The following is a 51,298-nucleotide window of genomic DNA, read 5'->3' as shown; positions in this document are numbered from 1 at the left end:
CATAGCAGAAGTAGCCGTTTATGTAGAGTTGCTTGATTTCTTTGTTTGCAGAGGCTGAAGAAGGCATAAGGCTATAAGCCATTTTATATACATCGACATCAGGCTTGTCCTTGTAGAAAGCCTTGAGTTTTTTTATGATAGAATTTATGAACTTTGGGTTATTCTCAGTTACAAAGGTTTCAATACCTGAAGTATCATAAGCGATAGTGGATGCAAGAGTAGTGTTAATTTCCTGGCAAATAGGTTCTGTAATATCTACAAGGTGGTTAAAGAAGTTTTCCAGGTAAATAACGAAATCTTGTTTGAACCGTGTAAACTGAGAGTTATGAGGGACGTCTGGAAGGCCACAGAATTCACGGGCTTCATGGCATAAATTAAGAAAAATAATGAGTAGCGAAACTGTAGGAATGCCAAGAATTTTCTGCAGAACTAATGCTGAAAGCATTGAAGAGAGTGAATATTTACGGTCTCTCCCTAGAGTTTTGTGGTAAGACCAATAAAAATCCTGTGGTATAAGCGAAGATAAATCAAGATGTTGTGAGAGTAGCTTAAGAAATTTTGGCTTATTATTTTGAAAAACATCTTTACATTCTTCGAATGTGTCAGCAAAAGAAATTTGTTTATAAAGTTTTACCATTTGTTTTCCCCTTCTCTTGTTTAAAATTGGATTAGATACCTATATTTTACTAGAAGCAGAGGGGGAAAACAATAAAAATATCAATTTGAAATGCAGTAAATTCAAGCGTTATAGCATTTCGCAAATAACTAATACTATAACTATAATGAGGGGGATAAAAAGTTGAATGCGCAAGACATAAACAAAAATAATATTTTACACTCAATTTATGCAATCATATCTAAAGTAACTGGACATAGGATAGAGGATTTAGACAGTGACATGTATCTTGAAGAAGACCTTGGTCTCGATTCGCTTAAGATGATTTCTTTGCTGAATGAAATGATGGAATTGATTCCGCCCGAAAGGATAAATCAGTTCACTGCTGAACATCCAATTCAATCGCTGATGTGCCTGCAAACGATAGGAGATATTATTAAAGTGTGGGAATCAGGAATAGAAGAAGAGTCTGATTATGATACCATACCTGATGCTAAAGCTTCTATACAAGATGAAACAATTAATAATATTTCATCACATGATAATTTGGACAGCCAAAAAATTGCTGCAGTTTTAAAGAATAGCAGCGCGAAAGATTCAATATTTGACCTTATATCAAAAGTTACTGGTCATAAAGCTGAAGACTTGGATTGTGATATGTATCTTGAAGGAGATCTTGGACTGGACTCTATAAAAATGATTACTCTAATGAATGAGATAATGAAACTGGTACCGGAAAACGAAGTTAATGATTTCAAGGCAAAACATCCTATAGGGTCTCTGATGGGTTTGCAAACAATAGGAGATATTATTCAGGTTTTTGATAGTTGGGATAAGGAAATGGGTAAGACTTCTGAGGTTAATGAAATCTGTATGAATTCTCTGCCGGAAAGAAATTTGCAAAGTGAGTCTGGAAAGCTTGATATACTTAATTCCCAGTATACGTTTATTATATCTTACTTAGCAGTAACTACCCATACAATTAGTTCGGGAATTTGTATAAGGGGCGACTTGAATATTAATTACCTCAAGGATGCATGGGAAGAAGTTATTTATCTCCATCCCATGTTAAGATCTGTTTTCAGGGTGGAAGAAAAAGCTACAAGCTTTAAGCAATATAGTATAGAGGTATTGAAAGATGTTAAAGTACCGGAAATTTCTGTTCAGGATTTAAGACATCTGGATTCAAAGGCACAGAGGCAGACAATTAAGAATAGATTTGAATCAGATTTAAATAGAAAGCTTGATATTTTTAAGTGGCCTCTACATGATCTCTCGGTTGTACGTTTAGGTGATAACGAATATGAAATAATTCTTTCTATAAACCATATTATTTCCGATGGGTTGGGTAACCAGCAATTATTAAGAGAATTGCTTGAAATTCTAAGCGCTAAAGTAGAAGGCAGGTATACAGGTTTGCCGTGTGCCACATCCATTTCAGAGTACAACAGAGTGGTATCTGAAATGAATTTGTGGAATAACGAGGAGGAGAATAGATTCCTTGACGGATATTTAAAAAAGCAAGGTAAGGAAAAATATATGTTTAATCCTTACGGTCCAAGTAAAAAACTTTCGACAGAACCATTTACAGGAGTAAATACAAATACGAAAAAATACTGGGTTGATAAACAAGTTGCTGATCTTTTGATATCCCGCACCAAGTCTTGGGGTGTTTCGTTGTTTGTACTCCTGTTAAGCACTTATATAAGAACAATTAAGCAGCAAGGAGAAGCAAGAGATAAGGTTATAATGAATGTACCAACGGGAGGAAGAGTGTACCCGAACGTAGATGCGACAGGAATTCTAAGCTCATTTGCGCAGAATATGGCTTTGAGTTTTTGCTGCGAAGATACAAGCAATGGATGGGAATCTTTGATAGCAAAAGTGGATGAAGAGATAAAAAGCAGTTTGTCATCAGGAATTGACAGGGCTCAGATATACCAGTCTGCATTATTTGCAAAAGAAAAAATGGCACTTCAAGATGGCAAGATACCGGAAATGGCCTCGGAGATTATCCGCTCAACGCTTAAATCAAATTTGTATTTTTCATTTGTGGGAGATACTCACTTGAGAGAAGCCTATGGCGATTTTAAGGTTTTTGATTATGAAGCATACACATGTACAATTCCTGGAGCTATAGACTGCCTTGTAGAAATTTTCTGTGGGAAAATACTATTAACAGCAAATTATGATGGAGATTTTCATGATGAAGCTTATATAGATAAACATATGTCCAGACTTATAGAAAATATTAAAGAGCTTGCTGCACTTGATGTTGAAATGCAGCAAAGCATGTACGTTAAGCCGGTTATATCAGTAAATACAGAGGAAATTGAGCTCAAAATCTGCAATATAGTTGAAGAAGTTTGCAAGAGATCTGTACAGAAAGAAGATATGTACAAGGATTTGACTGAGGAGTTTGGAATGGATTCACTTGAGTGTATCCGGATAATTTCCAAGTTGGGTAAAGATATAGGTATTGATGGTACCGACAGGAAGGCATTGTTTGGCTGCAGAACATTAAAAGAAATGGCAACTGTAGTTGCTGCAAAGAAAACTCCCCAGCCTCCAACAAAAAATTTGAATGAATTAGAGATACCATATCTGAAAATAGTACAACAATGTAAACAAACCCCTGACGCTTTAGCTATATTGTTTAATGAAGAGCGGATTACTTATAGGCAATTAGAGGATATTACAAACAGACTTGCCAATTTCCTCAAATCGAAGGGAATTAAAGCGGGATCATTAGTAGGTGTAATGACATTGCCGGGTCCGCTTATGTTAATAGGTATGATAGGAATACTTAAGTCCGGAGCTGCATACGTGCCTGTTGACCCATCATATCCAGCAGAGAGAATAAAGTACATATTAACCCATGCGAAGATTCAGATACTATTAACTGAAAAAGTAATAAAAAAACAAGTTAGCGAATTATTTGACAATGCAAATAGAGAAAATATACTAGTGTATTTGGATAATATATCAGAAAATGATTTATCCTCAAATCAGGTAGATAGGGATACCTGGTCATTGTGTTCCAACAGCGATCCTGATTATTCCAGTTCTCCGGATGATATTATGACTGTTCTTTATACTTCCGGTTCAACCGGCAATCCTAAAGGTGTTGTGCTGGCTCATCGCGGTTATATGAACCGGTTGGTATGGCACCAGAAAATGTTTGACTTAAAACTGGGGGAACGTGTAGCTCAAAAGACTTCCTGCTGTTTTGACATATCAGTATGGGAATTATTCTGGCCGCTTATGTATGGGGGAACGGTATGTCCCATTAGAAAGGAAATTGTTAAGAACCCATGGGAGCTTGCCAAGTGGTTTATTGATGCCAGAATCAACATCATGCACTTTGTGCCGTCTTTGTTTGGTGAGTTTGTAAATGCTCTGGAGGATGATGATTACTCATTTAGAGATTTGCGCTGGTTGATCTTTAGCGGAGAGGCGCTGCCTATGTCCTATATTCAGAAATGGATTGACAAACATGGGATGGCTACAGGGTTAGCTAATCTATATGGACCGACAGAAGCTTCAATAGATGTTACTTATCATATAATTGAGAAAAGGCCGGGGGATGATGGTGAGACCAGTATACCTATTGGAAAGCCGGTAGATAACGTGTTTATCAAAAATCTTGATAAGGATATGAGAGAACTTGCAGCAGGAGAGATAGGGGAGTTATGGATTGGTGGCATACAGCTTGCAAAGGGTTATCTTTACAATCCTGAAAAGACAAAAGAAACTTTCTGGCCAAATCCGTTCCCGGAAATACCAGGTGAATTTTTATACAGAACAGGTGATTTAACAACTAAAAGGCCCGATGGAAGCTATGAATATCATGGACGTATAGATAACCAGGTTAAGATCCGTGGATTTAGAGTAGAACTGGGAGAAATAGAGGGAGTCCTCAGCAGCATACCATATATAGAAGAAGCAGCTGTAATAGCCGTTGACTTTGCTCCGGGTGAAAAGCACTTAGTTGCATTTTTGTCTGGAACACAGGTAGATGATAAACAAATAAAAGATGCTATAGGAACAAGGCTTCCCCATTATATGATCCCTCACCGGATTAAATGGCTGCAAAGTATACCCAAAAATCCTAACGGCAAACTGGATAGAAAAGCTCTCCAGGCTTTGGTTGCAAACAATGGGGAAGAAAACAGGGAAACATGTTTGGCAGCGAATCAAGGTGCAAGTCAAACAGTCAGCAAAAATAATGATGACAATCTTCCATTAACACCCGGGCAGCTTTGGTTGTTAAAGCATTTTGATGCGCCATATCAGTGGACAGGTTATTCAAGGTTCTATTATAAGAAGCCAATGGATTTTAAGTTGCTAAAAAAATCTGTACGTGTTCTTCTAGAGCGTCACGATGCTTTACGGTGCATAGTTTGCAAGGATGGTTCCAAGTGGGTTCAACGAGTTCTTTCTGCTGATAACCTGACTGAAAATATAGATTTTTATGATGGAAGTCAGATGGACGAGAATGAGAGGAATGAGGAAATCGAAAATTTTATAAAAGAGACAATAGGTGGATTCTACATAGACAAGTGGCCTTTGTGGAAGATGATTGTTGTAAAAATTTCGGATTCCTTGTATGACATGGCAATAATTGGCCATCATATAATTTCCGATGTTGTATCTACGCATATATTGTTCCAGGATATGTGGCAAATATATGATCAACTCAATTCAGGAGCAAGGGAAGCTAATTTGGGGCAGGTAAAATCTTTGAGGGAATATGTTACTACAATTGAGGAGCTCAAGGGAAAAAACCTGAAGGAATACGTTCAATATTGGGAAAGTCAGTTCCCATCTGAAACAGATTCGTTAAAAGTTCCTGTAGACTATGTTTTAGGTGCTAATGATGAGGGATCTGCAATGGTTAAGGTATTTAACTTCAGTAAGGAGACTACATCCATCGTATTAGGTGAAGCGAAGAAGTATTTCGGATGTAACGTGTATCCTATACTATTGGCCCCATTATATAAAATGTTAAGTGTTTTATATGATAAATCTCACATTGTTGTAAGTCAAAGATTACATGGAAGGGATATAGGAGATAACAACACTTTCTTTAAAACAGCAGGTAATTTTGCGATACATGCTCCCCTAGGCATTAATATAGAAGAAAGTGACAGGTGGGTAGATATCGTACAGAAAATTCAGAATGGACTATACAATATTCCTATGAACGGATTAAGCTATGATATTGTGGCAGAAGAGCTCCCTGAATATATGTATCCGGATGAAAAACTAACCTCAATAAGAGTTAATTACTTAGGTAACAGAGATTTCCCAACGTTTGATGTTTTTGAATTTTCAAAGGATATGGATCGCAGATATTCAGCTTCCAGCCAAAAGAGGATGTCCATACTGGAATTCTTCTTTATGATAGTCGATGATAAATTGAGTCTAAAAATTGAATACTCCAGGAATTTGTATAAAGAGAAAACAATAAAGCAACTGGGAGAGCAATATGTTGAGACAATTAAAGGCATGATAGATTCCATACCAAAGAAACCAATGGCGCAAGTTCTAAAGCCATTGATGATGGGCCAATATTATGAGACTGATGGAGTATTATCTGATAAAGTTGCTCTGATAGTAGGCCAGGCACATGGTTCTATTGAGTCTATAGCTTTATCTATGGCAAAGGAAGGCGCCAGTATAGCAATTATATCTAAGCATGCGGAGCAGCTCGAAGAAACGGTTAATGAAATACGCAGGATAAACCCCAATGTGATGTTGATTGCATCAGATTTAAGCAGTCCACTGGTATTTCAACAACAAATAGAAAAGGTAATAAAAAAGTTTGGCAAACTAGATATATTTGTAAATGAACTTAGTTTTGTAAACACTTTGTATTATTCAGATGTTAGTTTTGACGAATGGATGAAAATAATTCAGACTAACACATTTGATATTTATAGTTCCTGTTATGCAATACTGGCGCATTTTATCAGGCAAAACAAGGGCAGAATTGTAAACCTGGTTCCAAACTTATCAACTACGTCAGAACATCTGTTAGGTGTACATGCTGCTTTAAAGCATGGTGTAATTGATGTAACCAAGTCTTTGGCCGAAGAATTAAAACCTTATAATATTAATGTTAATGCGATCTGCCCAATGCCATTACTGGAGGTGGACAGTTTTTCCAATGAACCAAAAAATATGGCAGTAGCCGATGAAACAATAACAGAAGCTGCAATGTTTTTAGCTTCATCAAAATCTGATCATATTTTTGGTGAAGTGATTCCGCTATATGCAAAAGAAAGCTCGTTTAGAACTAATTCACAGCAAATTCCAAATATTAATCTATAAGCAGTTCAATAAGAAATAGCGTAGTTCATATTTAATAAGGGGCATTTTAAAAAATTTGAACCAGTTGAGAGTAATGCACATATATTAAAGAGTATTTTTGAAATGCCCTAGTAAAAAAATCTGTAAGGAGGATATAGTAGGAATGAAAGAAAAACTTCGACCAGTTTTAGGCAACAAGAAGTGGGTTATATACATTATGGCTTTTCTAGTAGGTATAGCAATGGGAATAATAAACCCCCTTACTACTACACATATGGAAGAAAGCAATGTGGAAGGTATATGGATCGGGATTATTTCATCTGCATATTTCTTTTTAATGGCTTTTGGATCTATCTTTACTGATAGAAAAATGAGGGGAAAAGATGTACGGAAGGTGATAATGATAGGTTTATTAATGACTTCTGTTGGCTCTGCAATCTTTCCCTGGGTATCATTAAACCTTATAAGGCTTGTGTTAATGTGTTTTATGGGTGCGGGTATCAGTTTTTTTATGGTTGGAATTCAAACAGCATTACATAACTTATCGGATGACAATAATCGGGCAACAGTTAGTGGACTTTATTCCTTATGTTTTGCAGCAGGCTTTATTGTAAGTTCTTTTACGGGTCCAATGATTTATGAGCGTGTGAAATGGGTGGCTTTTGCAGCAGGTTCGGTATGCCTGATAGCAGTACTTATAATGATTAGTTTAATGTTTAACAAGGGTTTACTTACTATACCCCTTCGCCCAAAAGGAGCAGTATTTAATAAAATTATCCTTGCCTTGCTTGGATCGTTTACTTATGGCGTTTCAGAGACAACGGTTGTTTGCATGTATCCTTTATTTCTGCTGAGACAGAATTACCAGCTTTCTGTAATTGGATACGGTTTAAGTATATTTGTTGTTGGAAGTATTATAGGGATAATGCCTTTTTCATATATAGCAGACAAGGTTGGACGGAGAAAAAGTATGGCTGTATGTGTTGTTATCGCTATACTTTCCATTATAGGAATAGTGTTTGCAGATAACTTTGCAATCAGAATGGTTTTCTCATTTATTGCCGGTTTTGTTATAGGACCTATTTATCCACTTTCGATGGCTCTTGCTGTTCAAGATCTATGTAAAGAAGAAATACCATCAGGGACAGCACTGTTTACTTTCTACTATAGCTTTGGTGCAGCTGCAGGCCCGTTTTCTTCGTCAGTGTTGATGAATGCTTTCGGTAATAAACAGATTTTTACTGTTAGTTTAGTGCTTTTTGTAGCGTTAATTATTTATGTTTTTGTTGATAAAAAACAGTCACAGCAGGAACCGGTAGCTGTATAGCCAAGGAATAGCTGAAGTTATATTTTTTAAATATCTAAAATTGAGTATCAAAAGATGAACTTTATAATTTTATATACGAGGAGTAGACAATTATGGGCAAAATAAAAGATGATAAGAAATTATCAATCGCATACGGTGGAGAAATCTCCGGAGTGTTTTGTGATAAAAGTAATATTGGACGTATACTTATAGATACAGCTGAAGTTTATGGTGATAAAGGTATAACATTTATAAAAAATGATGATTCTGAAATTCGCCTAACATATAAGGAGATATATGATAGGGCATTAATACGTCTTGGGGGATTACAGAGGGCAGGTTTTGAAAAGGGCCAATACGCAATAGTTATAATTGACGAAAGTATTGACTTTGTTATAACTTTTTGGGCATGTGTACTCGGTGGCATAATACCTGCACCACTGGCCTATCCTCCTTTGTCTTCCAATGTAAAGAATGCTTCGCTTCAAAAACTATATGCTGTATGGGATACACTAAAAAGACCTGTTATTTTATCTGACTCAAGCCTGGTGGAGAATGGAAAAGATATTGAAACTACATTATGTATTGATGGTATGCAAATAATTGAAGCAGAAAGCCTGGATGAAGGTGAAACAAGAGGAAGTATAGAACTGGCAGAACCACATACACCTGCATTTATCCAGTTCAGTTCTGGCAGTACAAATACACCGAAAGGTGTAATCCTAACTCATCATAATCTATTGACAAATGTAGAGGCAATTATAGTTTCAGGTAAACTCAACAGTGAAAAAATATCACTTTCATGGATGCCGTTTCACCATGATATGGGCTTGATAGGATTTCATCTGACAATAATCGCTGCAGGAATGGAACAGTATAATATTACTCCCTTTAAATTTGTTAAGAAACCTACTCTTTGGCTTGACCTTGTGTCGAAGCATAAAATTAACATTACAGGTTCTCCAAATTTCGGGTACAGGCTTTTGTTAAACAGAGTAAAGGAAGAGCAATTAAAAACATGGGATTTACGTTCACTGGAATTTATTTATAATGGAGCGGAGCCTATTTCTGTTCCTTTGATGCAGGAGTTTATGGAGACGTTGGCGGTTTGCGGTCTTAAAAGCACCTCAATGTTTCCGGTTTATGGAATGGCGGAAGCATGCCTGGCAGTTTGTTTCCCGCCTGTTGGAAGTAATCCTGAGGTTCATTCTATTGACAGACATAAGCTTGTTGCAGCGTCTAAAGTTGAAGAAGTATCCAAAACCAATAAAAACTCTCTTTTAATTATAGATGAAGGATACCCTGTAAATGGTATTAATGTGAGAATTACAAATGAAAATGGTGAGGTAGTCCAGGAAGGAATTGTAGGTGAAATTCAGATTAGTGGAAACAATGTTACTTCAGGTTATATAAATAACCCGAAGGCGACTGCCGAATCATTTCAGGACAACTGGCTAAAAACCGGGGATATGGGATTTATGTTAAATGGACGTTTGTCAGTAGTTGGACGTCTTAAAGATATTATATTTATAAATGGACAAAACTTCTTTGCTCATGATATTGAGGCAAGAATAGAGGAAATTGACGGAGTTGAGCCTGGAAAGGTTGTTGCCTGCGGATGGCATGGCGAAGCAGAAGGTATAGAAAAGACTGCTATTTTCTCAGTAACTCGAACAAGTAAGGAAAAAGAATTATATACAAAAATAGTGCGTCACATAAATGAAACTATGGGAATTTCAGTAGATTATATTGTTTCTGTGAAGACTATTCCCAAGACCACCAGTGGCAAGGTGCAGCGCTTTAAACTTATCGAGGATTTTATAAACGGTAAGTATGAAAGCAAAACTTTCAAGGCCTCTGATTTGATGCTGGAAGTTATACCAGAACCCACAATAAGTGTCAGAAAAGAAATTAAAGCTATTGATGCTGATGAATATACAGAAAAAGTTCGCGCAATATGGGCAAAAGTTTTAGAAAGGCCTTTAGAAAACATACCGCATGATCAACCTTTTATGTCGTTAGGCGGAACATCTATAAAGGCTATACAGGTGCTAGGTCTTCTCGAAGATGAGTTCAAACTTAGTCTAACCCATGATATTTTGTTAAATTGCAGAACAGTTAATGAAATGAAAGAATATATTCAGGATTTGGTTTCCGGCAATAAGTTATTGCCTGGAAGCAGCAGGCCTGTTTTAGCTGAGGTAACAAATAAGGGACTCGAAAATGGAGATATAGCTGTCATATCTATGTCATGCCGTTTCCCGGAAGCATCTAGTCCGGAGGAATTTTGGAATAACATAATGGAAGGTAAATGCAGCATAAATGATATCCCTGGTGATCGTTGGAATATTAATGACTATTATAGTGCGGAAGGTGGATTCGGAAAAACATACTGTGATAAAGGTGCATTTATTGAAAATCCATATAGATTTGATGCAGATTTGTTTAATATATCTGAAAAAGAAGCAGTTATAATGGATCCTCAGCAAAGACTAATACTTGAACTGGTTTTGGAACTGATAGAGGATGCAGGGTATTCGAGGAAAAAGGTGAGTGGAAAAAACATCGGGTTGTTTGTAGGAGCGAGTACAAATTCTTATTACGAGTTCCATTTGAATACGTTGAACAGGTTGAATCTGCAAAGGTTTGACAGCTTTTCCTCTCTCACTAAAGAGCAGCAGGATATGATAATGCAGGAATGGAAAAGCAAACTTGGTGTGACGGATGAGCATACCAATATTTTGGTTGATAACATATTGAACATGATAGCTGCACGTGCATCTCAAGAGTTCAACTTTAAGGGTCCCAGCCTCGTAGTAGATTCCGCATGTTCTTCATCTCTGGTAGCAATACATTTAGCTTGTGAGGCAATTAAAAAAGGTGAATGTGAAATGGCTATAGCTGGAGGTGTAAACCTTTTGCTTACGCCCACACCGTACATATATTTCAGCAATGCAGGGGCATTATCTGCCAAAGGATCATCAAGGGTTTTTGATGCTGATGCAGATGGGTTTATACCGGGTGAAGGTGCTGGTTTGATTATGCTCAAGCCTTTGGAAAAAGCTATAGCGGATAAAAACCAAATTCTTGCAGTTATTAAAGGCAGTGAGGTAAATAATGATGGGCATTCAATTGGAGTTATGTCACCAAACCCTGACGGTCAGAAAGCAGTAATAGAATCATTATATGTCCGCAGTGGAATTAGCCCTGAGAGCGTTCAGTATGTAGAAGCACACGGTACAGGTACAAAAATTGGTGATCCAAGTGAAGTAAGAGCACTTGACAATGCATACAGCGGATGGGATTTAAAGAAGCAATCCATAGCTATAGGTTCTGTGAAGGCAAACATAGGACACCTTTTGAGTGCAGCAGGAATTGCGAGTTTTATGAAGATTGTATTGGCACTTAAAAATAAAAAGATGCCGCCAAATGTAAACTTGTCAGAACCAAATCCTATGATCAAGTTTGATAAGACGCCATTCTACCTGTTAAAAGATACTGCGGATTGGAATATAGCGGAAGGATTGCCAAGACGTGCGGCTATTAATTCGTTTGGATTCGGGGGAACAAATTCTCACATGATTGTAGAAGAAGCTCCTTTGGAGGCTCAAACAGTAAGTGAAATCAGAACAGTGAGATCTAATCATGTAATGTGTTTATCTGCAAATAGTGAAACTGCACTAGGGCAGAAGATACAAAATATTATAGAATTCCTTGAGAAGAATAAGCATTATGATTTAGGAGATATATGCTACACTGAAAACGTTTTACGTACTCAATATAAAAATCGCCTTAGTGTTGTTGCAAGTTCTGTTGATGACCTTATAGGCAAACTTAAAAAAGCATCTGTAAGTGATAAAGCTGACAAATTTGTACCAAAAGTTGCTTTGATGTTTACAGGACAAGGTTCACAGTATGTTGGAATGGGAAGAGAACTTTATAATAATTTACCTGCTTTCAGAAAATATGTTGATGAGTGCTCAGAGGCATTTTACCCACATATTAATGAGAAGATTACAGACCTTATCTATGGCGAAAATGCAAACGAAAAGTATTTGTCACAGACAAATATTACACAGCCAATTGTATTTACAATGGACTATTCACTCGGAAGGTTAATATTGGAGTTGGGCGTAGAACCCAAATATGTCTTGGGACACAGCCTTGGAGAGTGGGTTGCCGCTTGTATTTCCGGTGCGGTTAGTCTTAAGGACGCTGCCAGAATTGTATCCTTAAGGGGAAAATTAATGAGTGAAATAAAGTCTTCCGGAGCTATGGCTGCTGTTTTCACTAAGGAATCTAGCCTTGAGCCTCTGTTAGAAGCATACGAAGGGACTCTGTGGGTAGCATCATATAATATAACTCACCAGGTTGTATCAGGACAAGCTGAGGCAATGGATAGATTTTTGGCTGATTTACAGACCAAAGGAATAGTTGCCAAGAGGCTGAATGTTTCTCAGGCATTCCATACACCGCTTATGAGTTCTATGCTGGAGGAGTTTAGAAAAGAATTGGAAGTTACAACCTTTAATGCTCCAAGTATTCCTGTAGTTTCAAATATTACAGCAGAAGTTATGGAGAGGACATTTGATGCAGAGTATTGGCTGAACCATATTCTTGGTGCAGTTAGATTTGAACAAAGTATAAAATATGTAGTTGGAAAGGGAGTAAATACCTTAGTGGAGTGCGGACCTGATAAAGTTCTTACAGGTATGGCTAACGCATTTGCTTCAGCGGATAAAAAGCTTGTTTTACCGTCTATGGACAGGAAAAATGATAATTGGGCATCATTACTGGATACCCTTGGCAAATTGTACTCAAATGGTGTCAAAGTACAGTGGGATGAGCTTGAAAAAGATAATTCCTATGAAAAGGTTCCGCTGCCTTCTTATCCTTTTGAAAATAGAACTTTTAAGCCTGACTTTGGAGATTCCACATACCGTTCAACATATTCGGGCAATTTGGATAACTGGTTCTATGAATGGGACTGGAAGTCAGAGCCTGAAGCAGTTTCATCTGCTTTAGGCAATGGAGCAGTTATTGTGTTTAATGATACGAAGGGTATTGGAAATGAACTTGGGAACAAGCTCCGTACAGAAAATAGGCCGGTTTATTTTGTTAATCCCGGTAAGGAGTTTAACTATGATGGAGTTAGAAACTTCACTATCAACCCTGAGAGTGAGGGTGACTATTCAATTTTACTGGAAAAGATAAATGGAGAAATTTCTTCTGTTATACACTTATGGAACTGTTCTAAAGGAAGCATGGCCGCTGAAACTTTTCTTTCAGAAAGCAGTGCACTGTATGAAGGTTCGTACAGCATATTATTTATGTGTAAGGCTCTAATACAGCATAAGGCAGATCGTTTTAGATTTATGTCAGTGACAAATAATGCTTTCTGTTTGACCAATCAATCTTGTGTGGAAAATCCTCATCAGTATATTGCTGCATCTCTGGCGCAGGCGATAGACATTGAAAACAGGGAGATTGATGCTTATATTATTGACGTAAATAGAAGTGAGTACGAATCGGACGTAGAATTGGCAGAGACATTGATTAATGAGTTGAACAGCAAAATAAATTCAGAATCTATTGTTGCAATTAGGAATAAACAGCGTTTTGTACGTGTCCTTGAAAAAGCTACTATAAACAAAAACACTAGTGATTTTGTTTTAGAAGACGGGGAAACCTATATCATAACCGGAGGAGCCGGACATATTGGAGGAGAGATAGCAAAAGCTTTTGCAAAGCAGGCTAAAGTTAATGTTGTATTGACTGGTAGGCGGAAGCTTCAGGAAGGTGAAGAGAAAGAAAAGGATGAAAGAATAGAGTTAATCCAGAGTTTGGAACAACTTGGGGCTAACGTTATGTATTCTGCAGTGGATGTTGCAGATAAAGATCAAATGGAGGAATTAGTCAGATCAATAAATGCTAAGTTTGGAGCAATTCATGGTGTAGTTCATGCTGCTGGCACACTGGACAACTCCTCGGATAAACTTTTGAAAAAAGATATTGATGTTATTAAGAGAGTGCTGGCTCCTAAAGTACAGGGAACGGTCATAACAGATCTTGTAACAAGAAAAGAACCTCTCAAGTTCTTTGTTACACTTTCTTCGATTTCTGCTTCAAAGAAAGTATGGTCAGCAGGGCTTGGGGAATATGCTGCGGCAAATGCATATCTTGACGGCTACAGTTATTTTAGGGAACGTGAAGGTGCTCCAGGACGTTCGCTGTCAATAAATTATTCTTTATGGGCAAATGATGGTATGGTCAAGGCTTTTGGTGAATTGTCTGTTCTCGCAATTAAGAGTCAAGGGTTGGAGCCGCTTCCTTCCGACGGAGCAGTAAAAGCATTTATGAAAGCTATGAGCTGTGGTGGAAAGAATGCATTGCATATTTTTGACAAAAAGGAAGAAAAGAAAGCAGAAAAAGCTGTTGAGTTAAGTTCAGGTAATGCTGAGGCAACTGGCACCAGAAAGGTTATATGTAAATCAGCACAAGAAATAAGAAGTATTGTGTTTAAGGTTATTGCAGATCAGTTAAATATTTCAACCGATGAACTGGAAATAGGCGCTAACTTTACAGAGATAGGTATAGATTCAGTAGGAGCAGTGAAGATTACCAGCGAAATAGGTAAAATGATAAATGTGGAATTATATCCTACACTTATATTCGAATATCAGACGCCACAAGAGCTTTCAGAGTATATTGAAAAGACCTATGCTTCAGATGTGACTAATGAGTTTGACGATGAAGCAAAAAACATAAATTCCGCGGTTAGCAAAGATGAATTACAGGATATTGCAATCATTGGAATGAGTCTTAGAATTCCAGGTGCAAGTAATCTGGATGAGTACTGGGATTTGCTTAAAAATGGCAAATGTACAATCAGGGAGGTCCCAGAAGAGAGATGGTCATGTGCAGACCACTTCAATCCTGATGTTAAGTCACAGCATACTACATACTGCAATAAGGGCGGATTTATTGACAAACCATACGATTTTGATCCGATGTTCTTTGGTATGTCTCCAAATGAGGCTGAAGTTACAGACCCTCAACAAAGACTATTTTTACAGATAGCATGGGAGGCACTTCAGCAGGCAGGTTACGGGGGAAAACACAGAACCAGTAAAATAGGAATATTTGTTGGGTGTGAACAGAATACATATATGGAACACTTTGCAGGATATTGTTCCTATATGGTTATAAAGGACAAATTAAAGAATAGTGAGATATTCAATAATATTGACGAAAAGGGACGTAAGGAAATTTTATCTAATATTATAAATGTTTTAAAGCCTGCAAATATGGTATCCGACTCAGTGGCGGGTAATAGCTTGAATGAGATAGCTGCAAGAGTCAGCCATTGCTTAAATCTTACCGGACCAAGTTTGGTTGTAAATTCCGCATGTTCTTCTTCTTTGGTTTCTCTGCATATGGCATGTGAGAGTATACGATCAGGAGCATCAGAAATGGCCATTGCAGGAGGAGTTAGCCTCAATTTAAGTCCCTCACCCTTTGTTGGCCTTAGCAAGGTGACAGCACTATCGCCAACAGGAGTCTGCAGTCCATTTGATAAGAATGCCAATGGAATGGTGCTTGCCGAAGGTACAAGTGTTGTGCTCTTAAAGCCTCTTAAGCATGCGTTGAGAGATGGTGATCATATATATGCTGTTATAAAAGGTTCTGCAATTAACAATGATGGCCGCTCACAGGGCATAACAGCACCAAAACCGCAGGGACAGGCAGAGGCTATTAGAAATGCTTATCTGCAAGCAGGCATAGACCCTGAAACGGTATCATATATTGAAACTCATGGTACTGCCACACCATTGGGTGACCCTATTGAAGTAGAAGGTATGACAAAGGCCTTCCGCTCATTTACTTCAAAAAATAACTTCTGTGGTATTGGTTCGGTTAAATCCTCTATTGGGCATATGCTTTCGGCAGCTGGAATTACAAGCCTGATTAAAGTTGCGCTTTCATTAAAGAATAAGACTATTCCTCATACTATAAATTATGATCAGCCTAATCCAAATATAGATTTTAAAAATTCGCCATTCTATGTAGTGGACAAGCACCCGAGAGAATGGAAGGCTGCTGGTGATACACCTTTAAGGGCAGGTGTGAATGCCTTTGGATTTGGGGGAACAAATGCACATGTAATTCTTGAAGAAGCTCCGCAATACAATGAGAGTGACTGTGATTCAGTGAATGAAGATATGGTGCATATGATGTTGCTCACCGGGAGGACTGAAAAAGTAATCAAAACTGTTGCAGGTAATTTGAAAAGGTATATTGAGCAAAATCCTGATTCAAATATTGGGTCGATATGCTATACAAATAATATTTCACAAAAAGAACAGTCCTTAAAGACTGCCGCAGTAATAAAATCCAGGGGGAATTTGCTAAGTGTTCTATCAGCAATCGAAAATGGCAGTGAACAAGGTGATATTATAAAAGGCCGATCAAACCCCAACCGACAAACATTGGCTCATGTAATTATGGATGGAGGCTTGATGCTTTGCAATGAAGAAATTGAGCTTTTATCAACCAGGTTTGCTGTTTTCAAGTCAGCTTATAGAGATTGTAAGAACAAGATTTTAGAAGGCATTGGAAGCAATTCGGGCAGTGGTATTAAGGAAAAAGTTGAAAGTATAGCAGTCCAATATGCTGTAGGTATGTTGCTGGAACATTTAGGTGTAACTCCTAAGTGCATCATAGGTCAGGGGATGGGCATTCTTGCTGGGATAATGCTTACTGGACTTGCAACATTCAAAAATATTGCTGAATTTCTTTTAGGTAAAGGAATTCAAATAAATAATTCTGAGGATAAGGCTGAAATATGCTGGAAGTGTCAGGTTATTACTCCTTTAGGCACAATAAGTAGAATAGAAGATTCAATTTCTTATGCTGAGGCAAGTATAAATAATAATTCGACATTCACGGCTGGGTTTGAAGGGGTGAATAATAATGATGCCCTAATATGCTGTGGCTGTTCATCAACTTTAATAAGCATTATTAGTGCTTTAGGGTATGGGAAACAAATAATTGAACTGAAATTTTCCGAAGAATCAATTATTGGAGCATTGGCAAAGCTATACGTTTCAGGTGTGGACTTTAATCCTGCAAAGCTTTACAATGGAACGCAGAGAAGAATTCCGCTGCCGACATATCCGTTTGAAAATGCAGAATATAAAGTAACATTTAAAGATGAGGAGCTGGAATTGGACGAAAGGCCTATGGCTGAACCTATTAAGTTGGATATTCTGCATAATAGCCCTGTTGGAAATGAACCTGTACAAAGGAACGATAAAAAGCGTGGGCTTATAAAAATAATAGTATAAATTCCTTGACATTACATTAATGTAATAATAAAATATTTATGGATATTTATGATATGTTAGTATTTTATTACTAATTTCTCATATCGGGAAGGATGAGTGTCGACAGTGTTAAAGAAGATTATCATTATTGCCATTTCAGGGGTTGTTCTTATTGGAGTAGTCGCTTTGGCTAAATATGGAATTGATGCTATGAGATATGAAAAGTTGATGTCAAAATTAGTTGTATCTGATGTTGATTTGCAAAAAGTAAATGATGGTACTTATAACGGCTATTTTAATGGGTATCTTGTTGCTGCAAATGTAGACGTAACAGTAAAAGATCATAAGATAACTGACATAAAGCTTGTTAAACACAAATATGAAAGAGGAAAACAAGCTGAAGCAGTTGTCGGTAAGGTACTCTCTGCTCAAACACTTAAAGTTGATGTTGTTTCCGGAGCTACAAATAGTTCTAAAACCATTTTAAAAGCGATAGAAAATGCATTGACAGGAGAAAAACAATAGAATGTAAAGAGCTTATCAATAAGTGGAGTCATTATCAAAAAAGTGATTTTTGATAATGACTTGTTTTTTAATGTTTACTAAAAGAAGCTTGTTTTTATACTCGAGAAATATAATCGAAGGAGTAGTATTGAAAATTATGAATGGAGACTATGAGAAAACAAGAGATGAAAGACTTATAGAAAAACAAGACTATTTTATGAGTACAATTGTTACGCAAAAAATATATGGTCATAATTCTTTAGAAGCATATAACAATGTTTTGGTAGAAATTCAGGAGTTAGAAAACTTGATGAGCTTCTTTAAAGATAGCAGCGATGTATCTATATTAAATAGAATGGCTGGCAAAGGTGTGGTCAAACTTTCCAAGAAAACAATAGATGTACTGGCTTGCGCTAAAGATCATGAAAATATTTGCAGAGGGGCGTTTGATATAACAATAGCACCAATTATCGATTTGTGGAGACGATGTGGAAGACTTTCGAAAATTCCCGGACAAAAAGAGGTAGAAGAAACGCTAAAGTGCGTTGATTGCAGATCACTTCATGTTGATAGGATTAATAATATGGCAAGTTTGGCACATGAAGGCCAGTTGGTAGACCTTGGAGGTATAGCTAAAGGTTATGCTGCGGATATTGCTGTTGAGATATATGCAGGTATGGGTATAAAATCTGCTATTGTAGATTTGGGAGGTAATGTGTTTTGTGTTGGAAACAAACCCGATGGCAATCCATGGACAGTGGGAATCCAGCGCCCTTATGCAGCAAGGGGAGTTAGTATAGCTGTACTGCAAGTGACTAATAAAACTATTGTTACTTCAGGCGATTATGAGAGATTTATTAAAGTGAATGGTAAGAACTATCACCATATAATAGATCCAAGGACAGGCTATCCTGCTGATTCTAATTTGGAGAGCGCTACAGTGATATGTGAGAATTCTATGAAGGCAGATATTTTATCTACAGCTGCTTTTGTTTTAGGGTTGAATGAGGGCATGGAGGTTATTGGTAAAGTTAATGATGTAGAAGCAATTTTGGTTACTAAGGATAAGGAAGTCTTTATAACGAAAGGATTGCGGGATTGCTTCCATTGCTTGGATTCGGGAAATGATTATAAGTACTATATATACTAATACTACTTCAAAAAGAAATTGATACTAACATGTATGTTTTGGTTTTTCTTGGAGGGAAAATGGGATATAGAATTTTAATAATCGAAGATGAGTTGAAAATTGCGCGGTTTCTGGAATTGGAATTAGTTCACGAAGGCTATGATGTTGTTTTGGAAAACGATGGACGCAGCGGATGTGATAAAGCATTAGCGGAAGAGTTTGATCTACTCATTCTGGATTTGATGCTTCCATGTATTAGTGGTATTGAGGTGTGCAGGAGAATTCGCAGGCAGTCGCAAGTCCCTATTATTATATTGACAGCAAAAGATGATGTCTCAGATAAGGTAATGGGATTGGATACAGGGGCAAATGATTATATGACAAAGCCCTTCGCAATAGAAGAATTACTGGCAAGGATGAGAGGCATATTAAAAAGGTATGGAACAATAAATGTACCAAATGACAGTAATGTTTTGTCAGCCGGAAAACTGACACTTGACCCGGATAAATTTAAGGTAACGTATGATAATGAGGACATTCCACTGACTAAAAAGGAATTCCAGCTTCTTATGTACTTGATGAATAATGAAGGGCTGCTAATAACGCGGGAGAAAATCCTCGAAAATATTTGGGGTATAGATTATATGGGATTAACCAATGTTACAGACGTATATATACGGTATTTAAGGACAAAGATTGATGATAAATATGGGGTTAAATTAATACATACCATAAGAGGAATGGGGTATAAATTTAATAATGAGGGAATATAAAAGCATGACTGAAAACTTTACTAGAAAAACAAAGTTTTCAATCAGTTCTAAAATTGCAGCCACATATATGAGAGGATTGATTGTTTCTCTATTTTTTTGTACCTTGATTATCGGTGGTACGCTTTTTATTTCCCTCATTAAAAATGAATGGAACAAGCTTGAGAAAACTTATAGTTTACTGACAAATGAATTGAAGAATTCAAAAGATAATGATATAAAAGCTCCGATATACAGGGTGCTGGGACGTCAATACACAGACTTAATAATTGATGAAGCTAAGAAGGAAATACGGATTATTCGAAGTGATGATGAGATAGTTTTTAAGGAAACAAGCGGAGAGCGTTTACTTTGTATATTTTGTAGAACAAAAAATGAGTTGTTATTAGTTTATGAAAGAAGACTATCTTTCAAAAACAAGCAATATAAAATTATGTTGTTTGGAGATATTTTTGAGCATGTAGTTTTGATATTAAGATTTTTAACTATTTCTGTGGGAGCAAATCTGCTGGTAATTTTGTTTACAGTAGTATTTGGAATTAGGCACAACAGCAGAGTTTTAAAACCCATTAAAGACATGACGCAAACAGTTAAGAGTATTTCAGGAAGTAATTTGAGCCTTCGTATCAATACAGAAGATGTTCAGGATGAACTGAGTGAATTGGCTAAAACCATTAATGGCATGATGGATAAGATAGAAAATTCCTATAACAGGCAGCAGCAGTTTGTTTCGGATGCATCTCATGAACTCAGGACACCAATAGCTGTTCTTCAAGGATATGCAGATATGCTAGACAGATGGGGAAAAAATGACCCTAATGTGCTTCTGGAGGCGATCAGCACTATAAAATCCGAAACGAATAACATGAGGGAGTTGGTGGAAAAACTTTTATTCCTTGCAAGATGTGATAAAAGTACATTAACCTTTCAAAAGGAGGATTTTGATCTGTCTGAACTTTTGGAGGAAATGGTCAAGGATACGGAAATAATAGTTAACTACCATGAAATAATAAAAGATATACAGGCGGGAATACATATACATGCAGATAGGAATAGGATAAAACAAGCAATTCGGGTGTTTATAGATAATGCAGTAAAATATACTCCTGAATATGGTAAGATATATATTGGTTTGTCTAAGGTGAAGGGGGATGCCCTAATTTCTATAAGTGATACAGGCATTGGAATTTCAAGCGAAGATATTTTCAAAATTTTTGATCGCTTTTATCGATCGGATAAATCGAGAACTAAGGAAAAAGGTGGGAGTGGGCTAGGACTAGCAATAGCTAAAGAAATTATTTCAGGGCATAACGGTAAAATCAAAGTTCGTAGTAAGGTGGATGAAGGCTCAGAATTTTCAATATATTTAAGTCTTCAATATGAGTAATATAGTATTGTAATTCATGGACTTAAAGGGCGTTTTGTGTTAGAATTAATATAAAAGATTTGGATTTTCGACTTAATTTCTTTCTCATAAGAACAGTTCAATCTTTTTAATCCAGTATTGAGGTGTTTTTATGGAAAGAAAGCCATTTAGCTTATCTAAGAAAGTAATAATAATTACTTCTGTTATTATTGTCGTTGCTGCTGCCACCGTTGCTTCAATTTATTTTATTAATAACAGTAAAAAGAATACCACTTCCAGCACGGCAAATTCTGATGAGAGTATAACAGCATTGGAAAAATTGAGTGAAGAGGGAAAATATAAAGAAGCTGAGAAAACGGCAGAAAAGATTTTAAAATCAAATCCTGGTACGGACACAAAGCTGGATGCACTTTGGGAGTTAACTCTTGCAGAAAGCGGTCAGGGCAAGTATGATGAAGCAATTGAACACGCAAAACAAATGAATGATTATGAGCCCGCAAGCAGTCATTTTCTTCTTGGAATAATATATTTTGATAAGAAGGACTTCACAAAGGCAAAGCAGGAGCTGACAGAAGCCAAACAAAAAGATTCATCTTTAACTGAACAAATAGATTATTACCTGGAGTGGATGAAAAAGAATGCAGTTTAGTAGCAATAAGCAGCATAAATTTTATATTGAATGACAAGGCCAAAAAACCGCTTTAAAAGCGGCTTTTTGGCTAATTTATTACCATTTGAATTCTTTTTTTATCTCTACTCCTGCTTCTTTTAGCAGCTTCAATATGTCATCTCCATAATCAAGAACTATAATTCCACCGGAAGCTGAGACTAATCCTGTTTGCCAGATTGGAGCGGCAACTTGACCGAAAATAACATTTAGAATAGGATAGCCTTTATCTGTATTAATAAAACTTTTTCCAAGTTCCTTGGCAAAAGTGAGCCCGGCAGAGCCTACATCCTTTGTTTTACCGAGTTCTTCTGCTGATTTGGCAAAAGTAGTTTCAAGGCTTTCAGGTGTAGGTTTCTGGAAAGATACCTTCGGTCCTGTAAACCAGCCGTGTTGGAAACCGTAGGTTGCAAGGCTGAAGATGAAACCTGTTATAGCTCCAGTTAAAGCACCTTTCCAGACTTTTTCCCATATTTGGCTCGCAGTTCCTACGCCACCTGCGAAACCTGCAGTAAGACCCATTGCGGCACCTGTAACAGCGCCGGAAAGAGTTCCTGAAATAAGTGTTGAGGCAAGGGTATTACCAAATAGGGCAGTCATGCCGGCTCCTATTCCTGCACCGGCCAGAGATGAAGCACCACCAAGTGCCATGCCGGTTAGAACTCCAAGCAAAACGTCTCCTCCCGCCTGGCTGGCTGCAATACCTCCAACAACACCACCGGCTGCCATTCCGACTCCTACTGCTACTAAAGCGCCTACACCAATAAGACCCGCACCAAAAGTTACAACAGTGAGCACAATTACTGCAACTACAGCAACTGCTGCAACAACTGTCTTCCAATTTTCCTTGAACCAATCGCCTATGTCATCCCAGAAATGTCCTGTTGGGTCTACGTATTTCAGAGGATTGTTGAGTACATAGCTGTATCGGTTCCAGGACATTGGATTATAAACTCCAGGTATGATAGTATCAGGGGTAATAAATCTGCCTATTTGAGGACAGTAGTATCTCGATGACATACATACAAGGCCCGTAAAAAGGTCATATTCCTTACCTGCAAATAGAGTCCGGATCTCTTCGGTGCCAACAGTTGTTTTATTTTCCAGTATTGAACCAAAGGGATCGTAATAAATACTTTGAAGTACTTTGCCATCCGGGCCGGTTACTTTTGAAGTGCTGCCAAGGTGATTATGATGAAGGTAAACAGCAACACCGTTATCCTGCCTGATTCTTGCTATGCACTGATTTCCGTCAAATATCAAAAGATACATTATGTTATCCTCAATTGATATCATCTCATCAGGAGTAAATATGTTTGAAGTTTTATCGGAACCTGTATAACTCAAAGAGACCCTTTTACCCTGGTGGTCATAGGACATTTCCATTTTTTCACTGTCTTTAGATGCCATAATTAGCTTCCCAGCAGAATCATAGCTGAAATTGCCTATTGGGGATGAGACAAGCTGACCTATTTCGTTGAAAATAAATGAATCATTTCCGACTTGATAAAGCTTGCCGACATTATCATATAAGAGATCGCCAACATCTGATTTGAATGTGAGGTCCGATAAATCATTGTATGAATAATTCCATTCTGTTCCCGATTGGGTAACTGCTCTGGTTAATCTATACAAGTCGTCGTAAGTATATTCGGTAGAAAGCTTTTGATCAGCTGATTCTATCTCTATTATATTTCCGACGAAATCATAGTGGTAGATAAAATTATCGATTATATTTCCCGAAGAGTCAGTTGTAATACAGCTTAGCACGCGGAAAGTTTTATCATCATAACTATAAACTGAGCTAATACCATTATTGTAGTCAACCTTTGTTCTTTGACCTCTTTCATTGTAGTCGACTTTCTTCACAAAGCCAGGAATTCTCTGCAATCGCCCTTCAGTGTCATATTCATAAAGTACCTTCATTCTGCCAGCCCCGGGGGAATATGCGGGATATGTTATTGAAGAAATTTGTCCGTCTGCTCTATGAGAGTAGTCGAAGACAAGTTGCGTACCAGGCAATCCTTTTGGGAATACTGTCTTTTTTATTATTCTGCCAAGTGCATCGTAATCATAAATTTCCTCTCCGCCCTGGTGAATAACCTTTACAGCCCTGCCCAGCGAATTGTTTGGATTCTCTGCCAGTGGTGGATAGGGATTGTTTGTATCGTTATAGGTATATTGCGACATTTCGGAAGATAAATTTGCATCTCTTATTTCTTGCAGCCTTCCCAAACAATCGTATGAAAAAAGAATTTTTTCTCCCTTGCTGTTTCTTTTCTCCCGCCTGTTTCCCAAAGCGTCATATACAAAAACAGAGTTTCCTGTCAAACAGTTTTGAATCGAGATGGGGTTTCCACTATTATCGTAAATAAAGTTTGTCTTTTTTTCTTCTGGTTCGGATACTTCAAGTAAATTTCCCTTTAGGTCATAACTATATCTGGTTGAAATCCAGCGGTTTTGCAAATTTAGCGATACTTCGCTAATTCGTCCTGTGCAGTCATAAATATTTTTCAGAGGTGTACCTGAATGGACGGCATTTGTGTCAGTTCTGGTGTCTTCTTCATCATAGATATATACAATATTTTTTGTATACTCTATTTTTTTAAAAGATCCATCGGGGTTTATCATTTTTAACGGCCTTCCAAGGGCATCGTACTCAAATTTGGTGGAATCAATTCCATGAGGTTTCTGGTAAGTTTCGTCCTTTGCAGTAAAGGGTACAAACTGCTCTTTTACCAGACCCCTACTTGAGAAGATACAGCTCTTTTGGACGAATTCGACGCCTTTTCTCAGTATCCGTTCTTCTATAACCCTGCCTGAGCCATCAAGGAATACCTTTTTACGTATTGTATCGGAAGAACCGTTTTCGGGCCTTTTTTCACACAGAATACAAGCTGGAATGCTGTCAGTCAGATACTTATAACTCTCAGTGGGAAATTGAGAAGTTGCTCCCGGTTCTATTGTATAGATCAATCTACCCAGAGAATCATACTTTTCTTCAATTGTTGATCCATTGGTATCTGTCAGTGCTTTCAGCTTATTTGCACGAAAATCGTAGGCTGCAAAAGTCGTATTTCCCATAGCATCGATTAGTTTTTCCGGATGGATGCGGTTGGCTTCAAATAATATCTTTGTCACATCGCCAAAGGTATTTATGACTTTTCCGCTATAAACATTATCGAGGTCTTCAATTTCGTAAGAAGTTCCAAACGCCCACCAGCCATTTTCGCCATCTTTCCTGTGATAGCCCATGTTTGCCAAATCAGGTACATCATTGGAGTATACGCTATTTACTGTTGCATCATCAATTGCAAGAAATTCCTGATTTGTTATAAGGCCTTTATTTCCAATTTGGCCTTCCGGTAAATTATCGTAATAGCGTATTGTTAATGAGAGTACATTCTGGTTGTTGTCGGTTTGTATTACTCTTGAGGGTTTATTAACAAACCTTTCCTCATTGCTGACTGCATAGTAAATCCTTGTGATAAGTATTTTTTCATCTGAAGAGTTTTCGGGATCATAGGCTTTTTGCTGTTGCACAAGGACATTTCCATAATTATCGTATTCCAGGTTTTTGGTTGAAGTTATTCTAAAGGATGACAAGTCATTGTCAAAGTGTGTAGTTGTGGTTTCATCCAGTTGTGAAGTTACAAGTTCTTTATTTCCTGCAACTTTTAAAGTTTTTGTACTCCAATTATTTATTGTGTTGTAGAAAAGATATTCAGACCCTGTTATATCAACTTCCCAGACCTCTGTTTTTAAAACCTTTCCTCTTAGACACTTCAAATGGAATTTATCTTTTTCGGGGATGTGCTTTAATGGCTCTTTTTCATTGCATCCAAGGTGGTGCATGTTTTTTGTCAACATTGAAGGGGTTGAGTCATCACCCTCCTCTAAGACTTCAACAAGTTTAAATCCAGCAAATTCCCTGTCAATTCCATCATAATGGCCTTCATGATATTTGTAACTTGTTACGGTTTCAATATTAGTCACCAAATCGCAAGTTACAATAGCTGAAACTAACTGTACAGGGAATGGTAAAAAGGTATTCCATGGCTTGCCAAGTAAGGAATCACGTTGGCGTTCTAAGGTGGAAACACTATATTTGATAGACGTTTTAAGCCCCATCCCATTATCAATGCTGTCTAGAAGATATGGTTTTTGGCTGCCTGATAGATCCAGATAGAAATATTCGGTTTTGTTGTTTCCGGCAACCCTGTATGCCCATAGGACTCCAACGGTGCCAGTTCCTTTCATGTCTGCAAGTCGTATATCCTTTGGCTCTGTTCCTGGAGTATGGGATATTTCAACAGGATTACTTAAAAATGAGCCGCCTGTATTAATCCAATATAGAACTCTGTCAAAATCTACATAGATCAGGTCGGAGCAGCCATCTCCGTCAATATCGGCAAGAAACATTCTTTGAGGAATAAAGTTTAATGGAATTGAATTAACGTTTTTCAGCTCTCTTTTTTCACCCCAGATTCCATTTCCCAAGTAAGGCCAAAACTTTACGCCGCAACTGTCTACCTTTACAATATCCTGCAACCCGTCACCAGTCATGTCTGCAAAATATACGTGTGCATCATTTATGTCAACCGGTGGAAACAAATTAAGGGGGATTGTGACCGGTTCTGTAGTCCAACCTTTTTCCTTATCCCTGTAATAGAGGCAGTAAAAATCCTTTCCGATTGATAATAGATCTGTTATGCCATCCCCATTTAAATCAATAAGCCTTGTATTTGAGTCTTTAAGGCTTGCGTGTGGAGATTTGTCCCAGAATATTGGCTTTCCAAACCCTCCGCCCGGTAAATGTGGATAATACCCGGTTATAGGTCTGTCCAGAAATATCAGATCGGCAGTTCCATTACCCTCCATATCCGCAAATGCAACACTTTGGCTGTTCAGTTCTAAAGGCAGCGGTAGTTTGTCAACGGTTTTAGGTCTGCTCCAAACACAGTTGCCGCGATTTTGCCATATTTCAACTTTGCCGTTTCTTATTTCAAGTAAATCAGCAAGACCATCTCCATCGAAATCTACAAGTTCACGTTTACCATCTTCGAACGAGTCGGGCAGAACATTTTTAAATTCACCTTTAAATTTTTCAAGTTTAGCACCTTTAAAAGATGAATAATCCAGAGTTAAAACCGGCAAATTCTCAGAATTACCATTATCATCAAACCCTGTAAGCTTTACAGTATGAAGAAGGGAATGCTTGCTGCCGGCTGCTTCTTTATAGCCTAAGGACCATGTTCTGAGTAATGGGCTCTCCGAATTCGAAAGGTTCAGATCTATACTGCTGCACCTTAGTCCTGTTAAGATTGAAAATCCTGCTTTTGAATCAATTACAATGTCCTCTCTTTTTTCATAATTAAATTCAATAGCATAAATACTGTAGTCAATTTTTTTAATATATAAGTTTTCACCGTCTCTAAGATATTTAAAGGAAACTTTATATCCAAGAGGATCTTCAATTTCCTCCAAAAGCCATTTGAAGATTTTAATTCTGTTATTTTCCACCTTAAAAATTCGAGATTGTTCTGTTGTTCCAAGGTGGTAATGAACACCGTTTTTATCAGTGAGTTTGAAGCCATCGCTTAAACGTTCTATTTTCCATCCATAAGGATCTGTTTCGATGCTATAAACTCCATCTGAGGTTTCTATCATATTGCCTGCGCCCTCTAAGACAAGGGGATCTTTATCGGTATATTCCGGCATGAACCTTTTGATAGAGCGGCTTATCGCAAGTAGATTCAAGGAAAAACCCATACCGAACGGACCATTGCCTGAAGCAGTATTGTACGAAAGGCTTAACTTGGGGGCAATGTCATTAGGCCCATTGGGGATATCAAGGGGTATATTATATACCCCTGTTCCCATATGAAGATCCGGTTTGAATTTTTCTCCAAGACCCTGTATTGTACCCCCACCTTTTGGCAGGGATAATATCTGTTCTGCAATTCCAGTTGTTTTACTCATTTTGGCCCCTCCTTTGCTTATATTTCCGGGGTATAGTCATACTCAATAACCAGGACGAGATCTTCTATAGTTTCAAGTAAGAGTTTATCATTTGAAACTACGGATGGGTTGTCTTCTTTCCTGATTTCAATAACATATTCTCCAAGTGCATTGCTGCCCAAAAGAGTATTCCATGGATGGTTGGATGCTGCAGTAATTTCACCTTGTGCCCCGGTTTGTGCTTTTATTGCTTCGGAATGTGAAGGTACTCCCATACAAACAGTCAATTTGGAATTTGCATTGCTGTCTTTTACAAACAGGCTCAAGTTGCTGATTTTTTGATTGGATTCATTGTATGGGAAAAAGCTTTTGTCCAGGTTGAAGCTGAAAACACCATTATCCTGGAAATTGTAATATGAATCCGGGAACGAAAAACGCAGTGGAAGTATTTTTGACTTTTTATTGACTGCTGCCAGATTTTTAATATTGTTTTTTACAGCTTGCGCCAGGCTGGCATCATAGAATGCGCTATAGCAGAAAACAATTTTAACGTCAGTAATGTAGTTATAATCAATATCGTTTGAAAATTTGGGTATTTCCAGTTTCCAGCTTCCAGCGACTCCTGAGCCTTCAAATAGTTTTAATTTTGAAGAATCCGTATTAAATACAAAAGAATCTCCGGCAATTTTGTATTCGGATAGAATAAGGGTTTCTGTAGGCTGTATGCGGAATTTTAAATTACCAAACATCGGTGTTCTATATCTGCTTACCCCGCTGTTGGTCAGGAATCCCTTAACTCCACCTGAGGGTAGCAAGCCCTCAACTATTACTTCTATAGTCTCAATCCTTCTGCTGTATGTACCCGGGTAATCCATGTCAAAATCCTCTAAGCGGGTTTCAAATATCATGGTTCCGGTTTTCCTGAATTCACTTTCAAAGAGATATGGATAACGGGAGGCTAATGACAGAGTTTGTTTCACGGGAATACTCTTTGTTTTTACGGAAGTAACCATATCATAGGTGAAACTGTCTATATCAAGTAAAAGTGCATTTGAGGCAAGCAAACCATCAACGGATTTTGCTGTGTAGTTAGCTTTTATACAATTTTTCTGAGTATCAAATTCAAAATTATAAGCTTTTTGCATCAATCTAGAAGTTGATATTGCCATAGTTAAATAACTGTCGCGAATGCTTTTCATGAAGTTTCCCATCTTTGCCCATACATCGGATGTAAAAGTCTGATCGTCAAAGGCCTTTAGATTTTCTGCTGCTGAGGATGCACGCAATATTGCAACATTTTCAAGCAGCCTTGCTGCTTCAACTCTGGATTGAGAAGCTAAAAGTTGTGCCTCTGCCATTTCCGCAGCCTGTGCCAATTCGCTAATTTGCCTGTCCATTGCACCCAACTCGTAATCGCGGGCTATGGTACCGCTTCTGACTGCATTATCATAGAGAATTTCGTAGGCTTTTTTTCCGGTGCCTGTTACATTATAATCGGGACCGTTATACCAGGCGTTACCGGCATCTAGCCACATCTTTTCCCAGGACATACTTGCATAAGCATTTTTATTGTTTTGAGCGTTTTCCTGTCTTTTTGCAGCGAGTTCATAACCTTCTTGATAAACCTGTCTTTCATTAAGGGCTGTTTCCTTTTGTTTTTGAGCAAGGCTAATCTCAGCTTTTGCTAAATCAACAGCTTGTTTTAATTGCTGTCTTGTTAGCTTTTTATTGTCAGCTGTTTCTGTGAAATTAATATATTCTCTTTCAGCCTGTATTGCCTGTTGTGTAAAGTATCTGGAGACATTCTGCAAATACTCGAAAGTCCAGACGGGAACAAGCTGGATGGGTATTCCGAGAAAGTCCAGACCGCCGCTGAGTTTTGTCAATCTCTCCTTAACAAGAAGAAGTACAGTTGCCAGTTGAGGATTTATGTCACTGTTGCCGATGTTGGTGCCATAAGTGGTTAGTGTTTGTTGTATTTTATCACCGACTGTTTTTAATGCAGTGTGCTTGTAAAGATATGATTCTGAATTAACAACAGCTGCTGTTCCAGGGGCCTCCAGTACTTTTCTGTAAATGCTCAGGGCGTCCTGATAATTGTCGTCTTTATAATACATGTCACCCCAGGATAATGCATTTTCAGCCAGCTTTATCCATATAGACGGTACCTCAATACTTTGATTGATATATTTGTAATCTGCTGCTGTAAGATAATTCTTTTCGGCTTTATTATAATCACCCAATTCGTGGTAGCAATCACCTAATGCTGCAGGTATGACGTAAGACATTATGTGAGGCAGCATTACAGCAAAATCTTCAGTTGAAAAGTACTTGCAAATTATATGGGCCAAATTTTTAAGATTTGTCCTTTGAGCATATATTTTATTTATAACGTCAGATGAAGATGGTTTTTTTCCAACTTCCCACGTCAGGTTTACTATTTTATCTCCAGCATTTATACCAAGCATACGGGAAACTTTTTTGATAGTAGAGTTTGAAGTGCTTGTGTTCTTTGCTATCCTTCCACTTTTTGTTAATCTTGTTGATCTGCCAACTTGAATTTCTTTAAACTCTTTTATGCCGGCACTTGGTATAAAATCAGGTTTTTCCGGGTCTATGGCTATGATATCTTTAATAACCAGTGGTGTTGTTTCAAGATATTTAGGATCAAGTTGTGCTATTAAATCCATATTTTTATTCAATAAATTTTCAAACAAATTGTGATCTATATTTATAGTGAACTCTGGGTCCTTTAAAATGTCTACAGAAACGGCAGGATTTAAAAATTTATAAATCATAGCCTGAGTTGTGCGATATTCTTCTATTGCTTCACCAAAAAGCCTTGTAGCATATAGCTCGTGAGCTTTTGTAAGATGTTTCTCAATTTCCATAAGCTCTTTCGAATTGGCTATAGTCGTGACTGATGCAGTGCTCTGGGATAAACTCAAGATTTCCTTCTCAATCAAGTCCGAATTTTTACGTGTCCACCTTATTGTGGCATAATTCTCTAAATGCTTTACAGCCATTTTTTTCGCCTCCTTATATTTGTTTATAATGTTTATTTTTCACCTGTTACAACACCAAAAAAGTAATCTTCAAAAGTACCTTCATCAGTACTTACAGAACGTATAGAACCCCACGTATAGCAATCGAACTTGACATGGCCGCTATCCCATATATACCATTCACCTTCATCAATTTCCAGATTTCCGGCATATGATACCCAGTGATTACCCACTAAAGACACAAGGGGAGGTGGATTGCCTATTAGGGCAGCGTGAATTACAAAAAATGCTACGCCTCCATTGTCATAAGCATTTTTGGCTTGTCTTAAGGCATCAAATTCACCGTAGGAATACGTGGAAGTCCAATCCACTCTATCGTAAAGAAGTATTTCGTAAATCCATTCTTTCATAAACAATTCATGTGAACCATATGCCAGATCTGATGAATCGGCATCAATATTGAGTATAAGATTTGAATATTCAACTATTGTAGTCATAAGCATCCAGTTGGCAGGGGTAATGCCGCTTCTGACTTTGCTTTCTCTTAATTTTGATGAAGCACTGTAGGTTTTAGTTCTAGTTGAAAAGGAGCCTTTTTCATAAAGATCTCTGCAAATTTTGATAAACCTTGCAGGCTCTCTTTTTACAAGTTCATAGACAACAGCTGCAGGACCGCAAAGAGGAGCGCGTCCCTGATTTACTCTCAATGGATTTGCAATAATTGCGGAGATATCATCTATCAAATGGGTTTTGTCAATATTGGGCCATACACCGGATGCACCGGATTTTTTAAATTCGTCCAACAGCTGGTTTGCAGTGTTTTCAAGTGTTAATGATGTCTCGGATACACTGTATGTAAGGGTGTAATCGGAATCGTCCAGATCGAACTTTGAAGTTTTGTTTTCCCCTAAAGATGTATTTATAAGTGTTTCACCAAGGAAATCATCTCCGTCACCCCAGCCAAAGTCTTCATCCCATAGTTTAATCTGAACACTTTGGGAGAAAGTATACTCTTTAAAGATATTCCAAACCTGATTATCCTTAATGTTGCATTTCATTTTTTCACGGAATACACCGTCAATATATACTTCCAACCTTAGCTCATCATTACCTGTAATGTCTTCGTTTTCTTTACATTTCAAGCTGGTAAGTCTTAATAACCTTGTGATGGGTGTATTTGTTACAGGGGTGGAATTGTCAAATACATCATAGTATAATGAGTAGTTTGCACCATCACCTGTGAATTTTAATGTTGCATTTTGAATGTTACTTTTGTCAATATTAATAGTTCCCAAGTGGTCGTCACCATCAGGAGAGTCTTCATCGTAAAGTTTAATTTGTACACCTTCGTTAAAATCAAACTGTCTGTCAATTTGCCAGGTCTGATTGTCATTCAGGTCATGTTTTAGATCTGTTCTTTGTCCATCTACGTAAATCTCCAGCCTACACTCATCAGCCCCAGTGTAATCTTCTGTCTCATGGCACTTCAAACTTCTGATATGAATTGTACTCATAATTCTTGACCTCCTTTTTTATTGTCTTTATTTTAAGTATATACAGAAAAGGAGGCAGGTACTAAGTGCCAAAGGTAACGACTTTTAGTACATGCAGTCACAAAAAAAGTGACTTAAGTCACCTTTTTGATTTTGATATTATGAGAAATTTTAGAAAAGTGTATATTTAAATAGCAAAGGATGAGGTTTTCATTTCTTTTCCAAACCCCATATCCCTACTTTTTTATTCTTTGCTTCCTGCTGAAACTTCTTCAAATAATCTGTGTATTTAACATCAGGAGGGTAGTTGCCAGCATGTGCATAACCATTTAATACTAGTTGTGCATTGAACATTTTAGTACGAATTTCATGTTCGGATGTTTCGGTTGGTATTTCCAGCCATATATATCTAAGCAATCTGTCATACTTGTCAGTGTTGCTGACATCTGTTTCGAGATACACTGTTTTCCCAAGAAGTTGGCTTTTGGTGTACTCAGAGGATTCCTTACCGTAAGGCTCAATTTCCTTCGTGTATTCGGGACAATTTATGCCAATCATACGCATTTTGTAGCTTTTGCCTGCAATTTTGACATAAACTGTGTCACCATCAACATGTCTGGTTACAGTAGCTTTAACTAAGTTGTTGTCGGAGATCTCTTCCTCAGGAGACCCTGTTCTGGTAATTTGATTTTCGGTTTTATCATAGCGTTTAGTTTCAACCTGTGAGTTCTCTTTAACTTGAGGAACAATATTACTACAAGCTGATATAAGAGTAATTATAATAACCAATATAAAAAGTTTAATCTTCATTTTTACACCCCATGACTTACATTTATACAACAGATGATACTTAGTGTATCACAAATATAAAATATAGTATCCAAGTAACCAAAAAAATATTTTATCGTGAGTACAAAAGTAGGGAGCAGTAAGCTTTATGTACAAATAAAAATTAAATTCTTAATTAAATTTTAAGTTGTAAATTTTTGTTTATTCTATACTGGGTATAACAATAAAATTGGAGGGAGGTAATAAACGAATTAAGTCTTTAAGGTCACGTCAAATATTTTAGAACTGTGAAAAGGGAGGATTTTTATGAAAAAGAGTTTAGTATTTTTAATGGTAATATCTATTTTAATGGCTACATTCAGCTTTTTTAACTTCGCATCGGCAAGCACTGCTGCCTCATCTATGTATGTTTCATTGGAAAATAAAACGATTATAGCTGGCGATACTTTTACCATGGACGTTATGCTTTCAAATGTACCTACGGGTGGATTAGCTTATGGAACTGTCAGCGTTGGGTTTGATAAATCCAAATTTACTTGTACATCAATAGAAAAGGGTCCAATTGTAAGTACAACGCTTTCCCGTAATACGAATACGGATAATGGTTGTATGGCTTTTACTGATTATATAGAAGGTGATAAAACAATTACACAAAGCGGAGTATTCTGCAAAATGACTTTTAAGGCAAACACAACATGTCCTGCAGGTAAATATTCTTTTAAAGTATTAACTAACGATACTATTAGGAAAACATCTTTTGTAAAAGATGATACTTTTACAAATGTTTTGGTTAATTCTCAAGATTCAGTCGTAGATGTTGTTTTGCACCATAGCGGTTTAAAAGCTGAATACTTCCAAAATGACATTAACAATGCTTATAGGAATTTGGATGCAGCAGACTTAAAAGTAACAAAAACAGAGAAAAAAATTGATTTTACATGGGATAGCGTAAAGTTAGAATCTCCACTAGATGACGATAAGCCGTTTTCTGTAAGGTTATCAGGTTATATAAAACCGGTATTCTCAGAAAAGTACACTTTCTATGTGAATGCAAATGATTTTGTAAGACTATGGGTAAATGATGTAAAACTTATAGATGCCTGGGATTATTCAGATTCCAGAGAATTATCAGCAACAATTGATTTAAAGGCTGGTCAGTACTATAAAATCAAAATGGAATATGCTGATGCTGGTATATATGGCGAAGCAAAACTATACTGGTCCAGTGCACAGCAGGGAAAGGATATTGTTAGTTCTACTTTCCTCTTCAATGATTATGTGTCAGATTATAAAGTGCCTAGTGGTCTGGGATTAAGAGGGTATTATTATAACAACAGTCTTCATATAATCAAAAAAGTTGATAGAATTGATAATACGATAGACTTTGACTGGACCAGCACTACTCCAGATTCTTCTATCACTAATTCTTCTTCATTTTCAGTAAGGTGGGTAGGTAAAATACAACCTGAGTTTACTAATGATTATACTTTCTACTTATATCACAATGATAGTGCAAGCTTATGGATTAATAATTGTCTATTGATTGATAAAAGGAGAACACAGGCATACAGCGATACTGAACCTTCGGTTGCAACTATAAGTTTGGAAGCAGGTAAACAGTATGATATAAGATTGGAGTATACAAATAACTCCAAAAGTAAAGTTAAACTTAAGTGGGAATTGTACGATTATACTCTTGATTATAGAGAATACATACCTTCTAATTCCTACAGTATTTGGGGAGATAAAATACGTGTTGATGGATTTGCTTCTGAAGTAGAGGTTGTTCAACCTGATCTTCTTTATAGTGGAACAGTATCAATCAAATTGCAGGATTCAAATGATGGATCTGTATGGACAGATGTGAGAAGTGTACCTTATGGGACAGGCAAGATCAGGTATGAAGGAACCAAGAAGTATATTCGTACTGTTGCAAATGTAACCAATACTAACAAAAACGATAAAGCAGTATTTGGAGTTGCTGTGACTAGAACGCAAATTGTTCCTAGAAATTGTTTATACCCGGCAACAGGAGAAGCTACTTTATTTGGTAGTCCTGAAGGGTTGACGTTTACAACAAAAACAGACAAAGCAATTTCTCTTAAATGGTCGGCAAATAATTCAAACTACAGTGGATATGAAGTGTTCCGTAATGCTATGAAAGTTGCAACTGTTACAGATTGTAAATACACTGACATAGACCTTAAGCCTAATACTGAATATACATATACCGTCAGAGCTATTGATAATTCATATAATTTGTCTAATCATAGCCAGGCTCTTTTCGTTACAACAAATGCTGCTCCTGTGTTTACGCAAAGGACTGTAAAAGTAGCGAGAGTTCTTTACAAAATGGATTCAGATGGGAATGGGTATGTTGATTCAACTGTTGATGAATTAAATGATAAGTCTTACGCTGAAATTGAGGAAATAGTAGAGGCTAGATCACAGAATCTTAAGACTTGTCTTGAGGAAGCATCTAAGTATCAGGGGTATAAAAATTCAGAAGCCCAGCCTTCTGTTATCTATGAGCTAGATAAAAGTAGAGATAAAATTGGACTAAATGGTCAAATTCCAACGTCTGAGGATGGCAGTATTGATTATAAGCAAATTATGGAAGACATTAATTACGAATATTTGCTAAACCAGGGTGTAACAGATATATGGTTATTTGGATATGACAAGGATGGCTTTGAATGGTTTGAATCAAACATGGCAAGCAAACATGGCAGCATTACAAATGGATGTGTGCATGATGGTTTGCCAGAAGTTGAAGGTAAAACATATGTAGTTTTTGGTTTAAACCTTACAAGGGACACAGGTACTGACCTTGAAAACTATACACATCATTTTGAAAGTGTACTAGCGAATATTGATAATGCTAAATTGTTTAACAATGTTTTTGTCGGTGACAATGCTAAAGAACCATCAAGATGTGGCTGGACTCACTGTCCTCCAAATGCCAGGTTTGAATATCAGTTCTATGGAAGAAACATGAGATATGTATCATCCGACATTGGAAACTGGAATCCGGATGGTTATGGAAAGATAAATCAAGTCAATGAGGGTTTATGGGCCAATTATTATTCCAAATTAAGTCTAAAAAGCATATATAATAATTATAAAGGAAAGTATGAAACAACTGTTGGGCCTGATTCTTATTGGAAAATTTACTGGTTGCAGAATATTCCGGGATTTGATAATGGATTGATCTATAATGGAAAAACTCTTACAAACTGGTGGGATATAGTGACGAATTTACAGGAAAGTCTTGATAATGATACGACTCTTTTGAATTAGTTTCTTTAAATAAAACAGTTTAATACATAAAAATTGATAAAAACGAAAATTCTCTCGTAAGGATTCTAGAGAATTTTCGTTTTTTTACATAATATACAACGCTAGTAAACATTTTTGTTATTACTATAGAAACTGTGGTATTAATTTACATGTAATGACATGTCAACGCTAGAAAAATTGACTATAGAAAATACACTTAAGAAATAGCTGAAATATTACTTCAGATTATTCATGTGGCTGGTCGTTTTGTTACACTGCTCGCTTATGCAACCTATGCCTATTTGGAACAAATAAGGCTAGATCGTGAAATTATATTTTCAGCATTCCTAAACGATTGGGGGATTGATGGTGTGAACAATTTACAACATTTAGGTATGACTTATATAAAGATATTTGATAATAAGGCTATTGAATTTGGTGATGCTTTTCTTGAGTTAACTAAATTCGAAAAAAATGAAATATTAAATATGGATATAAGTCATATTCTCCATAATCTCTTAAGGCTTCACAGAGATATTTTAGAGTGTATGAAAAGCCAGGAAAACTCTTTGATTTTTACAAAGGAACTTGAACCAAGAGAAGTAAGAATTATTCAAAAGATTACTGGTGATGAAAAATTAATCTTTCTTAATGAAGTACCAAATTCAAGAATTGACGAAAAGTTTCCATATTTGCAGGCTCTTGGCTTAACAGAAATGTCCGGTGTTGCTTTTTATTCAGCAGCCGATCATAGATTGATTAAAGCGAATGAGACATATTTGAATTTTCTGGATGAACCCTTTAATAAAATGGATAATTGTATTGGCAAAAGAATTGATGAGATTATAAGCGGTTATAAGGGGAGCAAGGCTGAGGAAATCTGGGAGGATGTATTTAATACAGGTAAGGCAGGCAATATCCGTGAGTCTAGATTTGATGGCTATAAACGGGGTATAACCTATTGGGATTCATGCATTATACCTATATATGAAGGTGGGAAAATAAAATACTTTGTTGAAAATGCAACGGAGGTAACGGAGAGAGTATTAAACCGCCAGAAAATAGAAGAGCAGAATAAACTCATCATTGAGCAAAATAAGAAGCTTGAAGCTATTTTGCATAATACGGCAAATGGTGTATTTGTATTAAGTAAAGATAACAGAGTACATATTGCAAACGGTGAGGTAAGGAAGTATATATATGACTACGCGGATTACAGAAACAAAGGGGATATAAAATACTATGATTCTGAAAGCAGAGAGATGTCGAGCGATAACTTGCCATCTTCTAAAGCACTTAGGGGAGAAACTGTAAAGAATTTATTTGTTACTGTTAAAACACCTGAAAATACCATAAACACAGTTGGCTGTGCCAGGCCAATATTTGATGAGAATGGTAATGTAGAATCAGCGGTACTTTATATACAGGATGTAACTGAACTGGTTCAAAGTAAGGAAAAGATTCAAAAACAAGATATGCAGCTTGAGGCAATAATTAATAATATGTCCGATGCAATATTCATATTTGATAAAGATTACAAGTGCATATTAAAAAATCAGTCCGCTCACAATTTTGAAGCATACTTGGAAAGTAACTTTTACGATATAGTTAATAATATGAAATATTACAATTTTGACGGCAGTGAAATTGCTTTGGAAGATACACCTGTTTTTTTAGTGAGAGATGGGCAGCGAGTTATAGACAAAGTTTTGAGTATAAAGGCAAAACAAAAAGATATTTATGTTGGAGTTAGTGGAACACCAATATTTGATGAAAAGGGAAACTTTAGTTTAGGTGTTGTTGTATGCAGGAATATCAGTACACATATAAAATTTGAAAAGGATATGAGAGATAAGCAGGAAGCTTTGATTGTAGCTGAGAGAAGGGAGAAGGAAGCACTAGAAAACGCAATTAAGATTAAGGATGAATTTTTGACAACCATCAGTCATGAGTTCAAAACCCCTTTAACGGTTATCAATGCTGCAATTCAGACAATTTACAGTTTGTATGAAAGTGAACTGTCCGAAAATGTAAAAAAACATTTAAAGAGAATCCATACAAATTATTATAGGCAGCTAAAGCTGGTAAATAACTTAATTGATATGAGCAAATACAGGGAAGGCCATATACAACTTGTACGTCAGGACGTTGATATTATTTCTATGACCGGTGAAATAATTAAGTTTATACAACCTATTTCAATGCAAAAAGGTGTTTATCTTCAATTTGACTCTGATTTGGAAAGTAAAGTTCTTGCAATAGATGAAGAAAAATATGAACGGATATTGTTAAACCTTTTATCAAATGCAATAAAATATACTCCTTCCGGGAAATCAATATATGTTAATATCACCTTCAAAGGTCAATATTTTGTACTAACTGTGAGGGATGAAGGATTAGGTATACCAATTGAAAAACATGAATGTATTTTTGAACATTTTGTGAAGGTAGATACATCTCTGACAAGACTGACAGAAGGCACGGGTATTGGCTTGTCATTGGTCAAGTGGATAGTATCCGCTTTAGGCGGTTCAATTTCATTAGAAAGTGAAGTTGGTGTAGGAAGTACTTTTGCTGTGACACTCCCGGTTATAAAATCAAAAATTAAGAGTACCAAGAAATCAAAAGACAAAATAGGTAACGGAATTACACATGCGGCAGCAATAGAATTTTCTGATATATACTTTTAGTTGAAAAATAAACATAATGAGAAATGACTTAAGTATAAATGGAGAGCGAATTTTAATATAATCCGCTCTCCATTTATGCTATTCATTCATTGATCTTTTTGCCTGCTCGATCATCAGGTCCTTGACCTTCATAAGTCTTGTCAGATTGCCTCTTTCATTTTCATCCAGCTTCATCGTAATGTACTTAATGGTTTCAGTGAGTTGAGGAATCATTACATATTCCAAGGCATTAACCCTTCTTCGGGTTTTTTCAATTTCCTCAGCAAGCAGCTGTGCCGATTTTTCCATTTGAGCAAGTTCAAGAATATATGGAAGAACCTCTGAAAGTGTTCCGATTGCACCATCTAATTCAGCAGATGTTGCCGCGAAACCGTAAGGATATATATCAGTGTCATCCGGGCTTGAAGTCTTGTATTCAAGTACGGGAACATCAACGCTCATTATATTTTTTGTAGATACTTCAAGAGAAATACTCTGTTTTGGAAACATAAGTGCAGCCTCAAGACTTTCTGAAGACATAACAGCTCTGGCTATAAGAAAGTTTTGGTGCACTGTCATCAACATTTCCTCAACCTTTTCACGAAGCTCCTTGTTTTTTCTGACCAGTTCAAGGAATTTTTTCATTAACTCGTCTCTTTTATCCTTTAAAAGTTTATGCCCTCTCCGGGCAACCTTCAATCTTTTCTTAAGACGAGTGAGCTCCATTCTGGTTGGATTAACTCGCATAACTGCCATAACAATTCTCTCCTTTTATAATTAAAGGCACTGATTACTTATTTTCTGCATCCTTAGGCAGGTACTTATCAAGATACTCATCCCTTATACGCTTAAGCTCGCTTCTCGGTAGTATGGAAAGAAGCTTCCAGCCGATATCAAGGGTTTGATGTATAGTTCTGTCTTCTTCAAAACCCTGGGATACATATTGTTTTTCAAAAGCGTCAGCAAATTTAGCATACAGCTTATCAACGTCAGTAAGTGCGGCGTCACCTAATATTACAGCAAGTTCTTTTGCTTCCTTCCCTCTTGCATACGCTGCAAAAAGCTGATTCATTGTATCAGCATGGTCCTCTCTTGTTTTGCCTTTTCCTATTCCCTTGTCTTTAAGACGTGACAGGGAAGGGAGAACATCTATCGGAGGCGTTATTGCTTTTCTGTGAAGTTCCCTGCCTAAAATAATCTGACCTTCCGTAATGTAACCTGTAAGGTCAGGGATTGGATGTGTTTTATCATCCTCAGGCATTGTCAGAATAGGTATTAATGTAATACTGCCATCTTTTGATACTTTTCTACCCGCTCTTTCATACAGAGTGGCAAGGTCGGTATAAAGATAACCGGGATAGCCTCTTCTACCGGGAACTTCTTTTCTTGCTGCAGACACCTCACGGAGTGCTTCTGCATAGTTTGTTATATCTGTAAGTATAACAAGTACATGCATATCCTTTTCAAATGCAAGATATTCCGCAGCTGTTAGAGCCATACGGGGTGTTGCTATACGTTCAATAGCAGGGTCGTTTGCCAGATTTATAAAAAGTACGGTACGGTCAATGGCACCCGTACGCTTAAAGTCTGATATAAAGAAGTCTGCCTCTTCAAATGTAATACCTATAGCAGCGAACACAACAGCAAATTTACTGTCAGTTCCAAGAACTTTAGCCTGTCTAGCTATCTGAGCAGCAAGCTGTGCATGAGGCAAACCTGAACCGGAGAATATTGGCAGCTTTTGTCCGCGGACAAGGGTATTGAGTCCGTCTATTGCAGAAACTCCTGTCTGAATAAACTCTGAAGGATAATTCCTAGCGGCAGGGTTCATTGGAATACCGTTCATATCAAGCCTTGTATCAGGAATAACATTTGGTCCTCCGTCAACAGGTCTTCCAAGACCACTGAATACTCTGCCGAGCATATCTATAGAAACTGGAAGCTCCAAGCCTCTGCCTAAAAACCTTACTTTACTTTCTGCAACGTTTATACCTGCAGAACTTTCAAATAGTTGCACAAGTGCATTGTTGCCATTAACCTCCAGTACTCTGCAACGTCTTACTTCACCATTTGAGAGTTCTATTTCACCGAGTTCTCCATATTTAACGCCTTCAACTTGCTTTATCAGCATTAAAGGACCGGCTACTTCAGATATGGTTTTGTACTCTTTAAGCATTATTTTGCCACCTCCTTTGATGTGAGTGCATTGATCTGGTCATTGAGCTGAGTCTCAATATCATAAAATACGGTATTGACCTGCTCTTCGGGAGTATATTTTGATCTGCCTATTCTTTCTCTTACAGGAAGTTCGAAAAGATCTTTAATTGAAGCACCTGCCTCAATTGCTTTCTTCCCTTTATAATAAAATCCCATTATTAGTTTTAGCATTCTGTGCTGCTTGTTCAGGGATGTATAGGTATCTACATCGTGAAAGGCGTTTTGGTGAAGATAGTCTTCACGTATTGACTTTGCAGCTTCAAGGGTTAGTCTGTCGCTAGGGGAGAGGGCATCAACACCAACCAGTCTTACAATTTCCTCTAGTTCGGATTCTTCCTGCAAAAGTCTCATTGCATCTGATCTGAGACCGTTCCAATCCCTTGCTATGTTTTCGTTTATCCATTTATCTAGCCTGTCAAGATACAGCGAATAGCTAAGCAGCCAGTTGATAGCAGGGAAATGACGTCTGTAAGCGAGGCTGGCATCCAATCCCCAGAAAACCTTTACTATTCTAAGAGTTGCCTGTGTAACAGGCTCTGATATGTCACCTCCTGGAGGAGAAACCGCTCCGATCGCTGTCAGCGCTCCTTCTCTACCATTAGTTCCAAGACTTATAACTCTACCCGCTCTTTCATAGAACTGTGAAAGCCTTGATCCAAGGTAAGCTGGATAACCTTCTTCACCCGGCATTTCTTCAAGACGGCCGGACATTTCCCTTAAAGCTTCCGCCCATCTGGAAGTTGAGTCTGCCATGAGGGCAACACTGTATCCCATGTCTCTGAAGTATTCAGCAATAGTAATTCCTGTATAAATAGATGCCTCTCGTGCGGCAACAGGCATGTCTGAAGTATTAGCTATAAGAACTGTTCTCTTCATTAAGGATTCGCCTGTTCTTGGGTCCTTTAACTCTGGAAATTCCATTAAAACGTCTGTCATTTCATTACCACGTTCACCGCAGCCTATGTAGACAACGATTTCAGCATCTGCCCATTTTGCAAGCTGGTGTTGTACAACTGTTTTACCGCTTCCAAAGGGTCCTGGTACAGCTGCAACTCCACCTTTAGCCAGGGGAAAGAGAGTATCTATAACCCTTTGTCCAGTTACAAGAGGTTCTTGTGGAGCAAGTTTTTCCTTGTAGGGCCTTCCTTTACGCACCGGCCATTTTTGCATCATCTGTATATTGACTATTTCACCATTATCTTTTTTTACTTTTGCCACAGTGTCTTCAACAGTAAAATCGCCACCGGTTATTTCGGTGATAACACCGCTTACACCCCAGGGAATCATTATTTTATGCTCAACAACTACTGTTTCCTGAACTTTACCGATAATATCTCCAGCAGTAACTTTTAAACCTACTTGAACGGTAGGTTCAAATTTCCATTTCTTTTTTCTATCAAGCGAAGTTACATCAATTCCTCTTGTTATGTTACTCCCAACCATTTCTCTGATTGTAACAAGAGGTCTTTGTATACCATCGAATATCGTTTCTATAAGACCGGGCCCAAGTTCAACACTCAATGGAGCTCCGGTTGATACTACGGGTTCACCGGGGCCAAGGCCAGCAGTTTCTTCATATACCTGAATTGATGCTTTATCACCATGCATTTCAATTATTTCACCAATCAAGCGGTGATCGCTGACGCGAACCACATCAAACATATTGCAGTCTCTCATGCCTTCCGCTATAACCAAAGGCCCGGAGACTTTTACTATCGTTCCCTGACTCAAACTATATCCCTTCTTTCAACAAAAATTTATCAAGTGTAGTAAGGCGAAGAGAAAAGACCTATTCATCTCTGAATAGAATATCTGCACCAACTGCTCGTTCCACGCTCTTTTTAACACCGCTCATACCTATTCCCAGAGAACCCTGATTGCCTGGAATAGGTATTATTGCAGGAAACCTTCTTTCATTGTATTTCTCTATTGTTTGTACAATATCCCTGGCGACATGCTCGGTTACATATATAACTGCAAATTGTTCCTCTGCAATTTTTTCCAAAACCTCCTGCGCCTGAGAAGGAGTAGTTACAGGAAATACAGACATACCGACCGCTTTGAACCCAAGAATACTATCCTTATCGCCGATAACTCCGATCTTATACATAAGCTTCTCTCAGCCTCTCCTTAATTACTTCATTAGAAATATTGTTAATCTTACCAACCATTACAATTCTGGCATTCTTAATTTCCATTTCCTTAGCCATCAAGTATCCAACAAGTGGTTCCATGCCTAAGGATACGTATTTGGCTTTTTTTACGTAAGCTATTATAAAATTGTCAGATAGTTTTTCAAATTTTGTAAGACTCCCTGTTATTTTAAAATTCTCAATACCTTCTTGTAGAAATGAACCTAACGAAGTAAACTGCAAGGCATCAATAAAATTGTCCAGCGGGTTATCCAGATTTTCAATAAATAACTTGATATTTATATTACCCTCCGGAATGAGGACCTTCTGGAGAAAGTCCCAACTCTTTCCCAGGGTCTTAACTCTCAGGTAAACCTTTATATTGGCAAGGTCAATTAATAATGTTACAAGGTCCTTGATGTATTTATTTCCGGATTTTATGGAAGTCTCCTTCATATGCTTAAAGCTGGCCTTGTCAAGTATTATATCTATGACCTGCGGGTCAAGTGTTTTGTTATACGTCTCTATGCATTCTTCTACAGCACTTTTCATGATAGCTGGCATATTAGCCATGTTTCTATCCATTATCATGGTTTTAAGCTTGTTTGACGGAATGGAACCTGATTCTATAAGAATGCTGATATCATTCTGTCCTGAAAATTCAGCCTTCAAAATTACCTTTATATTATGGTAGTCGTTAGAGAGCAGGAATAAATCAAAAACATTTGGCTCAGGGGCAATTTCCTTTAACAGGTTATAAATTTTTTTATACTCATCAGAAAGCAGATTTTCGTATTCATATATACTTACCGTTTCTGACATAGAATTGCCGTATTCGGCTTCCAGCAGTACTTTTAATGCTTCTTCCGGTGATTTTGCTTCGACCATCCTGTCAAGTTTACCTTTATCTAAAAGTTTTCTTTCAATAGCTCGTATTCTCGAAACTGAATAGGCATATTGAGTATCACTTTTATTATCCTTTGACAAATCAAATTCCCTCCTTTCCAGAAATAATAAGTTGGCTTACTAAAACAGAGCTTTAAAAACTTCTGCTTCTATATCATCACGTTTCATTCTAATTATTGCTTCAAAGGAATTATTGATTTCTACATCACCCGATTTTAAAATAAATCCACCACTTATATTTCGTGTTTCATCTGAAATATGTAGATTTCCAATCAATCCTCTTTGTACAAGCTTTTTATTTACATCATCTATAAACCCGGAAGGAAGTCTAAGCTTATCCTTTGAAGAAAGAAGTACTTCTTCGATTCCGGTTTCTACAGAATTTAAAATCATTTCGCCAAGAATGCTTTGGTACTCGATATCAGGCAGATTGATAAGCCTTGTTAATGCCATATCAAAGGCTTCGTCTACAACTTCCTGTTTTGCCTTGAGTTTTTGCTTTCTTGCTTCCAGTTCAGCAACTGCAATAAGTCTTTTCCTGACTTCAACAGCTTCGAGTTCTGCTTTTTCTATTATTTGCTTTCTTTTAGTTTCAGCGTCCGTTGAGGCAGCTCTAATAATATTTTCTGCTTCTTCCTCAGCAATTTTTATGTTTGCTTCAGCCTGAAGGCGGGCGTCCTCAAGGATTTTGTCTTTTATCTTTTCAGCTCCTGACATTTTTGGGACACTCCCTTATTGTAATTTAATTCCTGATACCATCAATATTGATGCAAGCAATGCCAAAACTGCATATGTTTCAACCATAGCTGCAAACATAATGCCTTTTGCAAGTTCTTCAGGTCTCTTTGCAATAATGCCAACACCTGCAGCAGCAGCTCTACCTTGAGCCATACCTGAAAACAAGCCTACAAAGGCTATTGGAAGTGCAGCAGCAAGGAAAAGGAAACCTTGTTGTGTTGACAGTTCAACATAGTTACCGCCAACTATACCTATTTTGTTTAAAATAACGAAAGCTGTAAGCAACCCATATATGCCTTGTGTTCCCGGAAGGGCCTGTAAAAGCAGGGCTTGGCCAAACCTCTTTGGCTCTTCAGTTACGAGACCGGCAGCAGCTTCACCAACAAGTCCTACACCTTTTGCCGAACCAATTCCTGATAAAATTACAGCTAATGCTGCACCAGCCAATGCCAGAAAATTACCGTTAAATAAATAAGTTATCCAATCCATATTAAATTGCCTCCTTGTCGTTTATACAGATATATTTTGTATTCTTTTTAAAGGGATCAAAGCGTTTGCCCCCACCCTCATAAAATTTACCAAAGAATTCTACATACTGAAGGCGGCTTGAATGTACATAAGCCCCTAGAGCGTTAATAGCTATATTGAAGGTGTGACCTCCAATAAAAACAATTACCAGAACAATTATTCCAAAAACATTAAAGCCAAATAGTGTACCTAAGGTGTTTATAACTGAGGCAATAACGCCTGTCCCCAAACCTAAGGCTAAAAGCCTTGAATAGGATAAAACATCACTTAAGTAACTGGTAACGGAATATAGACTCAGTATACCCGATAAAAGTCTCTTTATAATGTTTTTTTCACTCCTACCCTGAGTCAGTACAAGCATTACTGCACCTATTATTGCCATATATTTGCCTGCTTGTGAAGGTACTCCCCCTACAAACAGAAGTGCCAAACCTATAAGAGTTATATACCATGAACCTATATCAAATAGTGCATCCCACGGCTTACCGTCCTTAATCATCATGTATGCCTTTATACCCATACCTGTAAATAGATGTACTCCTCCAAATATCATGGACCATATGAGAAGTCTCATAGGATTATTCAGGGGATTGAACCATAATGGCTTTATAGATAATTTGCCGCCCGAAAGAACTGTGAAAATGTCTCCGAACCAGCCTCCAAACAAAGCACCCCATACAAAGGTTGAAATACCACAGAAGAATAAGAGCTTTATCATTTTTGACATAGTTCCTTCAAGTTTGTACTTCTTAAGCATTATTCCGGTTACTAGAGACATTATTAGACCATATGCAGCATCACTTAGCATCATACCAAAGAAAAAACAAAAGAAAGGTGCCATAAGTGGGTTTGGATCTACGTCTCTTGAACTTGGAAGACTATACATTTCGGTAATAGCTTCAAAAGGTTGAACTATTTTAGGGTTTCTTAGCAGAACAGGAAATTCTTCGCCCTTATCAGGTTCGGTGATTTCCAATAGACAGTCAAACTTACTGGTGATATGATCTTTTAGCTTTTCACCCAATTCAGCGGGAACCCATCCCTCAAGATAAAATGCACTGTTGGTTTTGACAAGATTGTTTAGAATCTTTTTTTTGTCTCTTTGTACAAGAAGGTGGTCATGAAGAATCTCAAAGTCCTCCTTGTAGCGAGCATAATCGGCAATTTTATTTATAACCTCTGCATATTCTTTATCTATACAAATAATATTTTTTTCCGCCAGATCGATATTACTTTTGACAGTACCGCTGAGCTCCTTAAAGGTTACTTTAGAGAACCCATATTGCTTCAGCACCTTAATAATACTTTCCTCGGAAGAGTTATGATAGATAATAAGAATATATTTCTGCTGACCATCTTCATTTAAGACTTCAAGATAACTTTCAGGGGCTTCACTTACAAGGTCTACCTTCAAATTATTGGCTTTGGCAGTTTCAGGTAAGACCCCTATTAATATTGTAGCAGTTAATGTTGAAGTTTCCTCAAGAGGTATGGTCAATTGTTTCCATGGTTCAAGACTTAGAATGAGATTGGTATTTTTGTTTTTTTCCGATTTTAGTTTTGTTAACTGATCGTCATAACCGGAAACGTCTTCTAGAATAGATTTCAGCTTATCGGTATTTTGAATTACAATGTTGTATTCATTTGTGTTTACAGCTCTTTTAAAAGAGAACAAGCCCTTCTTTTTAGAAGCATATTTTGACAGGTAATCTATTGCCCATTTAACTCTATTGATTACGTCATCAAATATGGCAACCTCTTCACTGTTGCCGTCCTGTACGGCTATGTCTTTCCATTCGTCAGAAGACAGCTTATCAAAGCTTTCTGATATTTCTACAACTCCCATATTCATAAAGATATCAAGAATTTTTTCCTTATCTGTTTCAAGACCTATTAGAGAAAGTTTGTTCATTTTAACTATTGGCATGGATAGTCACAACCTTTCCCATAATTATATCTATTGCTTTGTCGAGATTTTGACGTGCACTTTTTTTTATATCATCATACTGATTGTCAACTTCCGTCTGTAATTTTCTGATTTCATCACTTGCAAGCTTTTCAGCATTTATAAGGATATTCTTGGCTTCCTTTTCAGCATTTTCTACGGATTGCTCCTGAAGCTTGTAGGCTTGGATATTTGCTTCATTAACTATTTGCTTGGAATCATCCAAGGATTGTTTTTTGATTTGCTCAGCTTCCAATTCGGTTTGCTTTATGGATTTTAGTACTTCGATTGACATTTAATCACCACCCTGCAAATTTAACGTAATTTATATTATTATGTCTTTTAAATTATAATTATACAAAATAGAAAAAAGCATTTAAAGAATCAAAAAGCAAATAGAAATAAACTTCTAAATTCCAGAATACCTTTCACATTATTAAAGTACAACCAAATATATCTAATATAATAACACTAAGGATAATTCATATCAAGTTTTTGCCAATGGTTTCTTAATTTTATGCAGTTTATATAGTAGATACACTACTCCAAAACCATATCCAATAAATCGATATTAGGATCTGCTGAAGCGTCATCTTTGGGCTTTACAAACTCTATCTTCAGTTCTTTTGCGTTCTTAATATCAAAATCTATACTTGTTGGTTGTTCTCCTTTTTTTAAATCCAGCTCTTTTTTTAAAACATTGTCCAGGTAGAATTTGGCAATGTAGTGCTTGTCGACTCTCATATAACACTCGTCAAAGCCGACTAAACCGTTTAAGTGCTTGTGTTTTCCGTTTAGTTTGTAACAAACCTCAGCAACCTTAGCTGCATTTACGGAAAACAAAACACCTTTTGTATACTTTTTACCGCCGGAAATCATGTTAAAATCATCCTCAAAATACCAGCCATATGTATAAATTTTAATCATATCCTCTTCAGCGCTGTTATTAATCCTATAACAATGTATATTTTTTACCGAAGATGGGGGCTGATCTGTCAAATATTCACTTTGTATTGTACCTGTTGATAAAGGAATTTTATTCACTGCAATTACACCTGCCACAATAAGTATTGCAAGCGGTATGGCTATGTATTTTATCTTTCCAAGTTTTCTTGTAATCCCAATCCTTTCAGCAGCTGGCACGCCCTTATTTATTTGCACTTCTTCAGAAATACTTTTATCTCCAGGTATCACCTGATTTTTAATTTGCTCATCATTACTTATTTCTATTGGATTCATGCCACTTGAACTTTCGAGTATGGTATTGTGCGCTCTCAGGTTACAGTCTTTATTATCTATAGATATGTATTCATTTTGAGAATAACCAGTATAATCCTCATTATCAAGCTTATTATCTGCAGATTGATCCTCTGAATTAATCTCTTTGTCTAAAGGTTGATCATCTGAGGCAGCAAGACTTATCGCTTCAACTAAAAACTCGCTAAAATCCTCTATATTTAAAATAATATCCTTAACTTCTTTTTTTATAGAAGAATCCTTAAGCTGGTTTTCTATGCTATCCCTGATAATCTTCTTTTGGGAGGTTGTTGATTCGGAAATCACAAACTCTACAATTTTTTTTATATCTTCAGCTTTAGGAGTATTTTTTCTATTTTTCCATTTAGAAATTATCGATTTATCTTTCAATAAATACATATCTGCTAAAACATTAGCATTTTTACGGGTTACTTTAAAAATGACTTCAAATATAACCTTAAGGCTATAATCATCAGTTAATTGCAATTCTATTGCCTCCTTATATTTGTACTAAAAAGCACAATAGATATTATACAACACATAAAGCCATTTTAAAAAGAAAAAATTCATCAAAAATTCAACAAAGATTCAACAAAAATTCATCATTTATGCTATTAAAATAGTTTAAACTGTCTTATACTTTGCTTATAATGTGTGCACATAAAAATTTTTAGGGGAGCTAAAAGGAGGTATTGTAATGTTAAAAAAAGTATTTAAAGCATTGTGTATATTTATAATGGTAAATTTATTATTAATCCAGGTACCAACAGCTTTTGCAGCTACAAGTGTAGTACTGAGTGGTGTGCCGTCTTACAATCAGAACAACACTGGTTATCCATATTACTATTATACATGTGGCCCAACAGCTGGTGCAAACATCTTAAGCTATTGGGATTCAATGGGATATATAAGGCTCTGGACTCCAACTAGCCGAAAGGATTCAAAAACTGGAGTTAGCCTTATAAAAGATCTTGCAGTTCATATGGAATCTAAATCAGGAGAGGGGACTTTACCAGCAAACTTTTCAAAAATAATATTTCATACTTATGACTGCGGTTACAGTTTTGGATCCTATCTATATGAAAAAAGAAACAGTGATGGTTCAATAAACCTTACAGAAGATCAAATGTGGGGAGATATAAAAACAGAAATAAACGAGGGAAGACCATGTGCTTTATATATTGGAAAATATCCAACACCTGTTCCATCTGGTTTAAACTCAAATTACAACTTCCATTGGGTTACTATCTATGGGTATACTGAAGATGGTACACAAAGAAAACTAAATATCTGTACTGGTCTTAATCCTATTGGAACAGAATCAGGAAGCCGTGATGAAATAGTTTTTAGTACCTACTACACAAATGTACCAGATTTGGATGTTGCTTGCCTTAAACCTATGAGGTGAAGGGACTATATTTACATTATTTTCGAAGAAATCGCAAAAATATTTAATATTGATTGAAGTAAGTCCTCACTTACAATAAATGCCGAATATTGTTATTGGGGATGGTTCAATATAAATATATTATTAATCAATTTCTAATACCAGTTAGATTTTTTTAATACGAAAAGGCCAACCTTGTTATATGAGGTTGGCCTTTTCATATATATTTTTATATTCTTTCAGCTATTCCCCCAGGTTATTAGCAAATTGCAATATTAAAATATCATTAAATAAATCCCAGATAAAAGACAAATTAGCTAAGATAAGTTAAAATATATAGTGGGATGATAATTGTAATTAACACAGGGAGGAATTTATAGGTGGGGAAATTAAAATGGTCATTTTTGTGGGTTATAGTCTTCTTTATAGCTGTCAATTTGTTTGTATTTCCCTTCAGAGTCAGCGCAATTACAGAGGCTGATCAATCAAAGCTTGGCAAATGTGTAATCCTTTACATAGGAAGCCCGAATTCATATGTTAATACCATAAAAACAAAGATAGATAGTGACAATGGAAAAGTTGTTCCTATCATCAAGAATGGGAGGACACTAGTTCCTGTAAGGTTTATATCAGAAAGCCTGAGTGCCAGTGTTAATTGGGATAGGGATACATCAACCGTTATGATCTCACTGAATGGAAATACAGCAGTATTAAAGCCCGGAAAGCATACTATGCTTTTAAACAATGAAGAAAAAGGACTTGATGTACCTGCCGAAATCATAGAAGGCAGAACATATTTGCCGCTTAGAAGGCTGGTAGAGGACGTTTTGGAGAAGAACATTTTTTATAACAGAGGTCTAATAATTATAAGTGAAAAGGATAATTCTTTTGATAAAGATGCAGATAAAAGCTTGATTGATGACTTGATATATATTTATGGAAAAGATAATGCAACTACGCATATTTCCGGAGGAAATGACCATACGGTAGCAA

Annotated in this window: 27 protein-coding genes (1 of these 27 running past the window's edge); 12 read left to right on the top strand and 15 right to left on the bottom strand. The window is 36.9% G+C overall.

What is annotated here, in order from left to right; all coding sequences use genetic code 11:
* The coding region (locus ACECE_RS27250; protein ID WP_010681248.1) for a transposase at positions 1–637 on the bottom strand (637 nt) is incomplete at its 3' end.
* A 162-nt stretch (positions 638–799) separates the two neighbouring features.
* Here ACECE_RS27250 and ACECE_RS0210885 point away from each other — a divergent pair.
* From ACECE_RS0210885 to ACECE_RS0210850, 8 genes are all read left to right on the top strand, one after another.
* A complete protein-coding gene (locus ACECE_RS0210885; protein WP_010681247.1) occupies positions 800–6,952 on the top strand; it encodes a non-ribosomal peptide synthetase in 6,153 nt (2,050 codons plus the stop codon).
* Positions 6,953–7,094: 142 nt separating this feature from the next.
* Complete coding sequence (locus ACECE_RS0210880; protein ID WP_010681246.1) at positions 7,095–8,258, top strand: MFS transporter; 1,164 nt, start codon at positions 7,095–7,097, stop codon at positions 8,256–8,258.
* A 92-nt stretch (positions 8,259–8,350) separates the two neighbouring features.
* Positions 8,351–17,584 carry a type I polyketide synthase gene (locus ACECE_RS0210875; RefSeq protein ID WP_010681245.1) on the top strand — a complete coding sequence of 3,078 codons (9,234 nt, stop codon included), beginning with the start codon at positions 8,351–8,353 and terminating at the stop codon, positions 17,582–17,584.
* Positions 17,585–17,689: 105 nt separating this feature from the next.
* On the top strand, positions 17,690–18,088 hold the full coding sequence (locus ACECE_RS0210870; protein ID WP_010681244.1) for an FMN-binding protein: 399 nt from the start codon (positions 17,690–17,692) through the stop codon (positions 18,086–18,088).
* Between the two features lie 70 nt (positions 18,089–18,158).
* On the top strand, positions 18,159–19,217 hold the full coding sequence (locus tag ACECE_RS0210865; protein WP_205410170.1) for an FAD:protein FMN transferase: 1,059 nt from the start codon (positions 18,159–18,161) through the stop codon (positions 19,215–19,217).
* 59 nt (positions 19,218–19,276) lie between these two features.
* On the top strand, positions 19,277–19,969 hold the full coding sequence (locus ACECE_RS0210860) for a response regulator transcription factor (RefSeq protein ID WP_010681242.1): 693 nt from the start codon (positions 19,277–19,279) through the stop codon (positions 19,967–19,969).
* Positions 19,956–21,353: a sensor histidine kinase gene (locus tag ACECE_RS27245; protein WP_010681241.1), complete on the top strand. Its 1,398-nt coding sequence runs from the start codon at positions 19,956–19,958 to the stop codon at positions 21,351–21,353. Before ACECE_RS0210860 ends, ACECE_RS27245 begins: the two co-directional genes overlap by 14 nt.
* A 130-nt stretch (positions 21,354–21,483) precedes the next feature.
* Positions 21,484–21,981 (top strand): tetratricopeptide repeat protein, encoded by a 498-nt coding sequence (locus ACECE_RS0210850; protein WP_010681240.1) that lies wholly within the window; start codon positions 21,484–21,486, stop codon positions 21,979–21,981.
* Between the two features lie 78 nt (positions 21,982–22,059).
* Here the strand turns inward: ACECE_RS0210850 and ACECE_RS0210845 are convergent, their stop codons facing one another.
* The 4 genes from ACECE_RS0210845 to ACECE_RS27240 all read right to left on the bottom strand — a co-directional run bounded on the left by ACECE_RS0210845 (position 22,060) and on the right by ACECE_RS27240 (position 33,268).
* On the bottom strand, positions 22,060–27,981 hold the full coding sequence (locus ACECE_RS0210845) for a toxin TcdB middle/N-terminal domain-containing protein (RefSeq protein ID WP_010681239.1): 5,922 nt from the start codon (positions 27,979–27,981) through the stop codon (positions 22,060–22,062).
* Between the two features lie 17 nt (positions 27,982–27,998).
* Positions 27,999–30,986 (bottom strand): Tc toxin subunit A-related protein, encoded by a 2,988-nt coding sequence (locus ACECE_RS0210840; protein ID WP_010681238.1) that lies wholly within the window; start codon positions 30,984–30,986, stop codon positions 27,999–28,001.
* A 32-nt stretch (positions 30,987–31,018) separates the two neighbouring features.
* Positions 31,019–32,479, bottom strand: coding sequence for a hypothetical protein (locus tag ACECE_RS29305; protein ID WP_010681237.1), 1,461 nt, complete (start codon positions 32,477–32,479; stop codon positions 31,019–31,021).
* A gap of 189 nt (positions 32,480–32,668) precedes the next feature.
* Complete coding sequence (locus ACECE_RS27240; RefSeq protein WP_010681236.1) at positions 32,669–33,268, bottom strand: thermonuclease family protein; 600 nt, start codon at positions 33,266–33,268, stop codon at positions 32,669–32,671.
* A 285-nt stretch (positions 33,269–33,553) separates the two neighbouring features.
* Here ACECE_RS27240 and ACECE_RS0210825 point away from each other — a divergent pair, with 285 nt between their 5' ends.
* A complete protein-coding gene (locus ACECE_RS0210825; RefSeq protein ID WP_010681235.1) occupies positions 33,554–36,547 on the top strand; it encodes a PA14 domain-containing protein in 2,994 nt (997 codons plus the stop codon).
* Between the two features lie 233 nt (positions 36,548–36,780).
* Positions 36,781–39,216, top strand: coding sequence for a PAS domain-containing sensor histidine kinase (locus tag ACECE_RS0210820; protein ID WP_162862519.1), 2,436 nt, complete (start codon positions 36,781–36,783; stop codon positions 39,214–39,216).
* Between the two features lie 78 nt (positions 39,217–39,294).
* On the opposite strand, the gene ACECE_RS0210815 is transcribed toward ACECE_RS0210820, so the two are convergent.
* The 10 genes from ACECE_RS0210815 to ACECE_RS29300 form a co-directional block, all read right to left on the bottom strand.
* Positions 39,295–39,951 (bottom strand): V-type ATP synthase subunit D, encoded by a 657-nt coding sequence (locus tag ACECE_RS0210815; RefSeq protein WP_010681233.1) that lies wholly within the window; start codon positions 39,949–39,951, stop codon positions 39,295–39,297.
* A 34-nt stretch (positions 39,952–39,985) separates the two neighbouring features.
* Positions 39,986–41,371: a V-type ATP synthase subunit B gene (locus tag ACECE_RS0210810; RefSeq protein WP_010681232.1), complete on the bottom strand. Its 1,386-nt coding sequence runs from the start codon at positions 41,369–41,371 to the stop codon at positions 39,986–39,988.
* Positions 41,371–43,143: a V-type ATP synthase subunit A gene (locus ACECE_RS0210805; RefSeq protein ID WP_010681231.1), complete on the bottom strand. Its 1,773-nt coding sequence runs from the start codon at positions 43,141–43,143 to the stop codon at positions 41,371–41,373. The genes ACECE_RS0210810 and ACECE_RS0210805 overlap by 1 nt, the downstream gene beginning before the upstream one ends.
* A 58-nt stretch (positions 43,144–43,201) precedes the next feature.
* A complete protein-coding gene (locus ACECE_RS0210800) occupies positions 43,202–43,522 on the bottom strand; it encodes a V-type ATP synthase subunit F (RefSeq protein ID WP_010681230.1) in 321 nt (106 codons plus the stop codon).
* On the bottom strand, positions 43,515–44,531 hold the full coding sequence (locus ACECE_RS0210795; RefSeq protein WP_010681229.1) for a V-type ATP synthase subunit C: 1,017 nt from the start codon (positions 44,529–44,531) through the stop codon (positions 43,515–43,517). The genes ACECE_RS0210800 and ACECE_RS0210795 overlap by 8 nt, the downstream gene beginning before the upstream one ends.
* Positions 44,532–44,570: 39 nt before the next feature.
* Positions 44,571–45,167: a V-type ATP synthase subunit E gene (locus ACECE_RS0210790; protein ID WP_010681228.1), complete on the bottom strand. Its 597-nt coding sequence runs from the start codon at positions 45,165–45,167 to the stop codon at positions 44,571–44,573.
* Between the two features lie 15 nt (positions 45,168–45,182).
* Positions 45,183–45,677, bottom strand: coding sequence for a V-type ATP synthase subunit K (locus ACECE_RS0210785; protein ID WP_010681227.1), 495 nt, complete (start codon positions 45,675–45,677; stop codon positions 45,183–45,185).
* A gap of 1 nt (position 45,678) precedes the next feature.
* Positions 45,679–47,628 (bottom strand): V-type ATP synthase subunit I, encoded by a 1,950-nt coding sequence (locus ACECE_RS0210780; RefSeq protein ID WP_456049002.1) that lies wholly within the window; start codon positions 47,626–47,628, stop codon positions 45,679–45,681.
* 1 nt (position 47,629) lies between these two features.
* Positions 47,630–47,956, bottom strand: a complete 327-nt coding sequence (locus ACECE_RS0210775; protein WP_010681225.1) for a hypothetical protein — start codon at positions 47,954–47,956, stop codon at positions 47,630–47,632.
* A 245-nt stretch (positions 47,957–48,201) separates the two neighbouring features.
* Positions 48,202–49,404: an NPCBM/NEW2 domain-containing protein gene (locus tag ACECE_RS29300; protein WP_010681224.1), complete on the bottom strand. Its 1,203-nt coding sequence runs from the start codon at positions 49,402–49,404 to the stop codon at positions 48,202–48,204.
* 211 nt (positions 49,405–49,615) lie between these two features.
* On the opposite strand from ACECE_RS29300, the gene ACECE_RS0210765 reads away from it, so the two are divergent.
* Both ACECE_RS0210765 and ACECE_RS0210760 read left to right on the top strand, forming a co-directional pair.
* Positions 49,616–50,326 carry a C39 family peptidase gene (locus tag ACECE_RS0210765; RefSeq protein ID WP_010681223.1) on the top strand — a complete coding sequence of 237 codons (711 nt, stop codon included), beginning with the start codon at positions 49,616–49,618 and terminating at the stop codon, positions 50,324–50,326.
* 359 nt (positions 50,327–50,685) lie between these two features.
* Positions 50,686–51,298: the beginning of a stalk domain-containing protein gene (locus ACECE_RS0210760; protein ID WP_010681222.1), read on the top strand. 1,865 nt of this gene lie beyond the right edge of the window; the window shows 613 of its 2,478 coding nt (coding positions 1–613); it begins with the start codon at positions 50,686–50,688; its stop codon lies off the right edge, out of view.

Origin of the sequence: Acetivibrio cellulolyticus CD2, from assembly GCF_000179595.2 — a bacterium.
GTDB lineage: Bacteria > Bacillota > Clostridia > Acetivibrionales > Acetivibrionaceae > Acetivibrio > Acetivibrio cellulolyticus.
Note: the sequence above shows the minus strand (reverse complement) of the source record. Positions and strands in the feature narration are given on the sequence as shown.

Excerpts from the sequence above, each read along its gene's own strand:
- ACECE_RS0210880 (WP_010681246.1), top strand. The coding sequence starts at position 7,095 with ATGAAAGAAAAACTTCGACCAGTTTTAGGCAACAAGAAGTGGGTTATA.
- ACECE_RS0210875 (WP_010681245.1), top strand. The coding sequence starts at position 8,351 with ATGGGCAAAATAAAAGATGATAAGAAATTATCAATCGCATACGGTGGA.
- ACECE_RS0210865 (WP_205410170.1), top strand. The coding sequence starts at position 18,159 with ATGTTTACTAAAAGAAGCTTGTTTTTATACTCGAGAAATATAATCGAA.
- ACECE_RS0210860 (WP_010681242.1), top strand. The coding sequence starts at position 19,277 with ATGGGATATAGAATTTTAATAATCGAAGATGAGTTGAAAATTGCGCGG.
- ACECE_RS27245 (WP_010681241.1), top strand. The coding sequence starts at position 19,956 with ATGAGGGAATATAAAAGCATGACTGAAAACTTTACTAGAAAAACAAAG.
- ACECE_RS0210850 (WP_010681240.1), top strand. The coding sequence starts at position 21,484 with ATGGAAAGAAAGCCATTTAGCTTATCTAAGAAAGTAATAATAATTACT.
- ACECE_RS0210845 (WP_010681239.1), bottom strand. The coding sequence starts at position 27,981 with ATGAGTAAAACAACTGGAATTGCAGAACAGATATTATCCCTGCCAAAA.
- ACECE_RS0210840 (WP_010681238.1), bottom strand. The coding sequence starts at position 30,986 with ATGGCTGTAAAGCATTTAGAGAATTATGCCACAATAAGGTGGACACGT.
- ACECE_RS29305 (WP_010681237.1), bottom strand. The coding sequence starts at position 32,479 with ATGAGTACAATTCATATCAGAAGTTTGAAGTGCCATGAGACAGAAGAT.
- ACECE_RS27240 (WP_010681236.1), bottom strand. The coding sequence starts at position 33,268 with ATGAAGATTAAACTTTTTATATTGGTTATTATAATTACTCTTATATCA.
- ACECE_RS0210825 (WP_010681235.1), top strand. The coding sequence starts at position 33,554 with ATGAAAAAGAGTTTAGTATTTTTAATGGTAATATCTATTTTAATGGCT.
- ACECE_RS0210815 (WP_010681233.1), bottom strand. The coding sequence starts at position 39,951 with ATGGCAGTTATGCGAGTTAATCCAACCAGAATGGAGCTCACTCGTCTT.
- ACECE_RS0210810 (WP_010681232.1), bottom strand. The coding sequence starts at position 41,371 with ATGCTTAAAGAGTACAAAACCATATCTGAAGTAGCCGGTCCTTTAATG.
- ACECE_RS0210800 (WP_010681230.1), bottom strand. The coding sequence starts at position 43,522 with ATGTATAAGATCGGAGTTATCGGCGATAAGGATAGTATTCTTGGGTTC.
- ACECE_RS0210790 (WP_010681228.1), bottom strand. The coding sequence starts at position 45,167 with ATGTCAGGAGCTGAAAAGATAAAAGACAAAATCCTTGAGGACGCCCGC.
- ACECE_RS0210785 (WP_010681227.1), bottom strand. The coding sequence starts at position 45,677 with ATGGATTGGATAACTTATTTATTTAACGGTAATTTTCTGGCATTGGCT.
- ACECE_RS0210780 (WP_456049002.1), bottom strand. The coding sequence starts at position 47,628 with ATGAACAAACTTTCTCTAATAGGTCTTGAAACAGATAAGGAAAAAATT.
- ACECE_RS0210775 (WP_010681225.1), bottom strand. The coding sequence starts at position 47,956 with ATGTCAATCGAAGTACTAAAATCCATAAAGCAAACCGAATTGGAAGCT.
- ACECE_RS0210765 (WP_010681223.1), top strand. The coding sequence starts at position 49,616 with ATGTTAAAAAAAGTATTTAAAGCATTGTGTATATTTATAATGGTAAAT.